This is a genomic window from Desulfobacula phenolica (assembly GCF_900105645.1).
In the GTDB taxonomy this organism is placed as follows: domain Bacteria; phylum Desulfobacterota; class Desulfobacteria; order Desulfobacterales; family Desulfobacteraceae; genus Desulfobacula; species Desulfobacula toluolica.
This window is the reverse complement of the sequence record NZ_FNLL01000009.1, coordinates 173,015-230,685: the sequence shown is the minus strand read 5'-3', so window position 1 is coordinate 230,685 and position 57,671 is coordinate 173,015. Positions and strand designations below refer to the sequence as shown.

54 protein-coding genes (2 of these 54 running past the window's edge) are annotated in these 57,671 nt (G+C 41.3%); 35 read left to right on the top strand and 19 right to left on the bottom strand.

The genetic code is table 11. The features are described 5' to 3' along the window. The 3 genes in view from BLT94_RS15700 to BLT94_RS15690 are tightly spaced (at most 35 nt apart) and all read left to right on the top strand, a layout consistent with a single transcriptional unit that may run on beyond the window. Window positions 1–23 carry the 3' end of an ATP-binding protein gene (locus BLT94_RS15700; RefSeq protein ID WP_092236118.1) on the top strand. 1,486 nt of this gene lie to the left of the window's left edge, so the window shows 23 of its 1,509 coding nt (coding positions 1,487–1,509); its start codon lies beyond the left edge, outside the window; it ends in the stop codon at window positions 21–23. A gap of 4 nt (window positions 24–27) precedes the next feature. Next, window positions 28–1,386 carry a sigma-54-dependent transcriptional regulator gene (locus BLT94_RS15695; RefSeq protein WP_092236115.1) on the top strand — a complete coding sequence of 453 codons (1,359 nt, stop codon included), beginning with the start codon at window positions 28–30 and terminating at the stop codon, window positions 1,384–1,386. Window positions 1,387–1,421: 35 nt separating this feature from the next. Continuing rightward, window positions 1,422–1,940, top strand: a complete 519-nt coding sequence (locus BLT94_RS15690) for a gamma carbonic anhydrase family protein (protein WP_092236113.1) — start codon at window positions 1,422–1,424, stop codon at window positions 1,938–1,940. Window positions 1,941–1,971: 31 nt separating this feature from the next. Here the strand turns inward: BLT94_RS15690 and priA are convergent, their stop codons facing one another. The 3 genes from priA to BLT94_RS15675 form a co-directional block, all read right to left on the bottom strand. After that, window positions 1,972–4,410, bottom strand: a complete 2,439-nt coding sequence (priA, locus tag BLT94_RS15685; RefSeq protein ID WP_014959202.1) for a primosomal protein N' — start codon at window positions 4,408–4,410, stop codon at window positions 1,972–1,974. A gap of 88 nt (window positions 4,411–4,498) precedes the next feature. Next, complete coding sequence (locus BLT94_RS15680) at window positions 4,499–4,936, bottom strand: YqaA family protein (RefSeq protein WP_014959203.1); 438 nt, start codon at window positions 4,934–4,936, stop codon at window positions 4,499–4,501. A 5-nt stretch (window positions 4,937–4,941) separates the two neighbouring features. Next, window positions 4,942–5,820, bottom strand: coding sequence for an NAD(P)-dependent oxidoreductase (locus BLT94_RS15675; protein WP_092236111.1), 879 nt, complete (start codon window positions 5,818–5,820; stop codon window positions 4,942–4,944). Between the two features lie 252 nt (window positions 5,821–6,072). Here BLT94_RS15675 and BLT94_RS15670 point away from each other — a divergent pair, with 252 nt between their 5' ends. The 3 genes from BLT94_RS15670 to BLT94_RS15660 all read left to right on the top strand — a co-directional run bounded on the left by BLT94_RS15670 (window position 6,073) and on the right by BLT94_RS15660 (window position 9,558). Further along, window positions 6,073–7,080 (top strand): TAXI family TRAP transporter solute-binding subunit, encoded by a 1,008-nt coding sequence (locus BLT94_RS15670; RefSeq protein ID WP_014959205.1) that lies wholly within the window; start codon window positions 6,073–6,075, stop codon window positions 7,078–7,080. Between the two features lie 57 nt (window positions 7,081–7,137). Beyond that, a complete protein-coding gene (locus tag BLT94_RS15665) occupies window positions 7,138–8,868 on the top strand; it encodes a TRAP transporter permease (RefSeq protein WP_092236108.1) in 1,731 nt (576 codons plus the stop codon). Window positions 8,869–9,105: 237 nt separating this feature from the next. After that, on the top strand, window positions 9,106–9,558 hold the full coding sequence (locus BLT94_RS15660) for a MarR family winged helix-turn-helix transcriptional regulator (RefSeq protein WP_014959207.1): 453 nt from the start codon (window positions 9,106–9,108) through the stop codon (window positions 9,556–9,558). A 158-nt stretch (window positions 9,559–9,716) separates the two neighbouring features. Here BLT94_RS15660 and BLT94_RS15655 read toward each other — a convergent pair whose 3' ends face one another. The 6 genes from BLT94_RS15655 to BLT94_RS15630 form a co-directional block, all read right to left on the bottom strand. Then, window positions 9,717–11,582, bottom strand: coding sequence for a methyl-accepting chemotaxis protein (locus BLT94_RS15655; RefSeq protein ID WP_092236105.1), 1,866 nt, complete (start codon window positions 11,580–11,582; stop codon window positions 9,717–9,719). Between the two features lie 298 nt (window positions 11,583–11,880). Beyond that, entirely contained in the window at window positions 11,881–12,519 is a 639-nt protein-coding gene (locus BLT94_RS15650; RefSeq protein WP_092236102.1) for a response regulator, read from the bottom strand. A 3-nt stretch (window positions 12,520–12,522) separates the two neighbouring features. Next, on the bottom strand, window positions 12,523–14,691 hold the full coding sequence (locus BLT94_RS15645; protein ID WP_245743147.1) for a sensor histidine kinase: 2,169 nt from the start codon (window positions 14,689–14,691) through the stop codon (window positions 12,523–12,525). Window positions 14,692–14,995: 304 nt separating this feature from the next. Next, a complete protein-coding gene (locus BLT94_RS15640; RefSeq protein ID WP_092236099.1) occupies window positions 14,996–15,496 on the bottom strand; it encodes a TrmH family RNA methyltransferase in 501 nt (166 codons plus the stop codon). Next, window positions 15,496–16,311, bottom strand: coding sequence for a tRNA pseudouridine(38-40) synthase TruA (truA, locus tag BLT94_RS15635; protein WP_092236096.1), 816 nt, complete (start codon window positions 16,309–16,311; stop codon window positions 15,496–15,498). Before truA ends, BLT94_RS15640 begins: the two co-directional genes overlap by 1 nt. Window positions 16,312–16,494: 183 nt before the next feature. Beyond that, window positions 16,495–17,442: a PhoH family protein gene (locus BLT94_RS15630; protein WP_092236093.1), complete on the bottom strand. Its 948-nt coding sequence runs from the start codon at window positions 17,440–17,442 to the stop codon at window positions 16,495–16,497. A 783-nt stretch (window positions 17,443–18,225) separates the two neighbouring features. Here BLT94_RS15630 and BLT94_RS15625 point away from each other — a divergent pair. Next, window positions 18,226–19,161, top strand: coding sequence for a hypothetical protein (locus BLT94_RS15625; protein ID WP_092236090.1), 936 nt, complete (start codon window positions 18,226–18,228; stop codon window positions 19,159–19,161). Window positions 19,162–19,321: 160 nt separating this feature from the next. Here the strand turns inward: BLT94_RS15625 and BLT94_RS15620 are convergent, their stop codons facing one another. Then, entirely contained in the window at window positions 19,322–20,185 is an 864-nt protein-coding gene (locus BLT94_RS15620) for a methylenetetrahydrofolate reductase (protein WP_092236087.1), read from the bottom strand. A gap of 287 nt (window positions 20,186–20,472) precedes the next feature. On the opposite strand from BLT94_RS15620, the gene BLT94_RS15615 reads away from it, so the two are divergent. Next, the gene (locus tag BLT94_RS15615; protein ID WP_092236084.1) at window positions 20,473–20,769 is read left to right on the top strand and encodes an MTH1187 family thiamine-binding protein; all 297 of its coding nucleotides are present in this window, start codon (window positions 20,473–20,475) and stop codon (window positions 20,767–20,769) included. Here the strand turns inward: BLT94_RS15615 and BLT94_RS15610 are convergent. Continuing rightward, window positions 20,766–21,665 (bottom strand): exopolyphosphatase, encoded by a 900-nt coding sequence (locus tag BLT94_RS15610; RefSeq protein WP_092236081.1) that lies wholly within the window; start codon window positions 21,663–21,665, stop codon window positions 20,766–20,768. The two genes, BLT94_RS15615 and BLT94_RS15610, sit on opposite strands and share 4 nt — an antisense overlap. Before the next feature lie 101 nt (window positions 21,666–21,766). Next, window positions 21,767–22,600 (bottom strand): purine-nucleoside phosphorylase, encoded by an 834-nt coding sequence (locus BLT94_RS15605; protein WP_245743146.1) that lies wholly within the window; start codon window positions 22,598–22,600, stop codon window positions 21,767–21,769. 257 nt (window positions 22,601–22,857) lie between these two features. Between BLT94_RS15605 and BLT94_RS15600 the strand changes: the two genes are divergently transcribed. From BLT94_RS15600 to leuD, 4 genes are all read left to right on the top strand, one after another. Next, window positions 22,858–23,493 carry an IMPACT family protein gene (locus tag BLT94_RS15600; RefSeq protein WP_245743145.1) on the top strand — a complete coding sequence of 212 codons (636 nt, stop codon included), beginning with the start codon at window positions 22,858–22,860 and terminating at the stop codon, window positions 23,491–23,493. A 139-nt stretch (window positions 23,494–23,632) separates the two neighbouring features. Next, window positions 23,633–24,217 (top strand): helix-turn-helix domain-containing protein, encoded by a 585-nt coding sequence (locus BLT94_RS15595; RefSeq protein ID WP_014959222.1) that lies wholly within the window; start codon window positions 23,633–23,635, stop codon window positions 24,215–24,217. A gap of 125 nt (window positions 24,218–24,342) precedes the next feature. Beyond that, entirely contained in the window at window positions 24,343–25,629 is a 1,287-nt protein-coding gene (locus BLT94_RS15590; RefSeq protein WP_092236073.1) for a 3-isopropylmalate dehydratase large subunit, read from the top strand. 122 nt (window positions 25,630–25,751) lie between these two features. Then, window positions 25,752–26,276 (top strand): 3-isopropylmalate dehydratase small subunit, encoded by a 525-nt coding sequence (gene leuD, locus BLT94_RS15585; protein WP_092236070.1) that lies wholly within the window; start codon window positions 25,752–25,754, stop codon window positions 26,274–26,276. Window positions 26,277–26,286: 10 nt separating this feature from the next. Here leuD and BLT94_RS15580 read toward each other — a convergent pair whose 3' ends face one another. Both BLT94_RS15580 and polA read right to left on the bottom strand, forming a co-directional pair. Then, entirely contained in the window at window positions 26,287–27,117 is an 831-nt protein-coding gene (locus tag BLT94_RS15580) for an NAD(+)/NADH kinase (protein ID WP_014959225.1), read from the bottom strand. Between the two features lie 74 nt (window positions 27,118–27,191). Then, entirely contained in the window at window positions 27,192–29,963 is a 2,772-nt protein-coding gene (gene polA / locus BLT94_RS15575; RefSeq protein WP_092236067.1) for a DNA polymerase I, read from the bottom strand. Between the two features lie 89 nt (window positions 29,964–30,052). Between polA and BLT94_RS15570 the strand changes: the two genes are divergently transcribed. Next, window positions 30,053–30,271 (top strand): hypothetical protein, encoded by a 219-nt coding sequence (locus BLT94_RS15570; protein WP_175530374.1) that lies wholly within the window; start codon window positions 30,053–30,055, stop codon window positions 30,269–30,271. 56 nt (window positions 30,272–30,327) lie between these two features. Then, window positions 30,328–31,050 carry a phosphoribosylglycinamide formyltransferase gene (gene purN, locus BLT94_RS15565; protein ID WP_014959228.1) on the top strand — a complete coding sequence of 241 codons (723 nt, stop codon included), beginning with the start codon at window positions 30,328–30,330 and terminating at the stop codon, window positions 31,048–31,050. A gap of 124 nt (window positions 31,051–31,174) precedes the next feature. On the opposite strand, the gene BLT94_RS15560 is transcribed toward purN, so the two are convergent. Both BLT94_RS15560 and BLT94_RS15555 read right to left on the bottom strand, forming a co-directional pair. Further along, window positions 31,175–32,386: an EAL and HDOD domain-containing protein gene (locus BLT94_RS15560; protein ID WP_092236033.1), complete on the bottom strand. Its 1,212-nt coding sequence runs from the start codon at window positions 32,384–32,386 to the stop codon at window positions 31,175–31,177. Window positions 32,387–32,506: 120 nt separating this feature from the next. Further along, window positions 32,507–33,661 carry a TraB/GumN family protein gene (locus BLT94_RS15555; protein WP_092236185.1) on the bottom strand — a complete coding sequence of 385 codons (1,155 nt, stop codon included), beginning with the start codon at window positions 33,659–33,661 and terminating at the stop codon, window positions 32,507–32,509. Between the two features lie 172 nt (window positions 33,662–33,833). On the opposite strand from BLT94_RS15555, the gene BLT94_RS15550 reads away from it, so the two are divergent. The 4 genes from BLT94_RS15550 (at window position 33,834) to BLT94_RS15535 (ending at window position 37,481) form a co-directional block, all read left to right on the top strand. Continuing rightward, entirely contained in the window at window positions 33,834–34,016 is a 183-nt protein-coding gene (locus BLT94_RS15550) for a hypothetical protein (protein WP_041279659.1), read from the top strand. 80 nt (window positions 34,017–34,096) lie between these two features. Next, on the top strand, window positions 34,097–35,803 hold the full coding sequence (recN, locus tag BLT94_RS15545) for a DNA repair protein RecN (protein ID WP_092236030.1): 1,707 nt from the start codon (window positions 34,097–34,099) through the stop codon (window positions 35,801–35,803). A 61-nt stretch (window positions 35,804–35,864) separates the two neighbouring features. After that, window positions 35,865–36,113 carry an FmdB family zinc ribbon protein gene (locus BLT94_RS15540; protein ID WP_092236027.1) on the top strand — a complete coding sequence of 83 codons (249 nt, stop codon included), beginning with the start codon at window positions 35,865–35,867 and terminating at the stop codon, window positions 36,111–36,113. An 84-nt stretch (window positions 36,114–36,197) separates the two neighbouring features. Continuing rightward, window positions 36,198–37,481 carry a citrate synthase gene (locus tag BLT94_RS15535; protein WP_092236024.1) on the top strand — a complete coding sequence of 428 codons (1,284 nt, stop codon included), beginning with the start codon at window positions 36,198–36,200 and terminating at the stop codon, window positions 37,479–37,481. Window positions 37,482–37,545: 64 nt separating this feature from the next. Here BLT94_RS15535 and BLT94_RS15530 read toward each other — a convergent pair whose 3' ends face one another. Then, entirely contained in the window at window positions 37,546–38,460 is a 915-nt protein-coding gene (locus BLT94_RS15530; protein ID WP_092236022.1) for an HD-GYP domain-containing protein, read from the bottom strand. Window positions 38,461–38,950: 490 nt separating this feature from the next. Here BLT94_RS15530 and BLT94_RS22545 point away from each other — a divergent pair, with 490 nt between their 5' ends. The 7 genes from BLT94_RS22545 (at window position 38,951) to tsaA (ending at window position 47,115) form a co-directional block, all read left to right on the top strand. Continuing rightward, a complete protein-coding gene (locus BLT94_RS22545; RefSeq protein WP_092236020.1) occupies window positions 38,951–39,343 on the top strand; it encodes a DnaJ domain-containing protein in 393 nt (130 codons plus the stop codon). A 458-nt stretch (window positions 39,344–39,801) separates the two neighbouring features. Continuing rightward, window positions 39,802–40,746 (top strand): GGDEF domain-containing protein, encoded by a 945-nt coding sequence (locus BLT94_RS15520; protein ID WP_175530373.1) that lies wholly within the window; start codon window positions 39,802–39,804, stop codon window positions 40,744–40,746. A gap of 314 nt (window positions 40,747–41,060) precedes the next feature. Then, complete coding sequence (locus BLT94_RS15515) at window positions 41,061–42,686, top strand: ABC transporter substrate-binding protein (protein WP_092236014.1); 1,626 nt, start codon at window positions 41,061–41,063, stop codon at window positions 42,684–42,686. Next, window positions 42,687–43,643, top strand: a complete 957-nt coding sequence (locus BLT94_RS15510; RefSeq protein WP_092236011.1) for an ABC transporter permease — start codon at window positions 42,687–42,689, stop codon at window positions 43,641–43,643. Continuing rightward, the gene (locus BLT94_RS15505; RefSeq protein WP_014959239.1) at window positions 43,636–44,478 is read left to right on the top strand and encodes an ABC transporter permease; all 843 of its coding nucleotides are present in this window, start codon (window positions 43,636–43,638) and stop codon (window positions 44,476–44,478) included. The genes BLT94_RS15510 and BLT94_RS15505 overlap by 8 nt, the downstream gene beginning before the upstream one ends. A 4-nt stretch (window positions 44,479–44,482) precedes the next feature. Then, the gene (locus BLT94_RS15500; protein ID WP_092236007.1) at window positions 44,483–46,408 is read left to right on the top strand and encodes an ABC transporter ATP-binding protein; all 1,926 of its coding nucleotides are present in this window, start codon (window positions 44,483–44,485) and stop codon (window positions 46,406–46,408) included. 167 nt (window positions 46,409–46,575) lie between these two features. Next, window positions 46,576–47,115: a tRNA (N6-threonylcarbamoyladenosine(37)-N6)-methyltransferase TrmO gene (tsaA, locus tag BLT94_RS15495; RefSeq protein WP_092236004.1), complete on the top strand. Its 540-nt coding sequence runs from the start codon at window positions 46,576–46,578 to the stop codon at window positions 47,113–47,115. Window positions 47,116–47,200: 85 nt separating this feature from the next. Here the strand turns inward: tsaA and aroB are convergent, their stop codons facing one another. Further along, complete coding sequence (gene aroB / locus BLT94_RS15490; RefSeq protein WP_092236000.1) at window positions 47,201–48,238, bottom strand: 3-dehydroquinate synthase; 1,038 nt, start codon at window positions 48,236–48,238, stop codon at window positions 47,201–47,203. After that, window positions 48,238–49,248 (bottom strand): 3-deoxy-7-phosphoheptulonate synthase, encoded by a 1,011-nt coding sequence (gene aroF / locus BLT94_RS15485; protein WP_041279660.1) that lies wholly within the window; start codon window positions 49,246–49,248, stop codon window positions 48,238–48,240. The genes aroB and aroF overlap by 1 nt, the downstream gene beginning before the upstream one ends. Window positions 49,249–49,725: 477 nt before the next feature. On the opposite strand from aroF, the gene BLT94_RS15480 reads away from it, so the two are divergent. From BLT94_RS15480 to BLT94_RS15435, 10 genes are all read left to right on the top strand, one after another. Beyond that, window positions 49,726–50,376, top strand: a complete 651-nt coding sequence (locus BLT94_RS15480) for a response regulator (RefSeq protein WP_092235997.1) — start codon at window positions 49,726–49,728, stop codon at window positions 50,374–50,376. Between the two features lie 194 nt (window positions 50,377–50,570). Then, window positions 50,571–51,716, top strand: a complete 1,146-nt coding sequence (locus BLT94_RS15475; RefSeq protein ID WP_092235994.1) for a hybrid sensor histidine kinase/response regulator — start codon at window positions 50,571–50,573, stop codon at window positions 51,714–51,716. A 153-nt stretch (window positions 51,717–51,869) separates the two neighbouring features. Continuing rightward, window positions 51,870–52,559, top strand: a complete 690-nt coding sequence (locus BLT94_RS15470; protein WP_092235992.1) for a septum site-determining protein MinC — start codon at window positions 51,870–51,872, stop codon at window positions 52,557–52,559. Window positions 52,560–52,585: 26 nt separating this feature from the next. Then, a complete protein-coding gene (gene minD, locus BLT94_RS15465) occupies window positions 52,586–53,386 on the top strand; it encodes a septum site-determining protein MinD (RefSeq protein WP_092235989.1) in 801 nt (266 codons plus the stop codon). A 10-nt stretch (window positions 53,387–53,396) separates the two neighbouring features. Beyond that, complete coding sequence (gene minE / locus BLT94_RS15460) at window positions 53,397–53,663, top strand: cell division topological specificity factor MinE (RefSeq protein WP_092235986.1); 267 nt, start codon at window positions 53,397–53,399, stop codon at window positions 53,661–53,663. Window positions 53,664–54,077: 414 nt separating this feature from the next. After that, complete coding sequence (gene msrB, locus BLT94_RS15455; protein ID WP_092235982.1) at window positions 54,078–55,259, top strand: peptide-methionine (R)-S-oxide reductase MsrB; 1,182 nt, start codon at window positions 54,078–54,080, stop codon at window positions 55,257–55,259. 104 nt (window positions 55,260–55,363) lie between these two features. Next, the gene (locus BLT94_RS15450; protein WP_175530372.1) at window positions 55,364–56,134 is read left to right on the top strand and encodes a nucleotidyltransferase domain-containing protein; all 771 of its coding nucleotides are present in this window, start codon (window positions 55,364–55,366) and stop codon (window positions 56,132–56,134) included. Window positions 56,135–56,324: 190 nt separating this feature from the next. Further along, window positions 56,325–56,717: a pyridoxamine 5'-phosphate oxidase family protein gene (locus BLT94_RS15445; RefSeq protein ID WP_092235977.1), complete on the top strand. Its 393-nt coding sequence runs from the start codon at window positions 56,325–56,327 to the stop codon at window positions 56,715–56,717. Between the two features lie 175 nt (window positions 56,718–56,892). Next, window positions 56,893–57,594: an ATP-binding cassette domain-containing protein gene (locus BLT94_RS15440; RefSeq protein WP_092235974.1), complete on the top strand. Its 702-nt coding sequence runs from the start codon at window positions 56,893–56,895 to the stop codon at window positions 57,592–57,594. Then, a protein-coding gene (locus BLT94_RS15435) for an ABC transporter permease (protein ID WP_092235972.1) crosses the window boundary here: on the top strand, window positions 57,584–57,671 show its 5' portion. It continues 680 nt past the right edge of the window; 88 of the gene's 768 nt are visible here — the first part of the coding sequence; it begins with the start codon at window positions 57,584–57,586; the stop codon falls past the right edge of the window. The genes BLT94_RS15440 and BLT94_RS15435 overlap by 11 nt, the downstream gene beginning before the upstream one ends.

Here is a 57,671-nt window from a genome sequence, read left to right as displayed (position 1 = left end):
TAATCCGGCTTCCCCTGGAGTGAACATATGGAATCTAATGTATTAGTCATTGATGACCAGCCCTCAATTCTGGAGTCAATGAATGTCTTTTTCCAGCAACGAGGCTGGATGGTTTACACCTCGCTGAAAGGGCTGAAAGGTCTCGCAATGGCCAGAAAGTTAAAGCCTGATCTTGTGATCCTCGATATCAAACTGCCGGACATTGATGGACTGGTGGTGCTTGAAAAAATAAAAAAAGAGATACCACAGACCCAGGTTATTATTATCACGGCCTATCAGGATATGGAAAATACAATTGCGTCCATTAAGATGGGTGCATTTGAGTTTATCCATAAGCCGATTGATATTCATGAAATGGATGCGGCCCTGTACAAGTTATCCAAAATAAGCGGCAAAGGTGTTGACGTCAAAAACCAACAGATCCAGGGAAAAAGATTCAATTATGATATGTCCTACATTGTCGGTAAAAGTATGGCAATGAAAGAGGTATTCAAAAAAATCGCACTGGTCACTGATTCCAGGGTGACGGTCCTGATTCAGGGAGAAAGCGGGACCGGCAAGGAATTGATTGCAAAGGCCATCCATTTTCAGGGGATATACAAGAAACAGCCGTTTATTGTAATGGACTGCTCCACTCTCGTGGATACACTGGCGGAAAGCGAACTTTTCGGATATGAAAAAGGTGCTTTCACGGGAGCTGATTCCACTTTTGTCGGCCGTTTGGAAAAAGCAGGGGACGGTACGATCTTTTTCGATGAGATTGGAGAAATGCCGCTGCAGACACAGAGCAAGCTGCTTAGGTTTCTTCATGAAAAAGAATTCGTCAGGGTAGGCAGTACAAAAGTAATCCGATCCAATGCAAGGATACTGGCAGCTACAAATCGGGAACTTGATACCATGATGAGTCAAAAAAGCTTCAGAGAAGATCTTTTCCACCGACTCTCAGTCATGACTATCCATGTACCACCTCTAAGGGATAGGAAATCTGATATTCCATTACTTGCCGACTACTTGATCAAAAAAATCAGTGCCCAGACCCATATGCAGGTAAAAAGTTTTGATTCGGATATGCTGACCCATATTTTTTCCAGGTACGACTGGCCCGGAAATGTTCGACAGCTTGAAAACACACTTACCCGGGCAGTCCTTATGGCAAAATCTTCCTTGTTGACTGAAGAAGATCTGTATGCTGCACTGGGGAAAATATCTGAAAAAAAACAGAAAAGTGAACTATTCAAACCGCTTTGTGAGGTTGAAAAGGATTATATCATCAAAGTGCTGGATGCCTTTGACTGGCATTTTGGTAAAACATGCCGTATTTTAGGTATCACCCGTCCGACCTTAAGGTCAAAATTAAAAAAGTACAATATTGGCAGCAAAAGATAAAATAGGCATTCATTTAAATTAAAAAGAGGCAAATTATGATTCGATCATTTGATGGAAAAACACCACAGATTGCTGTTACAGCTTATATAGATGAAACAGCAGTGATTATCGGGGATGTGGAAATCGGAGAAGAGAGCAGTGTCTGGCCGGGGGCTGTCATCCGGGGGGATATGGGAAAAATTACAATTGGAAAGCAAAGCGTTATCGAAGACAACTGCGTCATCCATTCAGGTATACCGGGAGAAGACGATTCTCCGGTAAGTATCGGGGACAGGGTGACAATAGGACATGGAGCAGTGGTTCACAGTATTTCTATTGGCAGCCATGTTCTTATCGGCATAAATGCGACCTTGTTACACCGGTCAATCATAGGAGATTTTTGCGTTATTGCTGCAGCGACTCTTGTTGGTCCCGGCCAGGAAATTCCAGACAACTCTCTGGCAATGGGAGTGCCTGCAAAGATAAAAGGAAAACCATCGGAAAGCCAGTTTTGGTGGTCAAAGAATTCGTTTGAAAAATATAAAAATTCAGCAAAAAAAATAGCTGGCTTATGAGGTTTAGATGAAAAAGAGTCTGCCGGTCCCGCTACATTAAAGAATACGGATCAACATCCACAATCAGCCGCATCCCTGACTTGGGCTTTGTCTTGGGATTATCCATCATGGATTTTATCAGCTGGTTTAACATTGCTGAAGAAGGGCTTTTCACAAGAATCTGCCATCTGAACCGTGAAGAAATTTTGGGAATACTCGCCTCAATGGGTCCCAAAACCTGAACCAGATCCTTTTGATTTTCCTGAGCTTCAACCATGGCTTTGAGAACCTGTGCAACAGTGGCGGCATAGACTTTTACCTTTGCCGCGCTGTTTCCCGACAGTTTCAACTGAATCATCCGCGAGAAGGGCGGATACATCAAGGCTTTCCGATACGGCACTTCATTTTGAAAAAATTCAAAAAAATCCTGTTTCCTGGAGGCTTCAATAATAAAATGTTCGGGATTATAGGTCTGCATAATCACTTTTCCCGGCGTATCCCCTCTTCCTGCACGACCGGCCACCTGGGCCAGAAGCTGAAATGTTCGCTCCCCTGCCCTGAAATCCGGAAGACTCAAGGACAAATCGGCACAAATCACGCCCACCAGGGTGATAGAGGGAAAATCATGCCCTTTGGCAAGCATCTGGGTTCCCACAACAATATCGATATTCCGGTTTCGGATACTCTTCAATATTTTTATGGTGGCCCCTTTTTGGGATGTGGAGTCCTGATCCATCCTCGCAAGCCTTGCATCCGGAAACAGGGCCTTTAGCATGGATTCAACTTTTTCAGTTCCAAACCCCAACAGCTTTATTTTTTTAGACCCGCACTCCGGGCATTTGATGTTGACGGACCGGGCATAACCGCAAAGATGGCATTGATATTCATTGTGCCCTTTGTGCATGGTCATGGTAATATCACAATATTTACAGGACAAGGATTTGCCGCAGTCCATGCAGACCGGAAAGGTTGCAAAACCCCGCCGGTTCAGAAAAATCAATGCCTGCTTTCCTTGATCAAGACAGGCCCTGATCGCTTGCGCAAGCGTTGGCGTAATGATCCGGTCACTGCCCCTGGCATCTTTATAATTTTTCAAATCCACAAGGATGATCTCCGGCAGGGGATGACGGTTGATACGGGTTTCAAGTTTTAATTCTTCGAACCGCTTGAGAACCACATTCTGATAGGATTGCACCGAAGGGGTGGCAGACCCTAAAATCACGGGGCAGCCGTTAAGCTTTGCCCGGACAACGGCCAGATCCCTTGCATTATATCTGAGACCTGTCTCCTGCTTGTAAGACCCGTCATGCTCCTCGTCCACGATAATGACCCCGATATTTTCAAACGGTGCAAACACGGCAGACCTGGCCCCGATAACAATCTTTACTTTTTTTAAAACGATTTTTCGCCACTGGTCCAGCAGCTCACCCTTGGACAAGGCAGAATGAATCACGGCAACCTTATCACCAAACCTTGCCCTGAACCGTCTTTCCGTCTGGGAGATCAGGGAAATTTCCGGCACCAGCACAATGGCGTTTCTCCCCTTTTCAATCACATCCCAGACCAGCCGCATGTAAACTTCTGTTTTGCCGGAACCTGTGATACCGGACAAAAGGTAAGGGCTAAATCTTTGGCCTGATTTGTCCTGTACCTGCCTTACCACCCGTTCTTGTTCCGCTGTCAGTTCCGGTGGTCTGTCCGGCTCAACAGGATCACCCAGGGGGTCTCTGAAAACCTGGCGTTGAATGATTTTGACATATCCGGCCTCGGCCAATGGTTTGATCAATGCCGGCGCAGTGGGAATCTTAGCTTTCAACCCGGTCAGGGAAATTTCTTGTTTCTTTTTGACCAGTGCAAGGAGCTTTTCCCGTTTTTTTGACATGCGAAGAGCTGTTTTAGGGCCATCCCCACAAAGGATGAACTTTTCTTTTTTTATGGTGGCCCCGTCTTTTTTCAAAACTGCTGAAACCGTTATCAGATCATTTTTTTCCATCCGGCGGATAAGGGCATTGATGGTGGTGTTTTTACTGTTTTTCACCAATTGTTTCAGGGTACACGATTCTTTTTGCAGAATAGATTCAAGGACCTGGGCTTCCCCCGGCGTTACCTTGGCATTATTCAAGCTATGCCGCCCCTGCCGGGTCACAAACACACAGGAGACATCATGACGATCAAAACCCGAAGGAAGAGCTGTTTTAATAACATCCCCCAGAGGATGGATATAATAATTTGAAATCCACTTGAAAAATGAAATCTGTGATTCAGGGAACAGGGGATGATCATCCAATACATCCAGAATCTTCTTTGCTGTAAACCCGTCACAGCTTTCCTGCCCGGAAAGGATATATCCGGTCACACGTCTTCTTCCGAACGGAACCAGGACTCGCATTCCCGGGGAACAAACCGCTTTCAGTTGATCCGGAACCCGGTATGTATAGGACTGCATTACAGGAAGAGTCACGGCAACCGATATGTAAGGTGTCTTAATCATTTGTCCTATTGACCACAAAAACCGAAATATTTCAACATAAGACTGGCTTGAAACAATTACAAATCATGTCAAATCAGACAAAAACCTCTTAAATCGATAAAACCGCCCAGGATACAAACAAATACCGCAAAAATTTACCGACGCTCACAAGAAAAAGGAATACAACAAAATTTATTTTCAGCACGCCTGCTGCCACGGTTAAGGGATCTCCAATAACAGGAACCCATGCAAACAAAAGACTGAAAACCCCGTATTTTTTAAACCGTTTTTCAGCCTGCCCCATTGCCAGGTCTGATAAGCCAAAAATTTTATAAAAAGATATCCGGCTGCCCAAAATTCCCAAACCATAATTTACGACAGATCCCAGCACATTGCCCGAAGTCGCTGCAAAAACCGTTATATAAGGACTCAGATCATGAGTTAACAAATAGCCCAGAACCACTTCGGAACTCATGGGGAGAATGGTTGCGGCAAGAAACGAAGCAAGAAACAGTCCCCAATAGCCGTATTCACTCAAAATTTCCACAGGGTCTATTCAAACAACTTAAAAAGTGCCTGGGTTCCCTTGTTTTCATATCCCATTTTGACTGTTTTTTCATACAGGGACATGGCAAGATCAAGCCCAGGAGTTCTGAGACCCGAACGACTTGAAGATGCTATGGCAATCTTCATGTCCTTTATAAAATGTTTGATATAAAACCCAGGTTCAAGGTCACCGGCAATCATACGGGGACCCAGATTGTTCAAAGACCATGACCCTGCAGCTCCCTGCCCTATACTCTTGAGTACGGTTTGAGGGTCAAGGCCTGCTTTTTTTGCATAGGCAAGGGACTCACAAACCGCGACCATTCCGGCGGCAATGGCAATCTGGTTCGCCATCTTTGTATGCTGGCCTGATCCTGCTTTGCCTTGAAATACAATATTTTTACCCATCACTTCAAACAAAGGGATCATTTTATCAAAAATCTTTTTATCCCCACCCGCCATAATGGAAAGTGTAGCGTTCAAAGCCCCCAGGTCACCGCCGGACACCGGTGCATCAAGACATTCAATACTGAACAACTTTGCCTGTTCATAAATCCTGACTGCAAGATCCGGGCTGGATGTGGTCATATCAATCACAACAGTACCTTTTCCTGCATGGTTTAAAATACCGTCCGGCCCCAGGTACACATCTTCAACATCAGCGGGAAATCCTACCATGGTAATAATCACATCACATTTTCTGCTCAAGCGCCCCACTGTATCTTCCCAGACAGCACCTTTTGAAAGGATTATTTCAGCCTTCTGCCGTGTACGGGTATGGACATGCAGCTCATATCCGGCATTTAAAATATGGCCTGCCATGCTTTGCCCCATGACACCCAATCCGATAAATCCGACACTGGTTTGTCCCGGTTCGACACTCATTTTTAATATCTCCCAAAAAAATTAAATTTCCCTATTAATGACAGTTTTTTAAGGGTTAATCAATACGATGTAATTTCCAATAGACAGCCAAAGTTATGATCAACCCCAAAAACAAGTAAAACTATGAATTTTGTAAGAAATTTACCTACACCAGAATCAGAAATCCTCCAATTGATTCATTGACGCCATATTTGATATCCTTTTAACGGCAAAGATAGATTCTTTTTAAACACCAAAAACAGGAGGATCGTAATGAAAAATAAGGGGTTATTAATAATCATTGGAGCAGTTGTAATTGTCCTGATTTTTGCAGGACTCTATATTTCGGGTATATTCAAAAAGGCACCAACGGTTGTTGAAAAAAAAGAAACAAGTAGAATCGTTTTTGGTGGCGGCCCTGCCGGTGGGACATTCCAGGTGGTGGCCAATGCCATCCAGGTGTATAAACCCATGAAAGCTGTTGCAGAATTTAAAGTACAGGCACAATCTTCAGCCGGTTCAGTGGAAAATTTAAGAAAAACAGATTCCGGGGCTCAACAGATGAGCGTTGTGTACTCAGGTCATGTCTACCTGGGTCGAAACGGCATGATGAAAAATGATACAAAAAAATATGAAAATGTCCTTGCTGTTGCATGGCTCTATGGCGCTCCGGCTCAGCTGGTTACACGAAAAGGTTCAGCAATTAAAAGCGTAAAAGATCTGAAAGGCAAAAAAGTCGGGGTCGGCAATGCCGGTTCAGGTGCGTTTGCAAACTGTGAACTGTTTTTTTCCCACATGGGAGTCTGGGATGAAATCGAAAGAAATGCAATGGGGTATAATGATGCGGCTCAGGCATTTGGCAACAACCAGCTGGATGCTTTCTGGCTGTTCACGGCTTTTCCCAGCGGTGCCGTTATCATGGCGGCCCAGACAAATGACATTGAACTTATAAATCTTGATGAAGACGCTAAAGCAAGCGGATTTTATAAAAAATATCCTTACTTTGCAAAACTTTCCATCCCTGCAAATACATACAAGGGTGTAGAGTATGACTCTCCCTCGTTCCAGGATTCCGCTCTCTGGGTGGCAAATCCAAAAGTGTCTGCCGATCATGTTTATAAAATGCTTTCCCTGATCTTTACGGATGAGGGGCTGGCCCACATGAGATCACAGAAAAAGACCTTCAAATATATGGCAGTTGAAACCGGTGCCGATGGTATCGTAACACCTTTCCATCCGGGTGCTGAAAAATTCTGGAAAGAAAAAGGGGTTTTAAAATAAGTTAATCGTTAAAATAAGTTAACAGGGCTATTAATTTAAAAAACAGGAAGGCAAATCATGTACGAAAAGCTAAACAAATTTGAGCAAATCGTGTTTGATGCATGCTCGGTGATCCTGGTGGTTTTTTACTCTTATGCTGCGGTGATCCAGCCCATGGCAACCCAGTATCACAGGGGGGTTTATGTCATTATAACCTATGTTCTTGTCTTCCTGCTGTATAAAGCCAAATCCAGAATCATGAGGTTTGTGGACTATATCCTCATTATTCTTTCCGTTCTGTCCATTGGATACTGGATTTTTATGTTTGAGGTCATTAATTATAGGACAGGCGCTGAAACAACCACGGATATGTTTTTTGCCATTATCGGCGTGTTAATTGGTGTGGAATTGGCCAGACGGGTGGTAGGCGGTGTGTTTGTCTTTTTGGGTGTCATCATGCTGACGTACGGTGTTTATGGATATCTGGCACCGGATCTGGTTTCCCATGCAGGTGCCCCGTTCACTGAATTGTGTGTCAGCATATTTTACAAAAGCGACGGCGTCTTTGGGATAATGGCCAATGTTCTGGCAACCTATGTGATTTTGTTTGTACTCTTTGGTGCATTCCTGGAAAAATGCGGTGCTCAGAAATTTTTTATTGAATGGCCCCTTGCTGCCGTAGGACATAAAATCGGCGGGCCTGCAAAAGTGTCGGTTATTGCATCAGGACTGTTCGGGTCCATCTCGGGATCAGCCATTGCAAACACGGTTTCCACAGGCATGTTCACCATTCCCATGATGAAAAAAGCAGGATTCAAACCTCATATTGCCGGGGGAATAGAACCGGCCGCTTCCATAGGCGGCATGTTCATGCCCCCGATTATGGGGGCGGGAGGATTCATCATGGCGGAACTGACAGGTGTACCTTATTCCACAATAATGCTGGTGGCCATATTTCCGGCCCTGATGTATTTTTTTTCTGTTTTCTGCATGGTCCATTATGAAGCTAAAAAATATAATATTGTGGGTGAAAAATCAGAATTTTCAGCCACACAGATTTTTAAGAAACAATGGTTTTATATCATTCCATTGGTTGTCATCACCATTTTTATGCTATATGGATTTTCTCCCGGATATTCCGCCATTTTGGGTCTTGTATCCTGTATAGCCATAAGTTATGCCAGAAAAGAGACCAGGATCGGTCCCAAAAGATTTGTTGAAGCGGCAAGAGAAGGAACTGAAAACAGCCTTAAGATTGGTGCAACAGTGGGTATTATCGGTATTATCATCGGCGTGTTGACCTTCTCCGGCCTGGTGCTGACCTTTGCCGATATTATGATAGAACTGGCAGGAGGTTCCTTGTTGCTGACCATAATGCTGGTTGCGCTTGCATCCCTTGTGCTGGGAATGGGAGTGCCGGTGACGGCTGCCTATCTCATCACTGCCGTGGTCGCTGTTCCGGCCCTGACTCACTTGGGTGTAAATGAGATAGCTGCCCATATGATTGTTTACTGGCTGTCACAAGACTCCAATATCACCCCACCGGTCTGCATTGCGGCATTTGCAGGTGCCACAATTGCAAAAGCAAACATGTGGAAAACCGCATTTACCTCATTTAAGTTTGCTAAATTTTTATACCTGGGGCCCATCCTTTTCGGCTATGTCCCTGGATTCTCGCTTAACGGCAGTTCAACCGACATTATTAAAGCATTTGTTTTGATTTTCTTCGGCACTTGGGCATATTCATGGTTCCTCAGCGGTATCTGGATCGGCTACATAAAAAAACTTTTCAAAAAAAAACCAGCATAAACGCCCTTTTTTTTATTTCGTCCAGGCCAGCCCTTCCAAAAAAACAATCAAATCCCCTTTGAAATCAGGTCATTTCAAAGGGGATTTGATTGTTCAAGCGTTATCCTTCTAAAAAAATAGTTGCAATGTCAACGATTTTATACAATATTAGCCAAAAAGGTTTAGAATTAAATACAAAATAATATTTACACATTAATCTGTGTAATATTTTTAATATGGGAAATAAAATAGATCTAAATGGAAATATTCAACAAACTTATTGATTCATCAATTGCATATTTAGTGGGCCGCACATCCCGCTCAATCATAAAAAGACTGACTAAAAAATTTTCTCAAAGCGGTTTTGATGTAAGCTATGAGCAATGGAGCATCCTTGTTCATCTGTATAGGAAAGACGGACAGACCCAGCAGGAGCTTTCCAATATTGCGGTAAAAGACAAGGCCGCTATTACACGTCTTTTGAATGTCCTGGAAAAGAAAAATATTGTATTAAGGGTTCCTGATAGAAATGACAAACGAAGCAAATTGGTCTATCTTACCAATAAAGCCAAAGAATTTAAAACCGAGTTGATTGCCATTGTCGAAGAATTATTGGAAGAGGCGGAACAGGGCATTTCTTCAGAAGAAATCAACCAGTGCAAAACCACTTTAAATAAAATATTTTTAAATTTTGAACAGCTCGATCAATAATTTATTTGATTGCCCTACATGGTTGTTGCCGGAAAAATATCCGGCAATGCCCCTTGTTATCCTCTTGATTTATATGAAAGAATTTTTAAACTGCTGAAATTAAATATCTTTCATTATTTGTTGTGGCAGAGTGATCTGCCATGGCCGTTATTGCGTATTTATACTAAAGCTGCCAGCTCACCTACCATAACTTTCATCTGCTGTGCGTGACCGCTTATTTCCGAAGAGGTATTGGCCGACTCTTTAGCACTGTCGGCATTCCGCCGTGTCACCTTGTCCATTTCCAATACAGCTTTGTTCACCTGTTCTATTCCGAACGCCTGTTCATTGGAGGCTGTGCTGATTTCATTGAGCAGAGCCGCCACATCAGAGATGCTTTCAGTCAGATGGATGAACACTTCACTTGCCTGAGAGACCATTGCAGAACCTTCACCAATAGTATTCACCGTTCCTTCAATCATCTGGGAAGTGCTTTTAGCAGCTTGAGCTGCCCTCATGGACAGGCTGCGAACTTCATCGGCCACCACTGCAAATCCGGCACCTGCCTCACCTGCCCTGGCAGCCTCAACTGCAGCGTTTAATGCCAGCAGGTTGGTTTGAAATGAAATTTCATCAATGGTTTTAATAATATTGGATATTTTCTCACTGGCCGTGGAAATCTCATTCATGGAAGTGTTTAAATTGGTAATGGCCTGATTGGCCTGTTTTATCACATGGTTGCCTTCCTGCATGAGAAGATTAGCCTTTTGTGCATTGTCGGCGTTTTGTTTGGTCATCACAGACATTTCTTCGATGGATGCAGAGGTTTCCTCTATAGCGGAAGCCTGGCCGGATGATCCCTCTGCAAGGGATTTGCTGTCAGATGAAATTTGAATTGCTCCGGATGCCAGCCGGGAAGCGCTGTCGGACAATCCGTCAACAACCTTCAGTATAGGCCTCACAATTCCTTTGGAAATTTGAAGGGAGCCAAGAATGAATAATGAGATGCCCACAAGGGCAACTCCAATGATCCAGGTTTGAACTTTTCGTTTGGCTGCAAGGCCGGAATCAATCAATGTCTGTATTGTGCTGCTCACATTTTCTTTGGGCACACCCACTAAAATGGAACCTAATGTTTCTCCGTCAAAGGATGTCATTACTGAACATTTGGTGAGATATTTTTTGTCTGCAAGCAGGACTTCACGATAAATTCCGTCAGGATTACTTAGAATATCCTTTTGTATATCCGGGTCCAAGGCCAGTCGGGACGCTTCATCGGGTACGGCTTGTTTTGACGGATCAAACCCTGCAAACACCAGGGGAATCCCTTCAAAATAGATCGCACTTGCAGAATCAATAGTTTTAAATAATTTTTTTAATGGATTATCAGAAAAATCATTTAACAGTTTTCCATTAATACAAACCCCGACAGGGCCTCCGAAATCATCCAGAATAATATCTGCCGACAGGATGCCTATGGTTCCTTTTCCTGAAACATCTTTATGGCTTAAATTAAGCGCTTTAAGAAAATCAGCCGTGAATTTTGCCATGAGTCCGTTTTTTAAAACAGCATCCTTATCCTTACTGTTGATAAGCTCTTTTATAAGAGGGCCGTATTTTGACTCCTTATAATAATTATTCAACCAGCCTTGATCCGCGTCTGCTGGAAAAGTCGCGATACAGCCGCCCTTTATATCAAGCACAACGGAATAGTCAATTGCCTTTTGCTTGCCTATTTCAGCCAGTTGAAAACTCAGCGGTGTCGCCAGAACCATTTCAACAAGACTCCGAACAGAAGAATTATTCGAAATTTCTTTGGTCGTCGTTCGAACATTTTCTTTAACATCATTAATAAAAAGATCCAGAACTCTGCCATAGCTGGCGATAGTTGCATTATTTTGATTGACAAGCCCATTGCTTATTGCTACGGCTTGCTTTGTAATACTGTTGTCTAACTGCCAGGATACAATCATGCCGATGGCAGCAACAATTAAAATCATTACAATACTGTACTTTACAAGCATTTGAACCTTAATAGTTTTCATAATCACACCCGATTTTACAATAATTAATAATGGAGAACCTTCAAGACCCTCTCCGTTTAAGATATATTATCGTCATACGATTTTTTTTAAAAGTTATGCCTCCGATGCTGATGATGAGGTTAAAAATTCCGATAATTTTTTAATATTTTCATATAACAACATAATATTTTTTTTCCTCTTTTCTAGTTTATTAAATTCACACAATAATTAAAAAAAAGAAAACTTGTCAAGTGAATTTAAAAAAATCGGGCAGATGCATGTGGCGATGAAATCAAAACAATCTTATTAAACCAATAAGTTATAATTCCACCAGTTTGTTTTGAATGGCATACCTGGATAACTCGGCATTATTTCTTAAATTAAGTTTTTTTAAGATTCTTGACCGGTAGGTGTCAACGGTTTTTACGCTGATATTATATGACGTTGCAATTTCCCTGTTTGTCGAGCCCATGGCAAGTTTTCGCAATACTTGAAGCTCGCGCATGGACAACGATTCCGTGAGTGTTTGACTTTTATTTCCACGGATAACCCTGAGGGCCAGAGCCTCACTGGCTTTTTCCGTCAGATACCGCCGGCCTTCATGGATTTTCTTTACGGCAGCCACAAGCTGTTCAGGAGCGGACTGTTTTGTGACATATCCCATGGCACCGGCTTCTATGGCTCTTATAACGTATTGCTCTTCATCATGCATGGTTAAGATAAGAACAGGAACATCCGGGCAGTAACTGTTCAATCGGGTGGTCACCTCAAGACCATCCATTCCCGGCATTGAGATATCAATCACCGCCACATCGGGCTTTTTGTTGATGGCTTCGTCCAAAGCTGCCTGGCCGTCTGCTGCCTCGGCGATCACCTCAATCTCATTGCTGTCTTCCAGAACTCTTCTTAACCCTTCCCTGACAATACTGTGGTCGTCGGCAAGCAGCACTTTAATCATGAATTATCCTTTTATTTTTACTTTACAGCAAACTGTTGTCCCTTCCGACAATCGGGAAGATATGTCAAGTTTTCCTTCAACAAGATCGGCCCGTTCTTTCATTCCCTCCAGACCGAATCCGGCAAATTCTTTATCATTAAACAGATCAAAGCCACATCCGTTATCCTGTATGGTTAAAACAATGCCTGTTTTATCTGTTTTCAACTCAACTGTAATGGTAGTGGCATTGGAATGCCTAAGTGCGTTGGTTACAGCTTCCTGACCTATCCTGTAAAGTGCTGTGGCAAGGGTGTCGTCAATTTTTGGAATTTGACCGGCCTTGAACACACATGAAACATTTGACCGCTTTTCAAAATCAGAAAGCAATGATTCCAGAGCATCCACAAGCCCAAGATCATCCAGGACCCTTGGCCTTAAACGATAGGCCATGGCCCTTACATCCGTGATGGTATCATCAATCAGTGAACACATTTTTCCTGCCCTTTTCCCTGCGGCTTCATCAATGTCTGTTAAATATTTTTCCACCCATACCGCATCAAATCGCAGGGCGGTCAGCACCTGCCCCAAATGATCGTGAAGTTCCCCTGCTACAACTGCTTTTTCCCTTTCCTGGGAATCAATAATATTCTTTGATAGATTTTTCAGATTATCCCGGGTTTTTTCAAGCTGGGCAGTCCTCTTTTTTACCTGCTGTTCCAGGTCATGAGAATATTGCGATAATTTTTCTTTTGCGATCTGAAGATCTTTTTGCGTGCGATTTTTTTCCGTCACATCCACACTCACAGCAAGGGATCTGACAATATCACCGTTTTCATCCTTGACCCCGTAGCAGGACAACATGATATCCAAATTTTCTCCATTTTTTTTAATATAGGTATAAGGAACATCTTTACAAAATCCAGTACTGAAAAATCGGGGAAAGATAACATTCACTGCATATTTTTTAGACTCAGGCGTAAAAAAACTGATGAGCTGTCTGCCAATAACATCTTCGCGTTGATACCCCATTACCTCCACCCAGTGATCAGAAACCCGTATAATCCTTCCTCGGATATCAATTGAATGAAGCATGACCGGGGTTTTATGGTAGATGTGTCTGTATCGCTCTTCACTGAGCCGAAGTTCTTTTTCCGCTTTTTTCCGTTTTGTGATTTCCAGGCTTCCCAGCCGGTAAAGAATCAGGGCTAAAAAACCGGTCAGGATCAACACGCAAATGATAACCGGTCCTGTAACCCTGACAAAGGGTTGGACTGCCTGCCGTTCAATTTCTTTGTAATTTCTTAAACTAATAATTTTCCAACCCGGATAATTTGCAACATCAAGGCTTGTAAACAGGTATCGGGCATTGTTTTTATCCATCACATACCCGTCTTTTATATGATTTTTTTTGTCTCTTGAAAAACCGGACCAGGCCCAGGGGCCGTTTCCAAATTGTCTTGAGTTTTCAATTTTACTGATATTTTCTTCATTCAACTGCCATAAGAGCTTAAACCTCAACTCATCCTTATTTGAGATGAAAATAACACCATTTGTATCAACAAAAAGAAGAGAGTCATCTGATTTGGAAAACAATTTTGTTTCAACAAATTCAACCGATGTTTTGATAACTGCAACCCCAAGGATATCACTATTGTTTTCATCATAAACCGGGTGGGCATAATAAACCCCCCTTTTGCTGGAAGTTGTGCCAAGAGCCAGATATGTTGACGCAATACCGTTAACAGCTTTTTTATAATAAGGCCTGAAGGAAAAATCATGCCCCACAAAACTGTCGTGGGCATTGCGATTGCTGGAACATAAGGTAATGCCGTTTTTATCCATGAGGTAGCTGACATCAAGATCAAGAGATTGTGCGAAATGATCAAGGATCTTGTTGGCCCTGTAAATCGTTTCCAGGTTGGTATCTTTAAGCACTGTTTTTAATTCTCTGATACCCGAAAGGGTTTTAACCGGTTTAATATGTTCTGAAAGATACGAAGACAGGTGACCTGTCAGGAGTTTAAGCCTGGAATAGGCATTGGTTTCCGTCTTTTGAAAGGCAGCCTTTCGAAAGGAGTAATAGTATAAGAATCCGCCGGTTGAAGCGGATAAAAACACAAACAGCGCCAATATCAATATGATGATTCGAAGTCGCATGAAAACAAGTATATCCGCATGGTTAAACTTTTTCAATGACTTTGCACAAAGGGACAACACCCAGACCCTTTTATGTTAATGGCCATTGACATTTTAACGTCTTTATCCGCAACATAAAACCCTGAAGAGTATGCCGGTGGTTACCAAAGTCATAACACATCTTTCAATGATTGATAAAATGTGTGAACTGAATGTATATGTAGGGCTATGGGGATTATATGATTTGCTCTTGAGAACATTGGCATTAATTGGCCCCTTTGGCACTTTGTATCCTAAACTCCAGATTGATAACCATTCTTCTTTAATTTTTTTTAGGGATGACGTAAGGTAATGCAGAAATTTATCCTTCTGGAAACTGGCGGCAGTATTCATACAAAGCCATGTTGGCAGCAGAAGCGGCGTTGTAGCTATGGGGCATCCCCCATACGGGAATTTCGATAACTTCATCCAGTAGCTCAAGGATATCATCCTTAATCCCAAGGCGCTCATTACCCACAACTAAAACTGATCGACGCTTAAAAAAGAAGTGATGGATGTTCTGTGAGTTGGATGTTTGTTCTATCCCCACAATAGAGTAACCATCTGCTTTAAGTTTTTTTAGTACAGGGCCTAATGATCTGTGGGTTGAAACTGTTAGCTCTGAAGTGGCGTCTCTGGCAATTTTACTAATTAATGATGCATTCCCGCAAATAATCATTTTCTCCACAGCACATGCACTTGCGGTGCGGGCGATCTGAGAAATATTAACGTTGCTACGCATGGGTACACATGCAATAATCAGCTCACGGGGCTGGATTAAACCTGTTCGAAATTTATGGCGCTGGTGTTCAAATTTTCCCATTATATAGCCTCTGTCTGATCTGTTTTGATAGCATCATCCATGCTCTTTTTATCATAAAACACAGTATCAAGATAAAGACCTGAAGCGGGAGCTGTACCGGGCGCAGCCTTACGATTCTTTGCATCTATTATACGGGGAATATCATCGACTTTTGACCTTCCCTCTCCAACCTTAACAAGTGCGCGAACTATATTGCGTACCATTTTATAAAGAAAACCGTCAGCAATAATTGAAAAGCACAGTAAAGGGTCTTCTTCTGTAAGCGTAAGAGAATGAACAGTTCTTACCGATGTTGCCCTTTTATAGTTTGGAACTTTGGCAAACGAAGCAAAATCTTTAGTCCCTGTAAAATATGAACAGGCTTTATCCATAGCTTTAACATTCAATTTTTCAGGGACATACCAAACCTTTCCATTCATTTCAGATGGAAGCCTGGGGTGGTTCCAGATTTTATAGATGTAACATTTCCCAATTGCGGATTCTCTTGCATGGAAGCTATCAGACATCTTCTTTAAACTGGTGATTTCGATGTTTTTCTCAAGGACAATGTTAAAGTTAAACAAAGCCTCTTTTTCGTTGATATCTTCGGGAAGACGAATAGATGCGACTTGTCCTGTTGCATGTGCTCCGCGATCGGTTCGTCCTGATCCTTCGACATTATGTCGCAATCCAAAACATTTTGTCACAGCATGTTCCAATGCGCCCTGGATCGTAGGCTTGCCTTTATGCCGTTGCCATCCGTAGTAATTTTGCCCATCGTAACGGACATCCATCCTATAATTGGCAAAAGTTATATCATTATTAAAATCTGTCATCAAAAAACACCTGTTGCGTTGCCCGTGGGCAAATTAAACAATAACGGAAATAACCATCTTTAAAGGTAATATGTACTTCAACGGAAAAATTCCGTCAAGGTTTATGTCTGATGGATAAGAATGAGCAAAGTCCATAGGAAAAAGGGACTTATCAAAAGGTATGCTTTGAATTTTTATATATTATTATCGTTTTTGTTTCTTTTCATAGGCTTCAATAATGCTTGATACAAGTTTATGTCTGATGACATCATTTTTTGAAAAATAAATAAACTTGATTCTATTTATTTTCTTTAATAGACCTTTAGCCTCTATAAGACCGGATTTTTTACCGGTGGGAAGATCAACCTGTGTGATATCTCCTGTAACAATTACTTTTGATCCATAGCCAATTCGTGTCAAAAACATTTTCATTTGTTGCGACGTTGTATTCTGGGCTTCATCAAGAATAATAAAAGAATTGCTCAGGGTTCTTCCCCGCATAAAAGCAAGGGGGGCAATTTCAATGGTGTCCTGCTCTATAAGTGTTTGTACTTTTTCATAGTCCATCATATCATAAAGAGCATCATACAAAGGGCGAAGATAGGGATTTATTTTCTGGGCAAGGTCGCCGGGTAAAAATCCCAGAGTCTCTCCTGCTTCGACCGCAGGCCTTGCTAATATGATTTTTTTGATTTCACCTCTTGAAAATGCGGCCATGGCCATTGCCATTGCAAGATATGTTTTGCCGGTTCCGGCGGGACCTATGGCAAAAAGAATATCATTTTTAAGGCTTGCCTCTACATATTCTTTTTGGGCAGGATTGCGTGGGGTGATGGGTTTATTTCTAACTGTTTTAAAAATTGTTGTAGAAAAAATATCTTTGATATGGGAATTATTGTTGTGTTTTATAATTTTTATAGCGGCATCAAAATCAGCTTCGTCAAAAGAAAATTTATTTTCCAGAAGCTGATAAAGTTGTCGGAGTATTTTTTCAGCAAGATCAGTATTGTGGGCTGTGCCATTAACCAACAAAGAACTGCCCCTTGTATTGATCTCCACATTAAACGCTTTGCAAATTTTATCCAGATTATAGTTGTGATGACCGAAGAGTTCTCTGGTAAGCATCGGATTTTCAAACGTAATGTTTTTCATAATTCATAGGATGCATTTTATTTGCTTAAAGGTCAATAAAAATCAAATCCAGCCAACTGCCTGGATTTGGGAATCGGAAAAGTAATAAACCAATTCAGGAATCAAATCGGAAATACCAGCCGCAATACCTCACCGTCTGTTCATACCGGCCGGGAATAAAGAGAATAATCTTGCCCAAGGCTTTACGGTCATTAGTGAACAAACTGACGAACATTCTGGGCATCAGGAATATACAATGAGCATCTGCACATAATATGAAAATGCAGGGGAAGCAAAAAGATGCGCCTCTGATTTTAAATAAAAAATATCATTGTTGGGAATGGATTATGGAATAATAAAGAGGTGTTTAATGTGTCTATGATTTTTCTTACCCAATGCTGGATTTAAAGCCCAGGACTATTATTAAATAGTCCTGGGAGTTTTAAAACTGTAGCCAAGCGCAACATCTTGCGGTTTGTGGAAATTTAATCCATCAAACGGACAATCAATCTGATAATATAAAACATTGAGAACCTGATTGCAGTTATGATTAGTTATCCTATCCTTGAATTCTCATACACCTGTTAATTTTTACCAAAAATTAATATTCAGTTATCATGCTGATTGACATCTATATAGAGTACAAATCCGGCACCAGTATAAAAGACACCTGTATAAAATAGATTGACAACAAAAGGAGATTTCTGGTTTTATGTCATGTTTGATTTAAATACCCTTGGACGAGAAAATAAAATTAATCCTTCCCGGGTATAAAACATGAAAATAAAATAAAGGAATGATTTAATGGACCCGATTGCCACAAAAGCAAAACAATGGATTGATGAAAAAAGAGACCCCAGGAGTGCCTATTGGCAAGCCGCCCTTGAAGCCAACATGGACCTTTTTTCACCTGATCTGGAAAAAGGAAAACTAACACCGGTCCATTCGCTGGAAGAAAAAGACCTGCCCGTATTCAAGGCGGCTTTGGAGGTGACGGACCTGAGTCCCGGTCTTTTAGCAGCCTTTTTAACCCCTACTGTTGCCAACGCCATTATTCCGCCGGATTCAGCTGAAGAACTGATGCGCATTGAAAAGGGCAAACCCTCCTATAAAATAATTATCCTGAGACCGGGCAAGGAAGAACGGATAATCTGTATTGAGATTTCAGAACATGCCCACAAGCCGGGCATGGATATTTTCCAGTCCGGTGCCCTGTTGGGAACCTTTGATTATCAGACCCATGAGATCTGTCTTTCGGAATTGACCAAAGCCATCCGTGCCCATGCCTGGGAAAAAGACAAATGGCAGCACAAAGATCATATTGCCTATACCTTGAACTGGTTTGAAAAGATTGAATACCTCGGCAAGTCAGATGTGAGTGTGGACAAAACCCGCTCTGTTTTTCACAGCCCCACATTGATCAGAACCAATCGGGTAGATGCTTTGTTCCTGATAATATACGAAACATTGCACAAGCGTTTCCAGGAAAATTTTCAAGCCCTGTCTCAAGACCTGATAAGTGAAGGGGAAGGAAAAAATTCTGAAGACAAAAAAACGAGGCTTTCAGCCTGCCACACCCTTGCTGAGACAAGTATGCTTGATCTGCTGAATATGGTAAAAAAATTTAATCTGCTTGATTTTACAAGTTTTAACGATGCGGAAAGCCGGAATTTTAAAAACGAATTTGTCAGAACAGCCAGGAAACTTTCCTCGAAACTAGATGAAATGATGAAATCGTGACAATAAAAACAAGAGTTTTAGATTGTTGTTCAGCTTACAATAAGCTCCAAAAAAAAGAAGAAGAAATAAAGCCCTTTGTAAAATAAACACTGTGTGCCGGTCAAACCCGGCACACAGTTTTTATCCCTGCAGTGCTACATATGACGGCAGACCCGCCGGATCATTGTGCAATAAGGCTGCGGGTAAATTCGATAATATGGTTGGTGCCTTTTACATCTCCCATTGCCATAATATGAATACCGTCTGCATATTCAATAATATCTTTTATAAAATCGCAGGTGATCTCAATCCCGGTTGCGCCTTGATTTTCCATACGAGAAATAACGTCTTCCGGAACATCAATACCCTCAACATTTTTATCCATGAACCTTGCCATCTTTACACTTTTGAGCGGCATTACTCCGATTAATATCGGTTTGTCCAGTTTCCGGGCGGCTTTAAGAAACGTCACGGCTTTTTCAGAATCATACACAACCTGGGTTTGAAAAAAATCCGCTCCGGCTGAGATCTTTTTTTCCATTTTTTCCATCTCATGTTCGGGTTTCCTGGATGTTGGCATGGCAGTACATGCAATGTTAAAATCCGTGCTTCCGCCGAATTCTTTTTCATTATAATCCAACCCGTTGTTCATTTTTTTTATCAGTCGGATCAGGTCAACCGTATTGTAATCATAAACCGCTTTGGACGGATAAGGCCCGTGTTTCGGCGGATCACCTGTTGTAACAAGGATGTTGCGGATGCCAAGGGTGTGTGCCCCCAGCAGGTCAGCCTGTGTTCCCAGCAGGCTTCGGTCTCTGCAGGTAAAATGGGGCACGGTTTCAACATCAAGGCTGTTCTGGATCAGGCTTGCCATGGAAATCGAATTGATCCGCAGGTTGCCCATGGGGCAATCGTGAATATTGATGCCGTCCAGTGGGAGATAATCGCGGGCCTTTTCCAGAGATTCATCTGCCAGGACACCCTTTACAGGCCCAAGTTCGGTGGTGATAACGAAATTCTTGCCTAATTTTTGTGATAGCTTCATAAGAAACTCCTGTAAGTTAAAAAGATGGTAATTTCAGTTAAAAAAAATTCAAGCTGTGTACCGGGCACGCATTGATTCAACCTTTTCCTTTTCTAGTAAAACTGCGCGAATTTAAAGCAAAGACCCTCCAGTGTCAAGATGTTTATCGTTTTTTGCAACTGCCATTCGGTCATGACATTCCGGGTGATATTCTCATGCTTGCATCCTGCCGGCAAAATCGATAAACTGTCCTGAATCATATGAAATAGGATAGTATAAAAATAATATAAAATTAAAGGAGATTAAAAATGAACGTCATAATTGATCTTTGCGTGGTACCCATCGGTGTTGGCCTTTCCGTATCAAAATATGTGGCGGCATGTCACAAGATCATCAAAGACGCCGGTCTTGAATCCGAGCTTCATTCCTATGGCACCAATATAGAGGGGGACTGGGATGCCGTATTTGACGTGGTAAAAAAATGCCATGAAAAAATTCATGACATGGGAGCCCCCAGAATCACAACCACCATAAAGGCCGGCACACGGACAGACCGTGACCAGACCATGGCGGATAAGGTTTCCAGCGTTAAAGCCAAACTTTAAGAATCTTTTTTGTTTTCAAACAAGATGTTCAGGATCTCTTCAATGTCTTGGTCGGCGGTTTGCACATTTAACGTGCAGCCTCCGGCGCCTGCGTGGCCTCCCCCGCCAAATCGGGCCAGAAGATTTCCAATGTTGACATGACATTGTTTGTTGAAAAGACTGCGACCGATGCTGAGCAGCACAAAATTATGTTCAGGGCCGTCATACCTTATTTTTACACTGGCAATGGTTTCCGGGAACAATGTATATGTCAAAAACCTATTGCCGCCGGGAACAGTGTCAAGAGATCGAAAATCGGTAATGGATATGGCGTGACGGATTGTTGTATGGGCTGTTAAATGATTTTCATAGGCTGCATTTTCTTTAATGACCCTGGCGCAACGGATTTTCACGTCCGGGTCTTCAATAACACGGTCAATGCCTTTGTCCCTCAAAAGATTCACCAGCTTTTCCCAATAGGCTGAATCCGCATAGTCCCGGTTCTGGATGGTCATGGATAAAAGAATATAAGGGTATTTTTCCGGATATCGCACCTGGTCTTGGTCAAGATCGGCAGCATCAATGATATCCGTGTTCAAGACCAGTTCATCATAATGATCGTCCAGTTTGCCTTTGTCTTGATAATAGTTGTAAACAACACGGGCGGCGGATGGCGCAATATCAAAGCCACCGTTAAATGGAGTTTGAGGCTTATTGGAAACATGGTGGTCAAACCATAAGGCACATTGGGGCGAATAGGGCAAATTGGCCATGATATCAGTGTTTAAAATAACGGCTTTTCCGGTTTGAATCTCATTGGGTTCAACCCATTTAATATTGGGCTCAATATTTTCAGCACGGCACAGCAGAACCGCACATACAATTCCGTCAAAATCAGGCCTGGTAACTATTCTCATAAGGTAACTCTTTTCAATTTAAAAGGGTTTTGGATATTTTGGGTTTCAGGTATTAGATGGTGGTTTTCGGGTAATGGTTGCTGACAAATCATGATAAATCCTTACTCCCTGACCTGTCTGATCACATTGCAAAGCAATCGGTTAAGGGGTTTTAACGCCCCTTGGGCGATTTCCAGAACAGCTTCCAGCGTGGTTTTAACAGGAGCATCAGGATTATTTATATTGGTGATCAACGACAGCCCCAGAATTTTCATGTCGGCATGAACGCCTGCAATGGCTTCCATAACTGTGGAAAACCCCACGGCATCACTGCCAATTGCTTTTAGGAACCTGATTTCCGCAGGTGTTTCAAGGCTTGGCCCCAAAAGACCGGTGTACACACCTGTTTGAACAGGAACCTGATGAGTTTGGGCTGTTTTCTGGGCCAGGTCCACAAGATCCTGATCATACACCTGTGTCATATCAGGAAACCTGATTCCCCAGGCATCCTCATTGGGACCGGTCAAGGGATTTTTCCCGGTGAGATTGAGGTGATCTTTGATGATCATGATATCACCCGGCGAAAAATTCAGATTGATACCCCCGGCAGCATTGGTTAAAATCAATGTTTTGACGCCCAGTTCCTGCATTACCCGCACCGGGAAAGTGACCTGGGCCGGTGAATATCCTTCATACAGGTGGAAACGGCCCTGCATCATCAGAATCGGTCTGCCACAGATGTTGCCGTACACCAGTCTGCCTTTATGGCTTTCAACCGTGGATATCGGAAAATTGGGCAGTTGTGAATATTCAAACTCTTTTAGCACCTCAAGGTCATCAAGAGTATCGGAAAGCCCTGTGCCGGTTAACACCCCAATGGCAGGCGGCCGCTCGCCTATTGCCTGTGTTAAAAATTGAACTGTTTTACCAACAAGTTGCCGATCATTTTTCATCATGACTCCTTATGCTGTGGTATTCCGTTTTTTTGCATCTGTCCGCTTTTATCAATTTTACCGATTTTACCGACCTTTACCGATCTTATCCTTACTGACAAAAAAAATTCAATCGTATAATATCCGGTCACACCGATTATACGGCATGAAGTGATGCAAGCTGTTTTATGACGGCTCTTTCTTTTTGGGTGAATTTATACTATATGCGGAGCATAAGGTCAATTTAGGAGCTATATTCATTTCAAGGCATGAATGATCATATGACGGATGAACAGATGGATGAAAATTATTTTTACTCAATTGAACATCAACGAACCTCAACAATAAAAATAAGGCGGTCTGTTTTTATCTGCTCTTTGGAATTTGTGGACTCCATTGAAAACGCCAAAGAATTTATTTCCAGGATTTCAAAGGAAAATAAAACTGCCACTCATAATTGCTGGGCATATGTTTTAGGAGACAAAGGAGAAATTTTTCATTGTTCCGATGCAGGCGAACCTTCCGGAACAGCAGGCAAACCCATCCTCAACACATTAAAAAGCCATTGCATGACAAATATTGCAGCTGTTGTGACCCGGCATTTCGGCGGTGTCAAACTGGGTGTCAGGGGATTGATTGAAGCCTATTCAGCGTCTGTGAAAGAAACCATTGACCTGAAAAAATTAAAAAAACTGGTACATACGGTAAGTATTGATATCGAGGTGTCCTATGAGTTTAATGATACGCTGCTCAACCAGATAAAAAAATATTTAGACAGGATAACAAATACTGCGTATACGGATAAAATTGTACACAGGGTTGAAGTTGAACTTAAAAATTATGCCCGGATGGAAAGCCTGCTGCTGGAATATCAAGCCCGGAAAAAATTAAAATTTACCATTATACCACAAGACTGATCTTGCAAGCTTGCGCCTAATATGATTGTCACATCTGCATTTAAAGGCATCCCGGACAAATAAAAAAAGATATTGACAATAAACCATATTTAAGTATTATTAAATTTTAATTAATTATACTTAAATAATTGGCGGATTCATGAAAGCAAAACTCGGCGCACTGCTCAGGGCCATCAGAAGTTCACGGCACATTACAATTAAAGAAGTTGCAGGAAAAGCCGGTGTCAGTTCAAGCCTGCTGTCACAAATAGAAAGGAACCGGATATCCCCTTCCCTGGATACCCTGCTTCAGATTCTGGAAGTGTATGGCGTTACGCCGGATAAATTTTTCAAAGATTATGAAACCAATTCCCGGGTTGAGATTATCAAAAGGGATGATCGAAAAATTTATCAGCGAAAAGGCTTTAAATATGAAAAGCTTTGCGGAGACAGCCAGACCAGGGGGAACCACTCGTTTAATGCCTTTTTTCTGGAACTGGCCCCGGGCCAGCTGAGAGGGGATGCCGGCAACGGGCATCTTGGACGTGAGTTGGGAATTGTTGTTAAGGGATCTGCACAGCTTGTTTATGGTGAAGAGACATACGAAATTCAAAAAGGCGACTCAGTGTCCTTTTTTTCACAGATCCCCCATGTGATTCAAAACTCATCGGATCAGATATTCCAGGCCTACTGGGTGGTAACACCGGCAGACGGGGAAGACTATTTTGGAGAAAAAACATCATAACTGCCACAGGCAGGTCCGGCCATTTTTTACAACAATCTGGTCATACGGGTCTTGCCACAGCAAAGATTTAAAGCAGTTGTTTGGATTTTTAAAGACTTTCTTATAAAAAATATTTGGAGAGAATAATGGGAAAAACCATCGCAGAAAAAATTTTTGACGCACATTTAGTAGATGAACCTTTTGGAGATGTCAGTGTTTTAAAACTGGACAGGGTGTTTTGTCATGAAATCACAACCCCCACAGCAATCCAGGATCTGGTGGCAAGGGGAAAGGACCGGGTGTTTGACCCGGAAAAAATCAAAGCGGTGATTGATCATGTCACCCCTGCCAAAGACTCTAAAACTGCCATGCAGGGCAAAATTCTGCGGGACTGGGCAAAACGGCACAAGATTAAGGATTTTTTTGATATCGGCAACAACGGTGTGTGCCATGCCATTTTCCCTGAAAAAGGATTTGCCCGGCCAGGATTCACCATTATTATGGGTGATTCACATACCTGCACACACGGTGCTTTCGGGGCATTTGCAGCAGGAGTAGGCACAACGGATCTGGAAGTGGGTATATTAAAAGGAGTATGTACCTTTAAAAAACCTGAAACATATAAGATTGAAATCGTTGGAACCCTGAAAAAAGGAGTATATGCCAAAGATATCATTCTCAAGGTCATCCAGGAGTTGGGCGTAAACGGGGCCACCAATATGGTCATTGAATTCAGAGGCAATATTGTGGATGAAATGAACATGGACCAGCGCATGACCCTTTCCAACATGGCGGTGGAAGCAGGTGCCACAAGTGGGATCTGTCTTCCTGACATGACAACGGTGGAGTATCTGTGGGACTTTATCAAAGATGAGCATGCAAGCAAACAGGAGGCCCTGGAAACCTTTTCAACATTCAATTCCGATGAGGACGCCGTATACGCCAGTCAAAAAACCATTGATGTCAGTGATCTTGAGCCGTTAACAACCTTCGGGTATAAGCCGGACAATGTCAAACCCGTATCCCAAATGAAGGGAACAAAAATTGATCAGGTCTATATCGGCTCCTGCACAAACGGAAGGCTTGAAGATTTAAGAATTGCCGCAAAAGTCCTGGAAGGTCATACCATCAATGAAAATGTCCGGGGCATTGTATCGCCTGCCACACCCAAAATATTTTCACAGGCTTTGGAAGAAGGGATTATCAAAATCTTTATGGAATCGGGCTTTTGTGTGACAAATCCCACTTGCGGCGCCTGTCTTGGCATGAGCAACGGAGTTCTGGCCGACGGTGAAGTTGCTGCCGCCACAACCAATAGAAATTTCAACGGCCGCATGGGCAAGGGCGGTATGGTTCATTTGATGAGCCCTGCAACAGCAGCAGCCAGCGCAATTACAGGCGAAATTTCAAACTCCAGTCTTTTTTGTGAATAACTGATATGGGCATACCTGACCATTTTTTACAACAATCTGGTCACTCAAGTTTGCCCACAACAAAGATTGAAAGTCAACACCGTGTTTGCCAGGACTTTAATATAAAAAAGAGGAACGACATAATGAAAGAATTTAAAGGAAATGTATTATTTCTTGATCGCTCGGATATCAATACGGATGAAATTATTCCAGCCAAATATCTGACTGAAATTGAAAAATCAGCCATGAAACCCCATTTGCTTGAAGATTTAAAGCTTGAAGGATTTGACCCCAAAGCAGATATTGACCAAAAGGCCGTGGTTATCACACGGGAAAATTTCGGGTGCGGATCATCCAGAGAGCATGCGCCCTGGGCTCTGGAAGAAAACGGTATTAATGTTGTGATTGCCGCAAGTTTTGCAAGAATATTTCGTCAGAACATGTACAATTGCGGCATGCTGGCCATTGAACTGCCCCTGGATACTATCAATGCAATTTTTGATACATTTGGAAAAAGCAACGCTCAAGTAGACGTGGATGTTGATGCATCAATGCTGACTATTCTGACAAAAGACAAAACTGAAAAAATTGAATTTCAAATTTCAGAATTTGACAAAACCCTTATTAAAACCGGCGGATGGGTAGAGTACGCAGATAAGAATTATTAGTCCCTTTGCGTCAGCTTCGCCCTCCGCTCCAGTGCAGACGGGTTTTTAACACCTTATAGTAGGATTGAGCTTCAAATGATATCATTTGGATATCATTCCTACTTTTTTTAATGAAAATCTTGTCTCCAGGGTCCATTTCAAATCCCTCCTGGCCGTCAAGGGTGAGGATCATATCTTCAGGACTGCCTTCCAGGCGGATCTCTATCTGTGTTGTGTCAGGAATAATCAAGGGCCTGTTGGTCAATGTAAACGGACAGATCGGAGTCAGGATGATAGAAGAGACTGACGGGTGTACCACAGGCCCTCCCGCAGCAAGGGAATAGGCGGTTGATCCGGTTGGGGTTCCAACGATCAGGCCGTCTGCCCTGTAGGTTGTCAAATAATTTGAATCCAGGTATACGGCACATGATGCCAGCCTTGACAGAGCTGATTTGTTGATGACCGCATCATTGAGGACATCAACATCAACAATCTGTTCACTGTTGCGCATAACTTTGATATTAAGGCGGGTTCTTGTTTGAACAAGGAACCGCCCTTGAACCAGTGCGGTAATTGCCTTGTAAAGATTTTCTTCGGTTGTTTCGGCCAGGAACCCGACCTCACCGAATTTTACCCCCATCAGGGGAATGTCCCGGTTTTCTATGAATCGTGCAGCACTTAAAAATGTGCCGTCTCCGCCCAGGACAATGATACACAACAAATTATCAGGAATAGCAGTACTCTCCGAGTGCTGGATATCAATGACAACACATTGGTTTCCCAGTTTTTTTTCAATTTCCAGGGCCTTTTTTTCAGCCTTTTCATCATTTTTAATTACAAGCCCGATCCGTTTTGCACTCATGATTATTCGCTGCCTCCGTCATATGATCTGGAAGGCTTCTTGCCTCATATCTGCCATAAAGTCAAGGTTTAAAGTTAATGAGCCTGTGCCCAGTTTTCACCGATACCAAAATTTACAGTTAAAGGAACTTTCAGGGGATGAACCTGTTCCATAACGGTTTTTGCCAGATCAATCAATTGCTCTTTTTCTTCAAGCGGGCATTCAAATATGATCTCATCATGAACGGACAAAAGCATTTTTGAAGCCATGTTATTTGCTTTCAAGGCATCTGCCATTTTGATCATGGCCATTTTGATCAAATCAGCGGCACTGCCCTGTATGGGCGTGTTGATGGCTGCCCGCTGAGCAAAATTGCGAACATTTGCATTGGAAGAGTTGATGTCATCCAGGCGGCGTTTTCGACCAAAAAGCGTTGAAACTTCACCTGTTTTGCGGGTTTCGTCTATTGTGGTATCAATAAATTTTTTTACACCTGCATACCGTTTAAAATAATTATCAATATAGGCATTGGCCATTTTACGGCTGATGGACAGCTCATTGGCCAGCCTGAAGCCGCTCATGCCATAGACAATGCCGAAATTTATGGCTTTGGCCTGGCTTCTTAAATCTGCGGTAACAAATTCGGGCAAAACCTGGAAAACCTCCAGGGCTGTCCTGGTATGAATATCCTCACCCTCATTAAACGCCTCAATGAGAATATCATCTTCGGCACAATGAGCCAGAATTCTAAGCTCTATCTGGGAATAGTCTGCTGAAATAAGGGTATGTCCCTTTTTCGGAATAAAGGCTTTGCGGATCTCTTTTCCTTCTTTTTTCCGGATGGGAATGTTTTGAAGATTTGGATGGGAACTGCTCAAACGGCCGGTAACTGTAATGGTCTGGTTAAAAGAGGTATGAATTCTGCCGGTCTCTTTGTTGATCAGCTGCTGCAAAGCATCCGCATAGGTTGACTTAAGCTTGCCAAGAGTTCGGTATCTCAGCAGCTTTTCAGGCAGTTCATGGGTTTGTGCAAGCTTGCTCAGCACTTCCACATCTGTTGAATAACCGGTTTTCTTTTTTGTCTTTTTGGCGGTTTTCAGTTGTAATTTTTCAAACAAAATAACCCCCAACTGCTGAGAAGAATTGATGTTGAATTCCTCGCCTGCAAGGGCATAAATCTCTTGTTCCAGACTCTTTAATTCCAGATCAAAAGTTTGGGAAAGATGCTGTAACGAATCCTCATCCACTTTAATCCCTTCCATTTCCATGTTTGCCAGAACAGTTATCAAGGGGATCTCGATCTTTTCCATCAGATCGGAAAGGTTTTGATCCTGTATTTGTTTTTTAAACTGCTGATAGGCCATAAAGGTAATATCCGCATCTTCAGAAGCATAATTCACGGCCTGGGCAATGGGAACATCCTGAAATCCGATCTGGTTTTTCCCTTTACCTGTCACATCTTCATAAGAAATGGTCTTATATCCAAAAAGATTCATGGCAATCCGGTCCAGACTGTGACCCCGTGTTGCTGGGTTTAAAAGATAAGAGGCAATCATGGTGTCAAATGCAATGCCTTGCAGTGTGATGCCGAATCTTGACAAGACAATATAGTCATACTTGATATTTTGCCCCACTTTTTTGATGTCCGGGTTTTCAAGTATTGGTTTAAAAATCCTTAATATGTCATCCTTGTCCGGTTGATTAATTTGGTCAGGTTGATTAATTTGGTCAGGTTGATTAATTTGGTCAGGTTGATCAAGATCATCCGATTGAGCAAGATCATCCGGGCTTGTATGGCCGATGGGAATATAAAACCCCTGGTTTTCCTTGAAAGAAAAAGAGATTCCCACAAGCTGCGCATCCATGGGGGTTTTGGATGTAGTTTCCGTATCAACGGCAAAAATTTTTTCCTTTTCAAGGGTATGAGCCAGGTTTTCAAGATCCTTGATTTTGGTGACCAGAGTATATTTTTTTTCAGAACTGTCTGTTTTTTGAGCAAATTCTGCAGCCAGTGTCTTGAATTCAAACTCCCTAAACAGTTCAAATGCTTTTTTTGTATTAATATTGTCTATTTTAAAATCTTCAATCTGTCTTGTGACCTCTACGGACTGATCAATGGTGGCAAGATCACGGCTTAAAAAAACTATATCCTTGCTGGTAGAAAGATTTTCATATAATTTTTTCTTTTTTTTAAGCTCATCAATATTTTCATATAAATTTTCAATGGAACCAAACTGGGCAATCAGTTTTATGGCGGTTTTAGGCCCGACCCCCCGGACACCTGGAATATTGTCCGAACTGTCTCCGGCAAGCCCCAGAATGTCAATAAATTGTATTGGGTCTATTCCCATGTCTTTTTTTATTTTGGCCACATCCGTTATGGTATCTTTCATGGGATCCCAGAGAGTGCAGTGGTCGGACACCAACTGCATAAAGTCTTTATCCCCGGTGACCATGACAACCTCAAATCCTTTTTCCAGGGCCAGTTTTGCATAGGTGCCCACAAGGTCATCTGCCTCAAATCCCTGCTTTTCTTCAATTGGAATATTGAATGCCTCTATAATCCGTTTGATATCCGGAATCTGAACCGCCAGATCTTCTGGCATTGGAGGCCGGTTGGCCTTGTATTGATCATACATCTGGTGGCGGAATGTGGGTCCTTTAACATCAAATATGACCACGGCATATTCAGGAGTGTTGTCCCTTAATAATTTTAGCAGAATCCGGGCAAACCCGAATGTGGCATTTGTGGGGTGACCTTTTGAGGTGTTCAGACTCCTGATGGCATGAAATGCACGGTATAAAAATGCACTGCCGTCAATGAGAAATATTTTCTTTCTGGAATCCGCTTTTTTTGATTCTGCCATGGTAACACCCTTTTTTTTATATTGAATTTTTCATAAATTAAAGGCATATATACTATCTTTTTTATGAAAGGAGAAGTATATTCATCACGATGAAATCAAAAGCCCAAACAAGAAAAGAAAAACGACGTGAAAAAAAATCAAAACTATGTCATTGCTGTGGCAAAACCGTTATGTTCTGCTGGAATTGCAGATGCGGATTTTCCATGTGCCAGGACTGCATGTATGAAAATCAATGGGGCATGACCTGCAACGGAATTACCTGGGAATGTCCTGATTGCGGCGGACAGAACGGATTTGGTAATCAATAAGATTTTTAAAATTCAGCCAAGAATCTTTGTGTAAAAACATGTAAAAGGAAAAAAATATGGCAAAAAAAATCACTGTAGGCACCTTGATATCAGGTGGCGGGACAAACCTTCAGGCAATCATTGATGCATGCCGCGACAACAGAATTGATGCAAATATTGTTTTTACTGGCTCTGACACGCCAGGAGTCAAAGGGCTTGAACGGGCGCAAAAAGCCAATATCGACACCTTTGTTGTGGATTACGCCCACATCATTGAAGACTGCAAAAAAAACGGAATAAAGGACACGGATCTGCCAAAAGATTTTAATCTGAAAGAAATTCAGTCAAAACAAAAACTGGTTGTATCTGATGCATCCAAAGAACAGGTGGAATTTTTTTTAAAAAGCCGGGCTATTGCAGAAAAAAAACTGTTGGACATTATCCTTGACTATGACATGGATCTTCTTGTCCTGGCAGGATTTATGCGGGTTTTAACCCCTTATTTTATTGACCGGATCAACATTGAGCCAGGAAAACACAAAATCATGAATATCCATCCCGCACTTTTGCCGTCTTTTCCGGGCACGGACGGATATGGGGACACGTTTCGGTACGGTTGCAAAATCGGCGGATGCACGGTTCATTTTGTTGATTACGGGGAAGATACAGGTCCAATTATCGGACAAAAGGCATTTGAAATTGAAGACAAAGACACCCTTGACGACATAAAGAAAAAAGGCCTTGAAAAAGAGTGGGAACTTTACCCCCACTGCATTCAAAAGTTTGCTGATAGGGTTTAATGCGTAACATTGCCGGTGACAAGCCCCTATATGAACAGGGGCTTTAGGATACCGCCGTCAAATAGACTGGATAAAAAAAGGTCCTTCTGGATTCCGGATCAGATTTCCGTATTAATTTATCGCATCAGGAAAGAAAAGAATTCACCATTTGTATGGCGTCAAGATAGAACTGAGGCAATTTCTTTTCTATGGATTTGCCGGCGATCAGCGTGTAGAAATTATTATCCCACTCTCCTCTTTCAAGACTGACAACAATCTTTAAAATCTTTTTAAATTCCTTGTCTTTTCCCAGCAAGCCATCCTTTATCTTTTCCGAAAAAGTGATGTTTTTAAGAACATCTTTCATCTTTATATCCAGCATGGCATCCATAACGGAAAACAGGCCGAGAGTAAAAAGTTCCTCGGTTGTGAAATGGGTTTTGAAAACCGTTCCGAATTGTTCGCACAGCCTGGCACGAATGACTGAAGACCGGATCAGTTCGTTGGGTTTGCTTTCACTCAGGTCTGATACTGCAATAATGTTGATGAATTTTCTGAGTTCCTCCATACCAAGATAAGTAATGGCGTCTTTAATGGTGTTGATCGGGGTGGGCCGGGCAAAATATGCTGAATTGATAAATTTTAAAAGCTTAAACGATACTGAAACGTCTTTTTTAATCAAAGATTCAATTTTTTTTATATCAAGCTCTTTTTTCCCGACTTCGTTTATCAGCTTTAATTTGGTGATTTGGCTGGATGATATCTCTTTTTTTGATAATATTTCCGGCCTGGAAAAAAAATATCCTTGAAACAAGTCGAACCCCATATCTTTTGCCAGTTCAAACTCTTCATAGGTTTCAACCTTTTCCGCCAGCAGGGTGATGGAATAATTGGATCGAATATCTTTTACAATGCCGGTCAGTGTTTCCAATGGGGTTGCCATCAGGTCAAACTTAATGATGTCGCACATTTCCATCATGGGAATAAATTTTTCATGATAGACAAAGTCATCCAGAGCAATTTTAAACCCTTTTTCATGAAATTCTTTCAAGGCCAAAAGAATTTCCCGGTCAGGCTCAATATTTTCAAGCACCTCTATGATGAAATGCTGTTGAGGAAAGAGAAGCGGGGTTTTTTGAAGAATAAGTTCTTTTGTAAAATTAATAAGGCCTGGTTTGTTGCCCAGGATTTCTTTGATTTCAAAAGAAAAAAAAGTGTTGGCCAGCACATTGGAAGTGGCAACATCCCCGTCAATATCCGGAAAAGCATTTTTAAAACCAAGCCTGAACAAAAGTTCATATCCCCAAAGTTTTTTTTGAGCAGTAAAAACAGGCTGTCGAGCAACGAAAATATCCATACAAAAATCCACTCCAAATACAATTAACTGCAATCAATAATTTTAAATGATATGACTATTTAACATTTATTGGAATTATTTGCAAAAAAACGAATTGCAGCAGACATACAACAGTTGGCATCAATTGATCAGTTTCAGCATCAAAGGCAAGGCTGTCATGGTTCCGATGGACGACCCCAGGTTGGTGAAAACAACCACCAGAAGTATCCGGGTCACATTGTTACGCCAAAAGCCTTTTATGGACCCGATATCATTTGGAATGTCTTCAAGATCCTTGACTTTAGGCTTTCTTGAAAAAGCTTCCACAAGCCCGGACACCCAGCCGGCAGCAATCATGGGATTTAAAGAGGTTAACGGGGCTGCAATAATTGACGAGATAATGGTCAAAGGATGAGCCAGTGCCAACAATGCGCCAAGACCTGCAAAAATACCATTGGCAATGATCCAGATCCAGATCATATCCGATCCTGCAGATTTCCCTTCCATAAGAAACCCTGTTGCAAACAGCAATAAAATCAACGATGGAATAAGCCATTTTAAGATTTTTCCGGCCTTGCCTGCCGGGGGAACACTGTTTAGTTCATCAAGATCTATGACATCATTTAGCGCCAGGTATTTTTTTATTCCAGGGGCATGAGCAGCCCCGACAACGGCCACGATTTTTTCACCCGGCGCAGACCTGATTTTTTCCGCCAGAAACCGGTCACGTTCATTGATCAGGGTTTTTTCAATAATCGGGTGGGTCTTTTTTACATCTGCCAAAAGGGTTTGCAGGATATCTTCCTGCTTCATTTTTTCAATATCTTCTTCCTCGATATCATCAGAGGCACCAAAGGAGAACACAAGAGAGGCCATCAATTTTAGTTTTTCCCACACCCCCATGCCTCTCCATACCCTGGAAAGGGTGATCTGGATTTCCCGGTCGGCCGGAACTATAAGGGCATTGATTTTTTCTGCTGCCGCAATGGCATTTATCATTTCCTGGCCAGGCTTGATATCAAATTTATCCGCCATTTTTTTCTGAAAAGAAGCCAGAAGAAGATTCATGAACAACAGCAAAGCTTTTTTCTCTTTAATGACCTTGACAATGTCCATGTTTTTCCACCTGTCCGCATCCTTGAGAGCTGCAAGCCTTGTCCGGCAAAGTTCCACACAGACCGTATCCGGATTTTGTTCATGGATGGTATCTTGAACAAGCTGTGCGCTCTGTTTTGACACATGGGCGGTGCCGATTAAAATAATTTCTTGTCCATTGCAGGAAATACGGGTTATCATTTTATCGTCTTTATCAGGTTCAGGCAATTTGTTCGAAGACTTTTCCATGAATTTTATTCAACCTTTCAACTCAATTTAATGGGACTCGTATTATAACCATTATATTTTTCATGGCAATACAAATTCATCCAAATTCTTGACCTTAATAAATAGTTTTGATATTCAAAACATTATGAAATCAATAGACGAACAAATACTGAGAACAACAAAAGAGATTATCGTCAAATTCATTGAAATGGGAAGACTGTCTCCCTCAAATATCCATGAATCATTTAAAGATATTTATACGACGGTCAATGAAACGGTCAAGAAAAATGTCAATACGACTGTCCCTTCCAATGACAAACAAGACTGAAGATAATTTTCCAAGACTAAAATCCGGGATAAAACAGGACTTGATCCAGAAAACTATTTTTTTATCTGCACGGAGGCTTTATGCTGAGCGCACTGGCCATAAAAAACTTTGCGATCATTGATGATGTACAGATTTCATTTAAGGATGGATTTTCCGTATTGACCGGTGAAACCGGGGCGGGAAAGTCCATTATCATTGAGGCGGTCAACCTGCTGCTGGGTTCACGGGCATCAGCCGATCTGGTCAGGGCAGGCTGTGACAATGCGGAACTGGAAGCCTTTTTTGACATTGAAGAGCAGTCAAAAACCGCAAAGCTTTTAAAGAACCAGGACATTGACGGTTCCGAAGGTCTGATCGTTCGCAGGGTAATCTCGTCTTCAGGCAAAAGCCGTGTGTTCATCAACTCAAGACAGTCAACCCTGGATCTTTTAAAAAAGGTCACCCGGGACCTTGCCGGTATTTCAAGCCAGCATGCCCATCAAGGGCTTTTAAAAGAAGAAAACCATCTGGAAATCCTGGATGAATTCGCAGATACGGCACACCTGAAAAATGAAGTCAAAAGACTGTATCAAACAATTGTCCCTTTGAAAAAAAAGATCCGAGAACTTACTCAAAGCCTGGATGAAAAAAGAAAAGAACAGGACTTTTTAGAGTTCCAGACAAATGAAATCAGTGCTGCCGATATTCTTCCCAACGAAGATGAAGATCTTGAAAAAAAACGCCAAACCCTTTTAAATGCGTCAAAAATATTTGAGGCGGTCAATCGCTCCATACATGAAATTCATGACAGGGAAGGCTCTCTTATCGAGAAATTATCATTTTTAAAAAACAATATGGAAAAACTGGGGGAAACAGAAGACACACTTGGAAAAACAGTTCAAAAGTTATCTGGAACCATATTTGATTTGCAGGATATTGCCGATGAATTAAGGGAATTTTCTTTTACCATTGATCTTGATCCGGCCTCTCTTGAGATGACAGATCAAAGGCTGGACCTGATTTCCAAGCTGAAAAGAAAATATGGCCCAAGCCTTGAAGATCTGTTTTCTGCGTATGAAGGCATGCAAAACAGGCTCTCTCAAACAACCGGAACAGCAGAACAGATTGAAACGCTTGAAAAAGACGTTAATGAAATTTTAAAACATATCAGTCAAAAAGCAGAACAATTATCCATCTTAAGGAAAGCCGGTGCCAAAACATTATCCCGGCTTGCCGGAAAAGAATTGGATGCCCTTGAAATGGGAAACGCAAAATTTGAAGTTTGTTTTTCCCATCAAATCGCAACGAATTCAGACGATATTTCAACTCCTGATCAAAAAAAAATAGGATCGGACGGCATGGATAACGTGCGGTTTTTGCTCAGTCCGAATCCGGGGGAAGCATTAAAGCCTCTGGTGAAAATTGCTTCAGGCGGTGAACTGTCAAGGATTGTCCTGGCATTAAAAGCTGTTTTATCAAAGACCAGATCCCTTGAAACATTGATTTTTGACGAGGTGGATGCCGGTATTGGCGGAGCAACCTCTGAAAAAGTCGGCCTTAAATTAAACCAATTATCAAAAAAACATCAATTGATCTGCATCACCCATTTGGCACAGATTGCAAAATATGCTGAAAACCAGTTCCGGATATCCAAGAATGTTATCGATGGACGGACCTTTACTACAATTGTTCCATTAGAACAGGGCCAGGCAAGGATAGAAGAGATCGCCAGGATGATCGGTGGAACGGATATTACAGGTGCAACCCTTAGCCATGCCAAAGAGCTTCTTGAACAGGCATCATCTTGACAAATAATCATAATATGGTTAGCTTAAAAAATCATTGAAAATCTGAAATAAAGGAGTTGTGATGCCGATATATGAATTTAAATGTTCAAAATGTGAAGAATTCTTTGAAGTCATTGTAATGGGTTCAAATGATAATGATATAATAAATTGTCCTAAATGCGAATCAGAAGAGTTTGAAAGAGTTATATCCAAAACCAATTTTGCCATGGCAAGTCCATCCGCAGGACAATCCAAAGGGGTTCAAACCCAGGAAAGGCAATGTTCCTCAGGATCTTGTAAAACCTATACCGTTCCAGGTGAATCAAGATAATTTTCATGATTCGTTTAACACCCCCTGATTTTTCCCTATTTAAAATTTAATGTCAAGCTGCCGCATAAGGCAAAGGAGTTGTTGATGCAAAAAGTTGCCAAACTTGTTATTGACGGAAAAGAACTGATGCTTCCGGTGGTTGAAGGTTCAGAAGGAGAAAAGGCTATTGATATCAGAAGCCTTAGGCAGGAAACCGGATACATTACATTTGATCCTGGATTTGGAAACACCGGGACATGCAGAAGTGCCATTACCTATATGGATGGGGAAAAGGGCATTTTAAGATATCGTGGCATTCCCATTGAGCAACTGGCGGAAAATTCAACATTTGTGGAAACAGCATTTCTCTTGATCACAGGTCAGCTTCCCACCCGTGAGGAATTAACCAGGACCAGCGTTTATTTGAATGATTTTTCACCCCTGCACGAAAATATGAAGGCGTTTTATCAGAATTATCCGCCCAAAGCACATCCCATGGGTATCTTGTCAGCCATGGTAAATGCCATGAGAAGTTTTTACCCTGAACTGATTGACCTTGAAGAAGAGATGAACAAGACATATCTTCGCCTGATCTCCAAAATCAGGACAATGGCGGCCATGGCCTACAGGATTTCATTGGGGGAACGAGTGGTTTATCCCAGACCTGACCTGTGTTATTGCGCCAATTTTTTAAACATGATGTTTGATAATGTGGTGGTTCCCTATCATGTGGATGATGACCTGGTCAGGGCCTTGAACGTGTTCTGGATCCTTCATGCCGACCATGAACAAAATTGTTCCACTACGGCTGTAAGGGTTGTGGGCAGCGGAAAAGTCAATATTTACTCTACGATTTCAGCCGGAATTTCAGCGCTTTGGGGTCCTTTGCACGGAGGGGCAAACCAGGCAGTGGTCAATATGCTTGAAGATATTCATAAAAAAGGGTTGACGGTCAAAGATTGTATTGCAAAGGCAAAAGACAAAAAAGATCCTTTCCGGCTGATGGGATTCGGACACAGAGTCTATAAAACCTATGACCCAAGAGCAAAGATCATGAAAAAAATGGGGGATATTATTCTTTCAAAGATAAAACGAAAAGATCCTCTGCTGGACATTGCCCAGAGGCTTGAGGAAGCCGCATTAAAGGACTCATATTTTAAAGAAAAAAATCTCTACCCCAATGTGGATTTTTATTCCGGCATTGTATTGCGGGCCATGGGAATTCCTACTAATATGTTCACCGTGATGTTTGCCATCGGTCGTTTGCCGGGATGGATCGCCCAATGGAAAGAGGATGTGTCCGATCCTGAAATGAAAATATCAAGACCCCGCCAGATCTATACCGGCCAGCAGGAAAGGGATTATATACCCATTGATGACCGGGAGTAGGTTATAAAATAGCAAAACAATACGGGTTGCCCTAATAATTTTAGCAAAAAACGTTGCGGAAAAATCATTTAATCAGACATGAACACAAATCAATAAATATGGCTTTATTGTATTTTCCCGCAACAACATCCTTTTTGATGATTTGTAATGCATCGTATGGTTCTAACGCTTTTCTAAACGTTTTATCCTGATATTTTAAGGCCTCATAGCTGTCAATCAAACCAATCAGTTGAGCTTCAAAGGATATCTGTTTTGTTCCATGCGGATATCCGCTGCCGTCTAATCGTTCATGGTGTTCAAGAGCGGTTATGCCCACGGATTTATCAAATGTCGGATATAATCCTACCTCCCTGCAACCTTTAATTGTATGCATCTTATAAATTGAATACTCTTTATCTGTAAGCTTTTCTTTTGTTTCTATGATTTTTTTATCAATTTTGGAAGTGCCGACATCGTGCAACAATGCGCAAAGACAAAACGTTTTAATTTGTTCTTCAGGATATTTCTTAAAAAAACAATATTGCGCAGTAAGAGCTAAAACATTAACAGAATGCTCAACGATTTTAGAACTTTTATTTTTTATAGTGATTAATGCTTCTAATAAATCCGATTTTTTTTTTGCGCCATAAAACAAAATTTCTATGGTCTCAGGCAAGGATGCTAAAGTGTTTTCCAACGGGCCTGACAGTGCTTCTTCAACAATTTCACAAAGAGTTTTTTTTATTGCATGCAGCCCTTTTGAAGATATGGTGCTTGCTAATTTTATATTTAAGACCCCTTGCAGTTTTTCAACAACAGCAACTTCATCTTCCTTTTGGATAAAAAATTGTGGGTACTGGTTTCTTTCAAGCAGCTCTTTATCCAGTTTCTTATCTGCTTTTTTATAAAGAAGAGCTTCGCCATTTTTTGAAATATAATATAAAGGAAATTTATTATAGTATCTTATATGTGATTTTTTAATCGGTATTAAAGCAGGCATATTATTTAAAAATTTTTCTACAAATATTGTTCCATATAAACATGCATGGCAGATTTAGCTGCCACAACAAAAAAAAATAAAAACCCTATCATTACAGTATGTTGGGTTTAGTTTCATATAAATGATTTTAGATGAAAGTCTTAAAAATTCACACAGATACTTTCGATCTTTGTTATGGACAAATCTTAAATGAAAGACCAAATATGCCTATAGCAGCTATCGTAAATACTCTTTTTTGAAATTTTTGTAAAGTCGAAATTGCCAACTAAAAAACCCACCCATAACAGTAAAAGGTAAACTTAGAGTGCTGTCGTGCGGACTTTTCAGGTTTACAAATATCCCATGATTTTTTGATTACGGGAAGTAAAATTAAAAGTGTTATTAGTTTTTATCATACCTCTATTGACAAACAGCAAAGCCCTGCCCTATCATTGAAAATTTCAACACTGATAAGTATTGGGGTTGATTTAATATGATTGGAGTAAAAGCAATGAATTCAAAAGATTACTACAGCCTGTTGAAAATCGACAGAAACGCTACAGAGAATGATATCAAAAAAGCCTATAAAAAACTTGCCATGGAATTTCACCCGGATGTTAATACGGAAGAAAATGCGGAAGAAAAATTCAAAGTAATCAGTGAAGCCTATGCTGTTTTAAAAGACAATCAAAAACGGCAGCTTTATGACCAGACAGGAAGCACTGATTTTAATGGATTTGGCAGCATGGTAAACCGCCAGGGACGTGGCCAGGGACGTGGCATGGGACGATGCATGGGCCGGGGTATGGGCATGGGGAAATGCAGCGGTATAGATGCTCTTTTCCAGAAGCGCTCCAGGTACAGCAAAAGAAGACCGGCAACACCAGGTGTCATACCTGAATAATAATTCAAACGGCAGGTAATTCATATTCATAGGGAGATTGTAAAAGCATGTCGTCCTCATATCAAATACTTCAACACTGTTTTATTTGAAAAAGGGTTAAACTATTGTGATAAACTAATGGATTTTTCGTGGTATCTGTGATGGCATTTTCTCTTTATTTAATGGCTGCGGTGTGTTTTTATGCAGGCCTGTATCATTTTATATTTTTTTTAAGGAGAAGAACCTACGGATTAAACAGTTTGTTTTCCTTTTTTTGTTTCACCCATGTTCTTTATTTTGTGGCCCAGGGCCAATGGTATTCTTCTGAAACTGTCGAACGTGCCCTGATTTGCGTTCAATTTGCTTATGGATCGATATCCCTTATATTGATTTTGCAACTGTGGTTTTTCTACTATTATTGCGAAAAACCATTTTCCCAATTTATAAACATTTTAAGCACTGCATTATTTAGTATCTTTTTGATTGCAAGTTTTACCACAAGTGACCTGACATTATCTGCTGATAAAGCCTATATAAAAGAATTTGAGTTATTCGGAACAGCAAAATTCACAGCATATGAATTTTCTCCGGGGATATTGTTTGAATTGTTTATGTTGTTGGGTTTTGCTGAAACTATTTTTCTGTTTGTCATTATTTTGAGGTATTATCACAACCGTTACGGCACGGTACTTAAACCCATGCCAATTGTTTTCAGCATCCTGCTTTTGGCCGGAGGATATGACATTTTTTCTGCTCTGGGTTTGACAAATTCCATCTATATGAGTGAATTTGCTTTTATGATATTGCTTCTAACCATGGCCTACAGACTAACAAGTAATTTTATTGATGCAATAGATGAAGTAGAACGCCTTAACCTATATCTTGATACCATAGTAAAAGCAAGAACCCGCGAACTGGAAGAAAAAAACAATACACTTCAAATGTTATCCACCACAGATCCTCTGACAAAACTGTTTAATCGCCGCTATCTGGAAGATAAATTGAAAAAAAAAGTTGTTCACAGTGAGCGGCACGGCACCCCTTTTTCCGTGATCCTTATGGATATAGACAAGTTCAAATCCGTTAACGACAACTATGGCCATGATTTGGGGGATCAAGTTTTGATCAGCATATCAAAAACCTTATTGGATAACATACGTGAAACAGATGTTGCAGGACGCTGGGGTGGTGAAGAATTTTTAATCTTGACCCCGGAAACAGATATTGTAGTTTGCAAAACATTGGCAGAACGGCTGAGAATTCAAATACAAAACAAATCCCACGCATCCATTGATCAGATAACTGCAAGTTTTGGCATTGCCCAGTTCAAGCCCGATGATTCGATCAACTCTCTTATCAAAAGATCTGACAACAGGTTGTATAAAGCCAAAGACAGTGGACGCAACCAGGTTATAGCAGGGTAGCGCTTCCATCTTCTGTATTGTGCCGTACTGAAATTTTTATCAAAAGATAAAAGTTGACATACATTTTTAAATATTCTAATGAAACATCTAACTAAGCCACGAAGGCTGTTTTGCTTAAAATATAAAAATTAATTATTATTTATAAATAAACCACGAAGGTAACCAAAGTCAGAAGACTTGAAAATTCCTTGTGGTTTTTTGTTTTTTATAACTGCCAATAACAGACCCGGCATTTTTCCTGGGTTTGTTCAAAACAAATATTGAAAGTTAATGCTTGGATTGGCAATCGCTTTCATAATAATGAGGTGGGCAAAATGGTCAATAAAAAATATGAATTTTTATGTGTGACATATGTGTTCTCAGTTCTTTTTTTCATTATTCTCTTATCCGGTTCCATAGTTCTTTTATCCGATTCAATTGTTTATGCTCAAGATCAGATCAAAGAAATCCGAATCGCCGACGCCAAAGGAGACTGGGGATACCCAAATCCCTACAGGCATTATCCAAGGGGGCCGGGCTATATTCGTATGAGCTGGGTGTTTGACACCCTTGTGTGGAAAGACAAAGACAACTATATTCCCGCACTGGCAAATTCCTGGAAATTCGATAAAAAATCAATGTCATATGTGTTTGAACTGAACAAACAAGCCAGGTGGCACGACGGGCAGCCGGTCACAGGTGAAGATGTTGTTTTTACCATTGACTATATGAAAAAGCATCCCTACCGCTGGATTGACTTAAGCCGCATTGCCGGTGCAAAACTGCTAAAAAAACATACTGTGGCTGTTTTGCTTAAAAAAGGCTATGCACCGTTTCTTTCGGATATCGGCGGAACAATGCCCATATTGCCCAGACATATCTGGAAAGACATTAAAAATCCCAAGGCCTTTGATGAACCCCTGGCCTATATCGGTTCCGGGCCTTACCGGTTTAAAGATTATGACCGGGCAAACAAGACATATTTGTATGAATCCTTTGATACCTATTATCTGGGAAAGCCAAAGGTTCATAAACTGATCTATATCAAAACAGGCAATCCCATTATGGCCCTTTCAACCCGTCAGGCATCCCTGTCAGCTATCCAGCCGGATATGGCGACCTTTTTGAAACAAAAAGGCTTTACCATTCTTGCAAATCAATACGGATGGAATAAAAAGCTGATGATCAATCATACCACAGCTCCTTTCAATAACGTAAAATTCAGGCAGGCCCTGGCTTTTATGATCAACCGCCAGGAAATCATCGACAAGGCGCACAGGGGATTTGGCAAGATTGCTTCCTGCGGACTTTTGTCCATGGATCATGATATGTATAACCCTGATACAGCTAAATATCCTTTTAACCCGTCAAAGGGACACGATTTGATAAAATCCCTCGGGTATAAAAAGAATGATCATGGATACTATGAAAAAGACGGAGCGATTTTAACCATTGAACTGCTTTCCTCCAATATCACGGTGGCAGGCGGCACTGCCAATGACCGGGATGGAGAGATTATAAAAAAACAGCTTGATGACGAAGGCATTAAAACACAATTGATCCATATGGAACAAACCACAGTTGACTCAAAGATCAAAAACTGGGATTTCATGCTGGCTGTTTCCGGGCACGGTGGAATCATGGGTGATCCCAAAGTGTTGAATGAAATGATAGGATCAAAATATGGGGCAGGATCTGTTAACAGTGCCAGGTTTGATACAGACACCCGGCTGAACAGCCTGATGGAACAGCAGATGGAAACAATGGACCCGGAAAAAAGAAAGGCCGTGGTATTTCAAATCCAGGAACTGCACGCACAGCTTTTACCGGCAATCCCTCTGTACTGCCCGGATACTTACAGTGCATTTGATCCGTCTGCCAAAATTGACTGGTTTTACACAAAAGGCGGCATTTCAAAAGGAATTCCCATTTCTCAAAACAAAATGTCATTGGTCAGATAGATGAAACAAAAAAGCTTAACTGTTATTGCATACACAACAGCTCTTTTGATTTTAATCTACTTGAGCTATGCACTCCCCAAATGCCTTCCCGGAGATTTTGTTACAGCCATGTATTCGTGTTCCAATGTGATTTTAACCCAGCAGCAGGAGACTCAGCTAAAAGAATTTTATTCTGATAATGAAGATTTCAAAACTTATCTGTTCCGGGTTATAACGCTTGACTTGGGCTATTCCCATGCGTTTTTGGCCCCCATCTGGACATTAATCAAAGAATCTCTGCCCTGGACCATTCTTCTTTTGGGCGGTGCCAATGTCATTTCCCTGGTGACAGGATTTATCATCGGTGTTGAAACAGCCTGGCGAAAAGGCAGCCGGTTTGAAAAAAATACCGTGGGATCAATGACTGTGCTGGAGGGATTTCCTGAAATTGCAACCGGTGTGATTTTGCTGGCTGTTTTTGCCCTTCACCTGCAATGGTTTCCGTCATCAGGTGCCCAGGTTGCCTATTCAGATTTTACCATGGGTGAAAGACTGACCGATATTCTTTACCATCTGGCACTCCCCCTTTTAACCCTTGTGATTGCCTATATCCCCGGAACTGCGCTTCTGGTCAGAAACACCATGATAATGGTGCTGGGAGAAAAGTATATTCTGACGGCAAAATCAAAAGGCCTGCCCAATATCAGGATTAGATATCACCATGCTGCACGAAATGCCATCCTTCCGCTTGTCACCAGAATAGGCCTGAGAATGGCTTTTATGATAACAGGCGCCCTTGTGGTGGAAACGATTCACTCTTATCCGGGAATCGGCACCCTTCTTTTCACTGCCATTGGTACACGGGATCTGCCTTTGATCCGGGCCATTGTGCTGTATTCGTCAATGGGGGTGTTGATGATCAATCTGCTGCTTGAATTTGTTTACCCAATCATTGATCCAAGGATAAAAGATGCATAAAAACGGTCTAAAAGAAACAATTCGTGATCCCTTGTTTATTACCGGATTTTTTTTGTTGGGATTTGTTGTGGTCACCCTGGCTGTCGGCCGTTGCCTTACGCCTTTTTCACCGGATGACATCTCTTTTACACCGCTTTCACCGCCGTCATGGGAACATCTTCTGGGTATAAATGACGGGGGCCAGGATATTTTTTCAGAACTTGTTTTTGCCGTGGGAAATTCCCTTGGGTTTGGATTGCTTTGCGGAGGCACAACTCTTTTTATTGCAATTTTTGCAGGGCTTTTTGCCGCCTGGTATCAAGGGATAGTTGATCAGGTGATCATGCGGGTTTGTGATATTCTGCTCTCCATTCCATCAATTATGATTCTTATCTTTATTGCGGCACTGTTTCGTCCGCCTCCTTTTGTTCTTGCATTGGTTCTATCCTTTATGTCATGGCCAACCCTTGCCAGAAGTTTTAGGGCACAGGGATTGACACTCAGAAAAAGCCTTCATGTTCAGGCAGCCTCCCAGATGGGGGCAGGTGCTTTTTATATCATAAAAAACCACCTGGTTCCGGAATTGTTTCCTTTGTATCTTATCGGTTTTGCAGGAAAAATGAGAATGGCCATGTTTATGGAGGCAACGCTGGCTTTTCTGGGATTGTTTGATCCATCCAGAAAATCCCTTGGAATGATGATCAGTTACGCACTCAAGTACTATTATATGGATATCTGGTGGAACTGGTTTGCACCGCCGGTTGCTTTTTTATCAATCATGATCATGTCGGTTACGTTTATGGCGATTTCAATGGAAAAAGCCTTTGATCCGCGTATCCAAAACACAATGGGGTAACACCATGAATTTAAGGATAAACAATCTGTTTGTTTCATACACAGACCATGACCATGTTCTTTCAGCTTTGAACGGCGTTGACTTTAAAGTTGAAAAAGGACAAATCACCGCTCTGGTGGGAGAATCTGGTTCCGGAAAAACCACCCTTGGTCTTGCCTGTATGGGGCTGTTGCCGGAAAATGCCGAACAAAACGGCCGGATATGGCTTGGCACACAAATGCTGACCGGCCTGGATAATGAAAGTTTGAATGCATTGCGCCACAACACCATTGCCATGGTGTTTCAAAACGGCGGAGCTAATTTCAATCCGGTGATCCGTGTGATTGATCAGGTGGCAGAACCACTTGTGAGCAGAGGAACAAAGAAAAAAGAGGCCAGGCAAAAAGCAAGCGCAATGTTAAACCGCATGGGTCTTGCAGCCCCCCTTCATGACCGCTATGCACACCAGTTGAGCGGTGGTCAGATTCAACGTGCATTGATGGCAATGGCATTGATTCTTGATCCCAAAATATTGATTCTTGACGAACCCACAGCCTCACTGGACAGCGTCACAAAATCCTTTGTCAAAACCATCATCCAAGAGGAAGCCGCATCAGGAAAGGCTATTCTGCTGATTACCCATGATCTTGGCCTGGCTCAGGATCTGGCCGATAAAACCATTGTCCTCTATCTTGGGCAGGTAATGGAAGAAACTTGTGAAAAAATCATTGAAAATCCGGGCCACCCCTACACCCATGCCCTGGTACGTTCTTTTCCAACCCTGGATACCACACGTGATCTTGGCGGTATACGGGGCACGGCATTTTACAGGTATACCCATTGCCATAAGCAGGGAGACGGCAATCACAACCATATTCAGACGGACAGCTTCCATGATGACGGTCATGTGCCGGTATCAGGCTGTATTTTCAGGCCAAGATGTACCCAGGTGATTGACCGGTGTTACAATAGCATTGAAATCGTTCAAACCGAATCACAAAAAATCAGATGTGTCCGGGGCGGCATCACCCGGATGATCCGTTTTAAAGGGGTTTCAAAAAAATATCACAAAAAAACCGCCTTAGCTTCCCTTGATCTGGATCTATACGCAGGAGAGTTGTTCTGCCTGGTGGGAGAGACAGGTTCAGGTAAAACGACATTGGCAATGATTGCATCCGGTGCAATCAAACCCGATACAGGCAGTTTTGACTTTAATCCGGAAGACATAAAAGGAAAATCAATTTCACAAATTACCGGTGTTGTTTACCAGTCCCCAATGGAATCAGTGAGTCACAGGCTCAATGTTTTTGATATTGTGGCTGAACCCTTAAGAATTGCCAAAATTGAAAAAGACCGGGTCAATGAAATGGTGGTCAGAGCATTGAAAAGAGCCCAGGTTTCCACGGCTTCCGATTTTTTGTTGAGATACCCTCATGAGCTTAACATGGGAGCGGTTCAAAGGGTCTGCATTGCAAGGGCAATTGTTAACGAACCGCTATTTCTTGTTGCTGATGAACCCACAAGCGCACTTGATCCCAGTGTTCAGGCAAAAGTTTTAAAGATGCTGCTTGACTTGCAGACGCAACTGGGACTGACCCTGCTGTTTATTACCCATAATATCGGTCTTGCAAAAAAAATCGGAGACCGGGTTGGGGTGATGTTGTCAGGCCATATGATGGAACAAGGTCCGGCAAAACAGATATTTAATTCCCCCTGTCATCCCTATACCCGTCTTTTGCTTGAAGACGGTGAAGAATATCAGCCAACAAATTCTGAAAGCCGCGTTGAAAATTCAAAAGAACACATCTGTCCTTTTATATCCAGATGCGCTTTGGCACAGCCTCAGTGTTTTAAAACAATGCCGTTAAAAACAATCAATGGCAAAGGGTTTGTAAGCTGTCATCAATTTGAAAAAAAATTGGAACCCTTTGTTCATGGTTGTATAAATTGATCAAGGATCGTGATTGAATCAGCATAAGAAAAAAAAATTGTGCATAACTGCCATGGCAGACCTGGTCTTTCGCTCAGATTTGCCCACAACAAAACATGAAAGTCACTGTTGGAATTTTTTAAGACTTTCATATAAAAAAAACAATAAAAAGGTACAAGGAGAAAATAATGGAAATTATTTTAAAACCCACGGGAATTGTCAAAAGTTCAATCAAAGCACCTAGTTTAAAAGCTGACCATAAAGATATAAACCCGGCAAAAGCTAAAGAAGAGATGAAACAACAGCACAGGGAGTTAAAAGAGCATATTTCACAAATTATAATTGACAAAAAATTTGAAGAAATCCTGGAGGGTATTGAGGAATTTTCCCATATTCTTGTGCTTTACTGGCCTCATTTGGTGCCTGAAAAGAGCCGCGAACTTTTAAAAGTTCATCCCATGGGCAGAAAAGATCTGCCCCAAAAGGGGATTTATGCCACCTGCAGCCCGGCAAGACCCAACCCTATCCTTGTGACAGCCGTTAAGTTATTATCACGGAAAGACAATGTGCTGGAAGTAAAAGGGTTTGAGGCGGTTGACGGCAGTCCTGTAATTGATATTAAACCTTATGTGAGTCACTATTACAGCCCGGAAGATGTCACTGTTTCAGGCTGGATGCAGGACTTGACAGAAGAGCTTGAAACAGAAGAAATTGAAAACAATTGCTGAATAACCGCCACGGGCAGACCTTGTATCTTTTCTTTTTAAAGTCCACACCTTGGTTTGCCCACAACCGGTTTGCCCGCAAAAAAGATTAAAAACCTCTAAAAAAAGACCGTATAAATTCATTCATTTCATTAAAGCTGATCTTGTCAACCCGTGCTTTTCCAATCTGTTCAAGAAAAACATAAAAAAGGTCAGTGCCCTGTTTTTTTTTATCTTTACCGGCAGCGCTGACAATCTCTTGTGCATTGTAATTTAATGTTGTGGGAAGGTTAAGATCATTTAAAAGCGATTGGATTCGTAAAACATCGCCCCGGGAAATCAATTGCCTGGCCTGTGAAAATTCGGCTGCCGCCACCATCCCCATTGCCACTGCTCTTCCATGACCGGCTTTTTCAATTTTTTCAATTGCATGGCCAATGGTGTGGCCGAAATTGAGTTTGCGTCTTTCTCCGGACTCTTTTTCATCCTGCTGGACCACTTGGGATTTGATGCTTACGGAATCTGCAACAAGCCGGAAAATCGTATCATAATCAAGATTCAAAGCTTGTTGTTTGTTTGATTCAATAAAATCAAACAGATTGGCATCGCAAATCAGTGCATGCTTGACGATTTCAGCAAGACCGTTTGAAATTTCTTTTTCAGGAAGGGTATTTAAAAGCTCAATGTCACAAATGACGAATTCAGGCTGGTTGAAAACCCCCACCATATTTTTATAGGACTCCAGGTTGACACCATTTTTGCCCCCCACACTGGCATCCACCTGGGAAAGAAGAGATGTGGAGACAAACCCGAAGTCGACTCCACGAAGAAAAGTAGAGGCTGCAAACCCCGTAATATCACAGACAATGCCGCCGCCGATTCCCACAATAAAGCTTGAGCGGTCACAAGAATAATGGATCAGCTCTTTTAATATGGTTTCAATGGTTGCAAGGGTTTTAATTTTTTCTCCTGTCCCGATGGTGATAACGGGAACATCCGGAAAATCTTTTTGATAATATTTTTTCAGGTTCTCGTCCGTGACAATGACAACCTGACTGGACGGCAAATAGTTTTCCAGATTTTTAAGACGTTCTCCCACATATATGGAAGAACGTTTTGATTGACCGTTAACATGGAAGGTTTCCATTATTTTTCCCCAACAATTGCATGAATCGCATTCATTTTTTTCATGAGATCAAAAAACTGATCCGGGTATAAAGACTGGGCTCCATCACTCAAGGCCTCATCCGGGTTATTGTGAACCTCAATCATCACGCCGTCCGCACCCAGAGCTGCCGAGGCATAGGAAAGGGCTACAACCTGATCCCTGACACCGGCTGCATGGCTGGGATCGACAATGATGGGAAGATGGCTTTCTTTTTTTGCGGCAGGCACAACGGAAAGATCCAGCGTATTTCTGCTGTGTCTCACAAAGGTTCTTACCCCTCTTTCACACAAAATAACATTGTTATTGCCCTCTTCCATAATATATTCAGCAGCCATCAACCACTCCTGAAGCATGGCAGACATCCCTCTTTTTAAAATCACAGGTCTGTAGGATTTTCCAGCACGCCTTAAAAGGCTGAAATTCTGCATATTCCTGGTGCCGATCTGGACAATATCGGCATATTCTTCAACAACATCAAAATTCTCAACATCCATAACTTCCGTTACAACAGGCAATCCTGTTTCTTCCCGTACTTTTGCCAAAAGTTTGAGGCCTTGTTTCCCAAGCCCCTGGAAAGAATATGGAGAAGTCCTCGGCTTAAATGCACCGCCTCGAAATATTTTTGCCCCGGCATCTTTAACGGATTTTGCAATGGACATAACCTGTTTTTCGCTTTCAACAGCACAGGGACCGGCAATGACGGGTAAGCTCCCATTGCCGAAAACAGCATCACCAACTTTAACGTGGGTATTTTCCTGTTGAAATTCCCGGCTGACGAGTTTATACGGTTTTGTCACCGGAATAACCTCCTTTACACCGTCAAGCCCCAGAAAATGAGCGGCATCAACAGAACCCTTGTTGTGCAGAATTCCAATGGATACCCTGTCTCCTCCGGGTATGGGCCGGGCTGTGTAACCTCTTTTTTCAATTGCGTTTACTGCAGCTTGAATTTTTTCTTCAGTTGTGCCTTTTTCCATCACTACTAACATTGTTTTCCTCCGTTTGATTTTGTATCAGTATTCAATCGTTTGAGCAATAAAAAAGGCTGCAGATTTTTTACAGCCCAAAAAACAAAAAAAAGGCTGCAATGTTTGACTGCAGCCTTTTTAAATTTTAGTGTCTAATTTTTATTTCAGACCGCTGCCGCAGAAAGTTATGCGCCACCATCGCCAAAGCGGGTAACCTGCCGCAGCTTTTCTATCGGCATGTTGTTTGTTTGTGTTTGTTTCTGTACATAAGAACATCATAATAGAACTGATTATAGATAATAAATGACGTTTGTCAATAAAAACATTTGAAACTTATAACTTAGTGTTTGCTTTTCCACAGCTATCACGGTAATCTTTAATCGTTTATATGAAAGAATTTCTAATTTCGTTGACATCATACTTCTTTCATTTTTTTGTTGTGGCAGATTGATCTGCCATGTCCATTATTCAAAGTAATATTTTTTTTTCTTAATAGATATGAAAACACGAGTAATTATTGCAGATGATCATGCCATACTTCTGGAAGGATTGAAAAACCTTCTTGAAAAAAAAGGGATAATTGTTGTTGCGACAGCAAAAAATGGGCGTGAAGCCTGTGATTTGGCAATCCGGTTTCAACCCGATGTTGTTATTATGGATATTTCCATGCCAAGGCTCAATGGTGTGGAAGCAACGGAAATCATACGGCAGAAAATTCCAAATACCAAGGTAATTGCGCTTTCCATGCATTCCAACAAACAGAGCATAGATAAAATGTTTGCATCCGGTGCATCCGGGTATATCCTGAAAGAATCTGCATTTGATGAATTGTATGATGCAATACAGGAAGTTAAAAATGACAAATTTTACTTAACCCCTTCCATTGGCAGATTATATGTCGATAAAAAGGGAAAAATGCCTAATGGCATCAGTAACCATTCGAAATTCAACAAAATATCAAAAAAAGAACGCGAAGTCCTTCAACTGGTTGCAGAGGGACAAAGAAACCGGGCAATCGCTGAAAAACTTGGCCTCAGCATCAAAACCGTAGAGACCCATCGCAGAAATATCATGAAAAAACTTGGTATTTTCAATGTTGCAGGGCTTACAAAATTTGCAATCAAAGAGGGAATTATTTTTCTAGAGTAACTGCCACCGGCAGACCTGGTACCTCACCTTGATTTGACAACAACAAAACATAAAAATCACTGTTTGGATTTTTAAAGATTGTCATAACAGAAAAAAATGTTTAAAAAAATAAAAATTTTCCATGATTGTAATACCTTTGATATTTTAATATATTATGATGAATATTAATTTGGTTTAGGGGTGAGGTGGGTAAAATGGAACATATACGATTAAACAATGAGGATCCGGATGTGGTAAAAACCCTTGCCGGAGGAATCGCTCATGATTTTAACAACCTATTGACCGCAATTAAAGGCAGGGCATCACTGATGATAAACAGCATGAAATCCTCTGATCCTATGTATAAACATGTCACGGAAATCATCAAGTGCATTGATAAAGGCTCTGAAATGACAAACCAGCTGCTTGGCTTTGCCAAAGCCAATGAGTATTACCTGCGGCCTATTGATATAAACCGGCTGGTTCGAAACGTAGTTGAAAGCCTTGATTTCAGGCGTAAAAGAATTATTCTGGATGTGGATCTAAACCCAAAACCTCTGATCGTTGATGCTGATCCTGATAAAATTACCCAGGTACTGATGGCAATTATTGATAATGCCCTGCTTGCCATGCCCAAAGAGGGAAAGCTTTCCCTTGTAACGGAATCTGCAGCTATTGTAAATGGAAACGCAGATTCTTACGGGCTGAACAGCGGATTTTTTGTTAAAATTACCATTGCAGATACAGGGATAGGTATGGAAAAAGATGTGCTGGAGAATATTTTCACCTCTTTTTATTCTCTAGACCCTGAACGTTATCCTGATAAAAAGGGCTTGGGGCTAACTTTTGCCAAAGAAATTGTTCAAAATCATAATGGGGTCATTGATGTATGGAGTTCTCCAAATACAGGATCTTCTTTTTCTGTTATTTTACCCTTAAAAGAAAAACCGGATAACATAGATATCCCGTCAGAAGATGAAAAATTGATTATGGGCAATGGATTGGTTCTTCTGGTAGATGACGAGGAACGAATTCTGACGGTTGGACGGGAAATCTGTAAGGTGCTTGGGTATAGTGTTATAACGACTGCTTCCGGAAAAGAGGCATTAAACATCTACAGAAAAAGAAAAGATGAAATAAATCTTGTTATTCTTGATATGATTATGCCGGAAATGAATGGACTTGAGACATTCATTGAGCTCAAGAAACAAAATCCTGAAATAAAGGTACTGCTTTCAACCGGGTATTCCATTGATGAAAAGGCCCAGGAGATGCTCAGACAGGGATGCAAGGGATATATTCTGAAACCTTACAGCGTGGTCGATTTTTCTCATAAAGTAAGAGATGTTTTGGAATTGTAAATTTGTCAAACTGCCTGCAGAAAAATATTGTCAAAGGAATCTGAAGACTTCAGGAATACTGACGTGTATTCAATCCTTGACACTTAACTTGTGATTTTTTATAGTCCTTGGAACTTATTTGAATAAATACAAGCTTTTGCTAAAGATGCACTAATGATTAATTTTGATAATTCTGCGCCGGTAAGATTAAAAGGGGTTGGGGATGGTTTCTGGATAACGCTTGACCCGTCTCAACCTGAAAATGTGCTTAAATCGGAAATAGACAAATTATTTAAAAATTTAAGGCACCTGATCATAAACTCAAGTGTTATAATTGACATTAAAGATGCCAGGGGACACGATGATTTGATAGAGAATATCAAATCATATTTGATAAATACATTTGAGGTCGCAAGAGTATCTAAACCATCTGAAAAGAGATCCATTCCAACAGAACGAATCCGTCAAAGGGATCTTTCAAAGGGCTGGAATCATCATAAAAGCGACGTGTTAATGCTCAGGGGACGGGTTAGGTCCGGTCAGAAAGTTGAATCAAAAAAGCATATTGTGATAGCAGGAGATGTGAATCCAGGATCGGAAATTATTGCCGGAGGAGATGTGATTGTCCTTGGCAGGCTGGCAGGAAAAGTTCAGGCCGGCTGCCCTAATGATGAAACCGCCATTATTTTTGCACTTGATTTCAATCCAAACCAGATTGAAATCGCGGGATTTTTCGCTCCGGGAATCAATAAAAAAGACAGTGCAAAGCCGGAATATGCCTGTGTTGAAGATCGTTGTATCGTTGTAAAGGATTATATGGAGGCAAATCCTTTCCGGAAATTGCCTTGGCCGGAAGCCATTTAAGAAAAACTTAAGAATAGAGGTGTGAATTGGAAGGTAAAGTAATCGTCATAACATCCGGAAAAGGCGGTGTTGGAAAAACAACCGCCACTTCTTCTATTGGTGCCGCCCTTGCCCTTGAAGGCAAACGAGTGGCAATTGTTGATATGGATATCGGCTTAAGAAACCTTGATGTTGTTATGGGCCTGGAAAACAGGATCGTATTTAATATTGTTGATGTTGTCCAGGGGAAATGCAAAATAAGCCAGGCTGCCATCAGGGATAGACGGATAGAAAATCTTTTCCTTATTCCGGCATCACAAAGTGACAACAAAGATGTGCTAACGACTTCAGGTGTGGAACGGGTGGCAAATCAGCTCAGAAAAGAGTTTGATTATGTGATCATGGATTCACCGGCCGGTATTGAAAAGGGATTTGAAAATTCAATTGTGGGTGCCAATGAGGCCCTTGTTATATGCACCCCTGATGTATCTGCTGTCAGGGATGCGGATCGCGTTATCGGAATTTTATATTCAAGGTCGTTAACCCCGAAACTGATCGTGAACAGGATTGAACCCAGCCGGGTGGCAAAGGGTGAAATGCTAAGTCATGAAGATGTTCTTGACGTTCTTTCCATTGATCTTGCAGGGCTTGTCCCCATGGATGAGCTTGTATTGATTTCTTCCAATACAGGAACCCCTCTTGTTTTACAAAATGAATCAACAGCAGGCCAGGCATTTAAACGGATTGCCAGACGACTCAATGGTGAAGCAGATTTGCCCATAGAAGTTCCGAATCATAAAACCAGCATGTGGGGCAAACTCAGCAAAACCTTTGGGTTTAAAAAATAAGGAGATATGAATGTTCAGCGGATTATTAAAAAAATTTGCCAGTCAGAAACCAAGTAAAGATGCTGCAAAAAAAAGACTTCAATTCTCCTTAATATATGACAAGCTTGAGATAGACGATACAACATTAACCAATCTTCAAAGGGATATTGTCGAAGTGATTTCAAATTATTTTGAGATTGATACAAGCTCTCTTGAACTCAAGGTCAAAAGGGGTGAAGAGGTGTCAGCACTGGTCTTTAACACACCCATTCTTCATATAAAACGAAAAACCGTATAAGTTAGATCTTAAATTTAACTAACGGCCATGGCAGGTTGAGCTTTCACAACAAAACGTGAAAGACATTTGATTTCAACTACTTAAAAGTTCTTTCATATAACTGCCACGGGCAGACTTGCTCTTTAGCTCAGATTTGCCCACAACAAAACATGCAAGTCACTGTTTGGATTTTTAAAGACTTTCATATAAAAAAGCACCAAAATGAGCTTGCAGCCTTGTTTTGGTTCTTTCTTTTTTTTCTTCCAAGTACCCTCTCTATTTAAGACACCCAATCTTTTTTTGTTTTATGATCAATTCGTGATTATTTTAATAATTAATCGGTGAATTTCAGCATCGTTAATTTAATGAACCGTCAAGGATTTCAAATTATTTCATTTGAGATCCTAAGCAATCTTAAAAAAAAGGAGATGCAACATGAAACAAAAAATGATCCTGTTTCTGATGGTTATGACAGTTATTTTGATTTTCGGAGAGTATCTTTTTGCCGACAAACAGACTGCCGTAAAAAATAAAACAAAACAAGTCTCGGAGAATATGATGATATCAGACAAAAACGAAATAAAAAAAAATATGGAAAAGCTTGCAATTGCCACCTTTGCCGGAGGATGTTTCTGGTGTACGGAATCTGATTTTGAGAAACTCAAAGGAGTTAATCAAGTAATTTCCGGATATACCGGCGGGCAAGAAACAAACCCGACCTACAAGGAAGTGTCCGGAGGCAACACCGGTCATGCCGAGGCGATACAGGTTTATTATGACCCCGATGTTGTGACCTATGATGAACTTTTGGATGTGTTCTGGCGGCATATCAACCCGACAGATCCGGGCGGGCAGTTTGTGGACAGGGGGTCACAGTACCGGTCGGAAATTTTTTACCATACCGAGACTCAAAAAAGAAAGGCAATGGCTTCCAAGCAGGCATTGGAAGAATCAAAGATTTTTGATACGCCTGTTGTCACCCCCATTACAAAATTTGAAAAATTTTATGAAGCTGAAGCATACCACCAGGATTATTATAAGAAAAATTCATATCGGTATAAATATTACCGCTGGGGGTCCGGCAGGGATCAGTTTTTAGACAAAGTATGGAAGGATAAGAATATGGATAAAATGGACAAAAAGAAAAATCTGCCGGAGAAGAAAAACACAGTGAACCTGTCACCCTGGTCAAAACCGGAAGATCCGGAGATCAAAAGAAAACTTACACCTCTGCAGTACAAGGTCACTCAGAATAACGGAACAGAACAGCCTTTTAACAATGAATACTGGGACAACACCAAAGATGGGATTTATGTGGATATTGTTTCAGGAGAACCTCTGTTCAGTTCCAAAGACAAATTCAAATCAGGTACTGGGTGGCCAAGCTTTACAAAAGTTCTTGAGCCGGATCATGTTATTGAGAAGACAGATAAAAGCCTGTTCACGGTCCGGACAGAGGTGAGAAGCAGATATGCGGATTCCCACCTGGGACATCTGTTTGATGACGGTCCCCAACCCACGGGCATGCGATATTGCATTAACTCTGCGGCATTGAGATTTATCCCCAAGAACGAACTTGAAACTCAAGGATATGGCAAATACATGGAAATGTTTTGACAAATAAAGACTTTTGATACGAAAGGTGTCTTCTATGCTATGGGAAAGGCACCTTTCCAAGTTTCAGTCCTTGTTTTTGACTGATTGTTATGGTACTGGTGATCATGTTCCTGAGAAACAATCAAATGCAGCTTGCCATTAAGTTAAAAGACGCTATTCTGGATGCCTATGATCCTGAAGCCGTCATATTATTCGGATCTCTAGGGCGTGGTGATGCCGATGAGTTCAGTGATATAGACCTTTTAGTGATTATGGAAACGGTTCAAGATTCAAAAGAAGTGAGAAACAAGATATCCGAATCTCTGAACCATATCACAACCAACAAACATATTATCGTTAAAAAGGTTAACGAGTTTATTCATCAATTTGATATCCCCGGAACCCTTGTTTTCCCGGCAATGAATGAAGGACAAATACTGTTCGAAAAAACCGATATTTTGCAACAATTTCCGACAACAGATTCATATATCACAAGAAAGCAGAAGGTGATTAAAACCGAATACCTTCAAAAAGCCCATGAATATTTGACCCTGGCTGAAGCATCGCTCAAGACGAATCATATGTTCAGGTGCAGGGATTTTGCAAAATTTGCCGCGATACGGGCGACAAAAGGCCTTTTTGTCAGACATGATATTCATCCGCCAAGGGATACTGATTTGGTTCAACTTTTTCACAGTATCAAAAAATTCGAACCAGGCTTGATGAAATATAACGAATTTTTGAGAAAATTAAACACCTATTGTCCTGAAAAGACAGGTGATGAGGCAGATCTGAAAAGTGCTGCTGTTCTCCAAAGCACAAGCGATTTCATTGAGCATGTTAAAGATACATGCTTGGATGATAATCAAAAAAGCAATGGGCCTTCCATGACTTGATGCCTACATCAATTCAGACGATTTCTCCAAATTTTCTTTACACACAGGCCAGATACTGATACGGATTGATCTGAATTTTCAATCCTTTCCGGTCGGACATAATTTAATTCTACATGATGTCCGGTTTTGTACAATAAAAGAATTGAAAATTGGAAAATATAATTTTTCATTAAAAAAAGGAGGTATCATAATGGCGGAAATGACGGAAAAAATCAAAAACTTGTTTGAACAGGTTCCCATTGCTTCTCTTTCAACTGCAACAACGGATGGCATTCCAAACAGTGTTCCTGTTGGGGCAAAAAAAGTAATTGACAACGAAACTTTGCTCATCTCAAATCAGTATTTTAACAAAACACTTGAAAACATAAAAGCAAATCCCAAGGTAGCCGTCACTTTCTGGGAAGGAAAGGAAGGCTACCAGATCAAGGGCACGACAACCATAGAAACGGAAGGTCCTCGTTTTGAAAAGACATGTGCATGGATTAAAGAAAAGGGACATACCTGCAAGGGTGTTTTAATTATTAAAATAGATGAAATATTCGGTGTCTCCCCCGGACCGGGTGCAGGCAGAAAACTTGCATAGTTTAGCCAACTGCCTCTTACGGGTTCTACAGAATGTTAAAAAGTACCATTGATGCAAATATGATGACCGGTTATCATGAGTTTTATCTCATATTAATGACTCAGGACATTGATTTTTAAGGAAAAACTCGATAAGAAAAAGAGAATGTTGATCAGATAATATCCTGGAGTTATGAATGCGTCTTGAATGTAACAGTCTGAATTTTACCTACCCCGGCAGTGAGATTGCCGTCATTAAGAACCTTTCTTTTTCCATGGAAAACCCGGGATTCAATGCTTTGTTCGGACCATCCGGGGTTGGGAAAACATCTTTGGCAAAAATAATTGCCAATATTAATGGGAGAAATATTCGATGTGGCGGTGATCTCTTGATCAACAACATGGATACTATTCTTTATTCATATAACCTGGAAAGGCTTCCGGGATGGTCGAGTACGGGCAATCATCTGAACAAGGTAACACCGCCAGGAAAAGAGGCATTAAAAAAACAATTAATCAATATTTTTGAATTAAATGATGTGCTGGGCTCAAGATTTTCCCAGCTTTCCATGGGTCAGCAGAACCGTATCAATCTCATTCGATACCTGTTACAAAAATTTGATCTTCTGATTCTGGATGAAAGCCTTGCCAATGTTGATGAAAAATTGAGGGAATCAATCATCCTTGCTATCAAAGAATTATTTGCCGATAAAATGTTTTTATATATTTCCCACAACCTCATGGAGGTATCAAAGTTTTGCAACCAGATTCTTGTTTTCGGAAAACAATCAGAAAACAAGGGCTGTTTTATGGTAAACGGGCAGGATTACAGAGCCGACTATCAACTGGACAAAAAAAAGCTGGATCTCACCATGCTGGAGATTATGAATGCTTTTTAGACGAATTTATCAGTTTTTGATCGTATATGCTATTGGCATTGCTTTTTTATTGATGATAAAGATGGTATTATCATTGT

Bases quoted from the DNA above. Each gene is read 5' to 3' on its own strand.
- minE (WP_092235986.1), top strand. From the start codon at position 53,397: ATGTTCAGCGGATTATTAAAAAAATTTGCCAGTCAGAAACCAAGTAAA.
- priA (WP_014959202.1), bottom strand. From the start codon at position 4,410: ATGATTAAGACACCTTACATATCGGTTGCCGTGACTCTTCCTGTAATG.
- BLT94_RS15590 (WP_092236073.1), top strand. From the start codon at position 24,343: ATGGGAAAAACCATCGCAGAAAAAATTTTTGACGCACATTTAGTAGAT.
- BLT94_RS15580 (WP_014959225.1), bottom strand. From the start codon at position 27,117: ATGAGTGCAAAACGGATCGGGCTTGTAATTAAAAATGATGAAAAGGCT.
- msrB (WP_092235982.1), top strand. From the start codon at position 54,078: ATGAAACAAAAAATGATCCTGTTTCTGATGGTTATGACAGTTATTTTG.
- BLT94_RS15600 (WP_245743145.1), top strand. From the start codon at position 22,858: ATGACGGATGAACAGATGGATGAAAATTATTTTTACTCAATTGAACAT.
- aroB (WP_092236000.1), bottom strand. From the start codon at position 48,238: ATGGAAACCTTCCATGTTAACGGTCAATCAAAACGTTCTTCCATATAT.
- BLT94_RS15690 (WP_092236113.1), top strand. From the start codon at position 1,422: ATGATTCGATCATTTGATGGAAAAACACCACAGATTGCTGTTACAGCT.
- BLT94_RS15450 (WP_175530372.1), top strand. From the start codon at position 55,364: ATGTTCCTGAGAAACAATCAAATGCAGCTTGCCATTAAGTTAAAAGAC.
- BLT94_RS15695 (WP_092236115.1), top strand. From the start codon at position 28: ATGGAATCTAATGTATTAGTCATTGATGACCAGCCCTCAATTCTGGAG.
- BLT94_RS15625 (WP_092236090.1), top strand. From the start codon at position 18,226: ATGGACCCGATTGCCACAAAAGCAAAACAATGGATTGATGAAAAAAGA.
- BLT94_RS15505 (WP_014959239.1), top strand. From the start codon at position 43,636: ATGCATAAAAACGGTCTAAAAGAAACAATTCGTGATCCCTTGTTTATT.
- BLT94_RS15650 (WP_092236102.1), bottom strand. From the start codon at position 12,519: ATGATTAAAGTGCTGCTTGCCGACGACCACAGTATTGTCAGGGAAGGG.
- BLT94_RS15615 (WP_092236084.1), top strand. From the start codon at position 20,473: ATGAACGTCATAATTGATCTTTGCGTGGTACCCATCGGTGTTGGCCTT.
- BLT94_RS15440 (WP_092235974.1), top strand. From the start codon at position 56,893: ATGCGTCTTGAATGTAACAGTCTGAATTTTACCTACCCCGGCAGTGAG.
- BLT94_RS15570 (WP_175530374.1), top strand. From the start codon at position 30,053: ATGAAATCAAAAGCCCAAACAAGAAAAGAAAAACGACGTGAAAAAAAA.
- BLT94_RS15475 (WP_092235994.1), top strand. From the start codon at position 50,571: ATGGAACATATACGATTAAACAATGAGGATCCGGATGTGGTAAAAACC.
- BLT94_RS15535 (WP_092236024.1), top strand. From the start codon at position 36,198: ATGCAAAAAGTTGCCAAACTTGTTATTGACGGAAAAGAACTGATGCTT.
- BLT94_RS15560 (WP_092236033.1), bottom strand. From the start codon at position 32,386: ATGGATATTTTCGTTGCTCGACAGCCTGTTTTTACTGCTCAAAAAAAA.
- leuD (WP_092236070.1), top strand. From the start codon at position 25,752: ATGAAAGAATTTAAAGGAAATGTATTATTTCTTGATCGCTCGGATATC.
- BLT94_RS15540 (WP_092236027.1), top strand. From the start codon at position 35,865: ATGCCGATATATGAATTTAAATGTTCAAAATGTGAAGAATTCTTTGAA.
- BLT94_RS15675 (WP_092236111.1), bottom strand. From the start codon at position 5,820: ATGAGTGTCGAACCGGGACAAACCAGTGTCGGATTTATCGGATTGGGT.
- BLT94_RS15665 (WP_092236108.1), top strand. From the start codon at position 7,138: ATGTACGAAAAGCTAAACAAATTTGAGCAAATCGTGTTTGATGCATGC.
- purN (WP_014959228.1), top strand. From the start codon at position 30,328: ATGGCAAAAAAAATCACTGTAGGCACCTTGATATCAGGTGGCGGGACA.
- BLT94_RS15550 (WP_041279659.1), top strand. From the start codon at position 33,834: ATGAAATCAATAGACGAACAAATACTGAGAACAACAAAAGAGATTATC.
- BLT94_RS15510 (WP_092236011.1), top strand. From the start codon at position 42,687: ATGAAACAAAAAAGCTTAACTGTTATTGCATACACAACAGCTCTTTTG.
- BLT94_RS15555 (WP_092236185.1), bottom strand. From the start codon at position 33,661: ATGATAACCCGTATTTCCTGCAATGGACAAGAAATTATTTTAATCGGC.
- BLT94_RS15530 (WP_092236022.1), bottom strand. From the start codon at position 38,460: ATGCCTGCTTTAATACCGATTAAAAAATCACATATAAGATACTATAAT.
- BLT94_RS15515 (WP_092236014.1), top strand. From the start codon at position 41,061: ATGGTCAATAAAAAATATGAATTTTTATGTGTGACATATGTGTTCTCA.
- BLT94_RS15605 (WP_245743146.1), bottom strand. From the start codon at position 22,600: ATGATGAAAAATGATCGGCAACTTGTTGGTAAAACAGTTCAATTTTTA.
- BLT94_RS15610 (WP_092236081.1), bottom strand. From the start codon at position 21,665: ATGAGAATAGTTACCAGGCCTGATTTTGACGGAATTGTATGTGCGGTT.
- BLT94_RS15655 (WP_092236105.1), bottom strand. From the start codon at position 11,582: ATGAAAACTATTAAGGTTCAAATGCTTGTAAAGTACAGTATTGTAATG.
- BLT94_RS15620 (WP_092236087.1), bottom strand. From the start codon at position 20,185: ATGAAGCTATCACAAAAATTAGGCAAGAATTTCGTTATCACCACCGAA.
- tsaA (WP_092236004.1), top strand. From the start codon at position 46,576: ATGGAAATTATTTTAAAACCCACGGGAATTGTCAAAAGTTCAATCAAA.
- BLT94_RS22545 (WP_092236020.1), top strand. From the start codon at position 38,951: ATGAATTCAAAAGATTACTACAGCCTGTTGAAAATCGACAGAAACGCT.
- truA (WP_092236096.1), bottom strand. From the start codon at position 16,311: ATGACAGATTTTAATAATGATATAACTTTTGCCAATTATAGGATGGAT.
- BLT94_RS15640 (WP_092236099.1), bottom strand. From the start codon at position 15,496: ATGGGAAAATTTGAACACCAGCGCCATAAATTTCGAACAGGTTTAATC.
- BLT94_RS15480 (WP_092235997.1), top strand. From the start codon at position 49,726: ATGAAAACACGAGTAATTATTGCAGATGATCATGCCATACTTCTGGAA.
- BLT94_RS15470 (WP_092235992.1), top strand. From the start codon at position 51,870: ATGATTAATTTTGATAATTCTGCGCCGGTAAGATTAAAAGGGGTTGGG.
- BLT94_RS15630 (WP_092236093.1), bottom strand. From the start codon at position 17,442: ATGAAAAACATTACGTTTGAAAATCCGATGCTTACCAGAGAACTCTTC.
- polA (WP_092236067.1), bottom strand. From the start codon at position 29,963: ATGGCAGAATCAAAAAAAGCGGATTCCAGAAAGAAAATATTTCTCATT.
- aroF (WP_041279660.1), bottom strand. From the start codon at position 49,248: ATGTTAGTAGTGATGGAAAAAGGCACAACTGAAGAAAAAATTCAAGCT.
- BLT94_RS15660 (WP_014959207.1), top strand. From the start codon at position 9,106: ATGGAAATATTCAACAAACTTATTGATTCATCAATTGCATATTTAGTG.
- BLT94_RS15500 (WP_092236007.1), top strand. From the start codon at position 44,483: ATGAATTTAAGGATAAACAATCTGTTTGTTTCATACACAGACCATGAC.
- BLT94_RS15445 (WP_092235977.1), top strand. From the start codon at position 56,325: ATGGCGGAAATGACGGAAAAAATCAAAAACTTGTTTGAACAGGTTCCC.
- recN (WP_092236030.1), top strand. From the start codon at position 34,097: ATGCTGAGCGCACTGGCCATAAAAAACTTTGCGATCATTGATGATGTA.
- BLT94_RS15595 (WP_014959222.1), top strand. From the start codon at position 23,633: ATGAAAGCAAAACTCGGCGCACTGCTCAGGGCCATCAGAAGTTCACGG.
- BLT94_RS15670 (WP_014959205.1), top strand. From the start codon at position 6,073: ATGAAAAATAAGGGGTTATTAATAATCATTGGAGCAGTTGTAATTGTC.